General features: G+C 71.9%; 50 protein-coding genes (2 of these 50 running past the window's edge). 30 read left to right on the forward strand and 20 right to left on the reverse strand.

The features are described 5' to 3' along the window. Window positions 1–130: the final stretch of a carbonic anhydrase gene (locus ACGFNV_RS38080; RefSeq protein WP_393629081.1), read on the forward strand. 593 nt of this gene lie to the left of the window's left edge; the window shows 130 of its 723 coding nt (coding positions 594–723); its start codon lies off the left edge, out of view; the stop codon is at window positions 128–130. 86 nt (window positions 131–216) lie between these two features. Continuing rightward, window positions 217–750, forward strand: coding sequence for a hypothetical protein (locus tag ACGFNV_RS38085; RefSeq protein ID WP_393629083.1), 534 nt, complete (start codon window positions 217–219; stop codon window positions 748–750). Window positions 751–788: 38 nt separating this feature from the next. Here ACGFNV_RS38085 and ACGFNV_RS38090 read toward each other — a convergent pair whose 3' ends face one another. Then, window positions 789–3,995: a BTAD domain-containing putative transcriptional regulator gene (locus tag ACGFNV_RS38090; RefSeq protein ID WP_393629084.1), complete on the reverse strand. Its 3,207-nt coding sequence runs from the start codon at window positions 3,993–3,995 to the stop codon at window positions 789–791. Between the two features lie 265 nt (window positions 3,996–4,260). Between ACGFNV_RS38090 and ACGFNV_RS38095 the strand changes: the two genes are divergently transcribed. The 5 genes from ACGFNV_RS38095 (at window position 4,261) to ACGFNV_RS38115 (ending at window position 7,976) form a co-directional block, all read left to right on the forward strand. Beyond that, entirely contained in the window at window positions 4,261–4,659 is a 399-nt protein-coding gene (locus tag ACGFNV_RS38095; protein ID WP_393629086.1) for a hypothetical protein, read from the forward strand. A gap of 106 nt (window positions 4,660–4,765) precedes the next feature. Continuing rightward, on the forward strand, window positions 4,766–5,425 hold the full coding sequence (locus ACGFNV_RS38100) for a M15 family metallopeptidase (protein ID WP_393629087.1): 660 nt from the start codon (window positions 4,766–4,768) through the stop codon (window positions 5,423–5,425). A 244-nt stretch (window positions 5,426–5,669) separates the two neighbouring features. Further along, window positions 5,670–6,200: an RNA polymerase sigma factor gene (locus ACGFNV_RS38105; RefSeq protein WP_393629316.1), complete on the forward strand. Its 531-nt coding sequence runs from the start codon at window positions 5,670–5,672 to the stop codon at window positions 6,198–6,200. Between the two features lie 62 nt (window positions 6,201–6,262). Next, complete coding sequence (locus ACGFNV_RS38110) at window positions 6,263–7,138, forward strand: C40 family peptidase (protein ID WP_393629089.1); 876 nt, start codon at window positions 6,263–6,265, stop codon at window positions 7,136–7,138. Between the two features lie 61 nt (window positions 7,139–7,199). Next, a complete protein-coding gene (locus ACGFNV_RS38115; protein WP_393629091.1) occupies window positions 7,200–7,976 on the forward strand; it encodes a M23 family metallopeptidase in 777 nt (258 codons plus the stop codon). Between the two features lie 65 nt (window positions 7,977–8,041). Here the strand turns inward: ACGFNV_RS38115 and ACGFNV_RS38120 are convergent, their stop codons facing one another. Then, window positions 8,042–8,425, reverse strand: coding sequence for a hypothetical protein (locus ACGFNV_RS38120; RefSeq protein WP_393629093.1), 384 nt, complete (start codon window positions 8,423–8,425; stop codon window positions 8,042–8,044). Between the two features lie 208 nt (window positions 8,426–8,633). Here ACGFNV_RS38120 and ACGFNV_RS38125 point away from each other — a divergent pair, with 208 nt between their 5' ends. Continuing rightward, window positions 8,634–9,842, forward strand: a complete 1,209-nt coding sequence (locus tag ACGFNV_RS38125) for a hypothetical protein (protein ID WP_393629095.1) — start codon at window positions 8,634–8,636, stop codon at window positions 9,840–9,842. Window positions 9,843–9,920: 78 nt separating this feature from the next. On the opposite strand, the gene ACGFNV_RS38130 is transcribed toward ACGFNV_RS38125, so the two are convergent. Then, window positions 9,921–10,457: a hypothetical protein gene (locus ACGFNV_RS38130; RefSeq protein ID WP_393629097.1), complete on the reverse strand. Its 537-nt coding sequence runs from the start codon at window positions 10,455–10,457 to the stop codon at window positions 9,921–9,923. Window positions 10,458–10,512: 55 nt separating this feature from the next. Here ACGFNV_RS38130 and ACGFNV_RS38135 point away from each other — a divergent pair, with 55 nt between their 5' ends. Together ACGFNV_RS38135 and ACGFNV_RS38140 are read left to right on the forward strand one after the other, a co-directional pair. Beyond that, the gene (locus ACGFNV_RS38135) at window positions 10,513–10,983 is read left to right on the forward strand and encodes a hypothetical protein (protein WP_393629099.1); all 471 of its coding nucleotides are present in this window, start codon (window positions 10,513–10,515) and stop codon (window positions 10,981–10,983) included. Window positions 10,984–11,029: 46 nt separating this feature from the next. Further along, window positions 11,030–12,337 carry a polysaccharide lyase family 1 protein gene (locus tag ACGFNV_RS38140; protein WP_393629101.1) on the forward strand — a complete coding sequence of 436 codons (1,308 nt, stop codon included), beginning with the start codon at window positions 11,030–11,032 and terminating at the stop codon, window positions 12,335–12,337. A gap of 39 nt (window positions 12,338–12,376) precedes the next feature. On the opposite strand, the gene ACGFNV_RS38145 is transcribed toward ACGFNV_RS38140, so the two are convergent. Next, window positions 12,377–13,867, reverse strand: coding sequence for an RICIN domain-containing protein (locus tag ACGFNV_RS38145; RefSeq protein ID WP_393629103.1), 1,491 nt, complete (start codon window positions 13,865–13,867; stop codon window positions 12,377–12,379). Between the two features lie 225 nt (window positions 13,868–14,092). On the opposite strand from ACGFNV_RS38145, the gene ACGFNV_RS38150 reads away from it, so the two are divergent. The 3 genes from ACGFNV_RS38150 (at window position 14,093) to ACGFNV_RS38160 (ending at window position 17,457) form a co-directional block, all read left to right on the forward strand. Beyond that, window positions 14,093–16,009 (forward strand): glycoside hydrolase family 97 catalytic domain-containing protein, encoded by a 1,917-nt coding sequence (locus ACGFNV_RS38150; protein WP_393629105.1) that lies wholly within the window; start codon window positions 14,093–14,095, stop codon window positions 16,007–16,009. 100 nt (window positions 16,010–16,109) lie between these two features. Then, on the forward strand, window positions 16,110–16,856 hold the full coding sequence (locus ACGFNV_RS38155) for a thioesterase II family protein (RefSeq protein ID WP_393629107.1): 747 nt from the start codon (window positions 16,110–16,112) through the stop codon (window positions 16,854–16,856). A 160-nt stretch (window positions 16,857–17,016) separates the two neighbouring features. Next, window positions 17,017–17,457 carry an ATP-binding protein gene (locus ACGFNV_RS38160; RefSeq protein WP_393629109.1) on the forward strand — a complete coding sequence of 147 codons (441 nt, stop codon included), beginning with the start codon at window positions 17,017–17,019 and terminating at the stop codon, window positions 17,455–17,457. Window positions 17,458–17,489: 32 nt separating this feature from the next. Here ACGFNV_RS38160 and ACGFNV_RS38165 read toward each other — a convergent pair whose 3' ends face one another. Further along, window positions 17,490–17,786, reverse strand: a complete 297-nt coding sequence (locus ACGFNV_RS38165; protein WP_393629111.1) for an ANTAR domain-containing protein — start codon at window positions 17,784–17,786, stop codon at window positions 17,490–17,492. Window positions 17,787–18,021: 235 nt separating this feature from the next. Here ACGFNV_RS38165 and ACGFNV_RS38170 point away from each other — a divergent pair, with 235 nt between their 5' ends. Further along, the gene (locus ACGFNV_RS38170) at window positions 18,022–19,026 is read left to right on the forward strand and encodes a helix-turn-helix transcriptional regulator (RefSeq protein WP_393629113.1); all 1,005 of its coding nucleotides are present in this window, start codon (window positions 18,022–18,024) and stop codon (window positions 19,024–19,026) included. 53 nt (window positions 19,027–19,079) lie between these two features. On the opposite strand, the gene ACGFNV_RS38175 is transcribed toward ACGFNV_RS38170, so the two are convergent. From ACGFNV_RS38175 to ACGFNV_RS38185, 3 genes are read right to left on the reverse strand one after another with little or no spacing between them, the layout of a single operon-like run. After that, the gene (locus tag ACGFNV_RS38175) at window positions 19,080–20,141 is read right to left on the reverse strand and encodes a M14 family metallopeptidase (protein ID WP_393629115.1); all 1,062 of its coding nucleotides are present in this window, start codon (window positions 20,139–20,141) and stop codon (window positions 19,080–19,082) included. Window positions 20,142–20,143: 2 nt separating this feature from the next. Further along, window positions 20,144–20,467 (reverse strand): hypothetical protein, encoded by a 324-nt coding sequence (locus tag ACGFNV_RS38180; protein ID WP_393629117.1) that lies wholly within the window; start codon window positions 20,465–20,467, stop codon window positions 20,144–20,146. Continuing rightward, window positions 20,467–22,017, reverse strand: a complete 1,551-nt coding sequence (locus tag ACGFNV_RS38185) for a S8 family serine peptidase (protein ID WP_393629119.1) — start codon at window positions 22,015–22,017, stop codon at window positions 20,467–20,469. Before ACGFNV_RS38185 ends, ACGFNV_RS38180 begins: the two co-directional genes overlap by 1 nt. Before the next feature lie 341 nt (window positions 22,018–22,358). On the opposite strand from ACGFNV_RS38185, the gene ACGFNV_RS38190 reads away from it, so the two are divergent. The 4 genes from ACGFNV_RS38190 (at window position 22,359) to ACGFNV_RS38205 (ending at window position 28,018) form a co-directional block, all read left to right on the forward strand. Further along, complete coding sequence (locus tag ACGFNV_RS38190) at window positions 22,359–24,065, forward strand: NAD-dependent malic enzyme (RefSeq protein ID WP_393629121.1); 1,707 nt, start codon at window positions 22,359–22,361, stop codon at window positions 24,063–24,065. 131 nt (window positions 24,066–24,196) lie between these two features. Further along, on the forward strand, window positions 24,197–25,240 hold the full coding sequence (locus ACGFNV_RS38195) for an AEC family transporter (RefSeq protein ID WP_393629123.1): 1,044 nt from the start codon (window positions 24,197–24,199) through the stop codon (window positions 25,238–25,240). 144 nt (window positions 25,241–25,384) lie between these two features. Then, on the forward strand, window positions 25,385–27,061 hold the full coding sequence (locus ACGFNV_RS38200; protein WP_393629125.1) for an FUSC family protein: 1,677 nt from the start codon (window positions 25,385–25,387) through the stop codon (window positions 27,059–27,061). A gap of 60 nt (window positions 27,062–27,121) precedes the next feature. Further along, window positions 27,122–28,018 (forward strand): LysR family transcriptional regulator, encoded by an 897-nt coding sequence (locus tag ACGFNV_RS38205; protein WP_393629127.1) that lies wholly within the window; start codon window positions 27,122–27,124, stop codon window positions 28,016–28,018. A gap of 57 nt (window positions 28,019–28,075) precedes the next feature. On the opposite strand, the gene ACGFNV_RS38210 is transcribed toward ACGFNV_RS38205, so the two are convergent. Beyond that, a complete protein-coding gene (locus ACGFNV_RS38210; protein WP_393629129.1) occupies window positions 28,076–28,366 on the reverse strand; it encodes a DUF6355 family natural product biosynthesis protein in 291 nt (96 codons plus the stop codon). 196 nt (window positions 28,367–28,562) lie between these two features. Here ACGFNV_RS38210 and ACGFNV_RS38215 point away from each other — a divergent pair, with 196 nt between their 5' ends. The 3 genes from ACGFNV_RS38215 (at window position 28,563) to efeB (ending at window position 33,081) form a co-directional block, all read left to right on the forward strand. Continuing rightward, a complete protein-coding gene (locus tag ACGFNV_RS38215) occupies window positions 28,563–29,528 on the forward strand; it encodes an alpha/beta fold hydrolase (protein WP_393629131.1) in 966 nt (321 codons plus the stop codon). Between the two features lie 150 nt (window positions 29,529–29,678). Beyond that, window positions 29,679–31,718, forward strand: coding sequence for an iron uptake transporter permease EfeU (gene efeU, locus ACGFNV_RS38220; protein ID WP_393629133.1), 2,040 nt, complete (start codon window positions 29,679–29,681; stop codon window positions 31,716–31,718). A 70-nt stretch (window positions 31,719–31,788) separates the two neighbouring features. Then, window positions 31,789–33,081: an iron uptake transporter deferrochelatase/peroxidase subunit gene (efeB, locus tag ACGFNV_RS38225; protein ID WP_393629135.1), complete on the forward strand. Its 1,293-nt coding sequence runs from the start codon at window positions 31,789–31,791 to the stop codon at window positions 33,079–33,081. On the opposite strand, the gene ACGFNV_RS38230 is transcribed toward efeB, so the two are convergent. Then, on the reverse strand, window positions 33,012–34,277 hold the full coding sequence (locus tag ACGFNV_RS38230) for an MFS transporter (RefSeq protein WP_393629137.1): 1,266 nt from the start codon (window positions 34,275–34,277) through the stop codon (window positions 33,012–33,014). The genes efeB and ACGFNV_RS38230 overlap by 70 nt on opposite strands. A gap of 101 nt (window positions 34,278–34,378) precedes the next feature. Further along, window positions 34,379–36,709: a SpoIIE family protein phosphatase gene (locus tag ACGFNV_RS38235; RefSeq protein ID WP_393629139.1), complete on the reverse strand. Its 2,331-nt coding sequence runs from the start codon at window positions 36,707–36,709 to the stop codon at window positions 34,379–34,381. A 277-nt stretch (window positions 36,710–36,986) separates the two neighbouring features. Here ACGFNV_RS38235 and ACGFNV_RS38240 point away from each other — a divergent pair, with 277 nt between their 5' ends. The 3 genes from ACGFNV_RS38240 to ACGFNV_RS38250 all read left to right on the forward strand — a co-directional run bounded on the left by ACGFNV_RS38240 (window position 36,987) and on the right by ACGFNV_RS38250 (window position 41,871). Beyond that, window positions 36,987–37,850 (forward strand): 3-hydroxybutyryl-CoA dehydrogenase, encoded by an 864-nt coding sequence (locus ACGFNV_RS38240; protein ID WP_393629141.1) that lies wholly within the window; start codon window positions 36,987–36,989, stop codon window positions 37,848–37,850. A gap of 162 nt (window positions 37,851–38,012) precedes the next feature. Next, on the forward strand, window positions 38,013–41,207 hold the full coding sequence (locus ACGFNV_RS38245; protein ID WP_393629142.1) for a glycoside hydrolase: 3,195 nt from the start codon (window positions 38,013–38,015) through the stop codon (window positions 41,205–41,207). A gap of 154 nt (window positions 41,208–41,361) precedes the next feature. Continuing rightward, a complete protein-coding gene (locus ACGFNV_RS38250; protein WP_393629144.1) occupies window positions 41,362–41,871 on the forward strand; it encodes a MarR family winged helix-turn-helix transcriptional regulator in 510 nt (169 codons plus the stop codon). Here ACGFNV_RS38250 and ACGFNV_RS38255 read toward each other — a convergent pair. The 6 genes from ACGFNV_RS38255 to ACGFNV_RS38280 all read right to left on the reverse strand — a co-directional run bounded on the left by ACGFNV_RS38255 (window position 41,823) and on the right by ACGFNV_RS38280 (window position 47,757). Then, complete coding sequence (locus ACGFNV_RS38255) at window positions 41,823–43,601, reverse strand: PP2C family protein-serine/threonine phosphatase (protein ID WP_393629146.1); 1,779 nt, start codon at window positions 43,599–43,601, stop codon at window positions 41,823–41,825. The two genes, ACGFNV_RS38250 and ACGFNV_RS38255, sit on opposite strands and share 49 nt — an antisense overlap. Then, window positions 43,585–44,667, reverse strand: a complete 1,083-nt coding sequence (locus ACGFNV_RS38260) for a SpoIIE family protein phosphatase (RefSeq protein WP_393629148.1) — start codon at window positions 44,665–44,667, stop codon at window positions 43,585–43,587. Before ACGFNV_RS38260 ends, ACGFNV_RS38255 begins: the two co-directional genes overlap by 17 nt. Then, window positions 44,664–45,110, reverse strand: a complete 447-nt coding sequence (locus tag ACGFNV_RS38265) for an anti-sigma regulatory factor (RefSeq protein WP_393629150.1) — start codon at window positions 45,108–45,110, stop codon at window positions 44,664–44,666. The genes ACGFNV_RS38260 and ACGFNV_RS38265 overlap by 4 nt, the downstream gene beginning before the upstream one ends. Further along, a complete protein-coding gene (locus ACGFNV_RS38270; RefSeq protein WP_393629152.1) occupies window positions 45,110–45,517 on the reverse strand; it encodes an STAS domain-containing protein in 408 nt (135 codons plus the stop codon). The genes ACGFNV_RS38265 and ACGFNV_RS38270 overlap by 1 nt, the downstream gene beginning before the upstream one ends. Beyond that, a complete protein-coding gene (locus ACGFNV_RS38275; RefSeq protein WP_393629154.1) occupies window positions 45,514–46,464 on the reverse strand; it encodes an STAS domain-containing protein in 951 nt (316 codons plus the stop codon). The genes ACGFNV_RS38270 and ACGFNV_RS38275 overlap by 4 nt, the downstream gene beginning before the upstream one ends. A gap of 132 nt (window positions 46,465–46,596) precedes the next feature. Continuing rightward, on the reverse strand, window positions 46,597–47,757 hold the full coding sequence (locus tag ACGFNV_RS38280; protein ID WP_393629156.1) for a PP2C family protein-serine/threonine phosphatase: 1,161 nt from the start codon (window positions 47,755–47,757) through the stop codon (window positions 46,597–46,599). 174 nt (window positions 47,758–47,931) lie between these two features. Here ACGFNV_RS38280 and ACGFNV_RS38285 point away from each other — a divergent pair, with 174 nt between their 5' ends. The 6 genes from ACGFNV_RS38285 to ACGFNV_RS38310 all read left to right on the forward strand — a co-directional run bounded on the left by ACGFNV_RS38285 (window position 47,932) and on the right by ACGFNV_RS38310 (window position 52,644). Beyond that, a complete protein-coding gene (locus ACGFNV_RS38285; protein WP_393629158.1) occupies window positions 47,932–48,366 on the forward strand; it encodes a MarR family winged helix-turn-helix transcriptional regulator in 435 nt (144 codons plus the stop codon). A 364-nt stretch (window positions 48,367–48,730) separates the two neighbouring features. Beyond that, on the forward strand, window positions 48,731–48,910 hold the full coding sequence (locus ACGFNV_RS38290) for a hypothetical protein (RefSeq protein WP_393629159.1): 180 nt from the start codon (window positions 48,731–48,733) through the stop codon (window positions 48,908–48,910). A gap of 11 nt (window positions 48,911–48,921) precedes the next feature. Then, window positions 48,922–49,617: a hypothetical protein gene (locus tag ACGFNV_RS38295; RefSeq protein WP_393629161.1), complete on the forward strand. Its 696-nt coding sequence runs from the start codon at window positions 48,922–48,924 to the stop codon at window positions 49,615–49,617. Continuing rightward, window positions 49,614–50,630 carry a DUF6895 family protein gene (locus tag ACGFNV_RS38300; protein ID WP_393629163.1) on the forward strand — a complete coding sequence of 339 codons (1,017 nt, stop codon included), beginning with the start codon at window positions 49,614–49,616 and terminating at the stop codon, window positions 50,628–50,630. The genes ACGFNV_RS38295 and ACGFNV_RS38300 overlap by 4 nt, the downstream gene beginning before the upstream one ends. Continuing rightward, window positions 50,627–51,550: a DUF6895 family protein gene (locus ACGFNV_RS38305; RefSeq protein WP_393629164.1), complete on the forward strand. Its 924-nt coding sequence runs from the start codon at window positions 50,627–50,629 to the stop codon at window positions 51,548–51,550. Before ACGFNV_RS38300 ends, ACGFNV_RS38305 begins: the two co-directional genes overlap by 4 nt. Further along, window positions 51,547–52,644, forward strand: a complete 1,098-nt coding sequence (locus tag ACGFNV_RS38310; RefSeq protein ID WP_393629166.1) for a serine hydrolase domain-containing protein — start codon at window positions 51,547–51,549, stop codon at window positions 52,642–52,644. Before ACGFNV_RS38305 ends, ACGFNV_RS38310 begins: the two co-directional genes overlap by 4 nt. Before the next feature lie 28 nt (window positions 52,645–52,672). Here ACGFNV_RS38310 and ACGFNV_RS38315 read toward each other — a convergent pair whose 3' ends face one another. The 3 genes from ACGFNV_RS38315 to ACGFNV_RS38325 form a co-directional block, all read right to left on the reverse strand. Further along, complete coding sequence (locus ACGFNV_RS38315) at window positions 52,673–54,049, reverse strand: alpha-lytic protease prodomain-containing protein (protein ID WP_393629167.1); 1,377 nt, start codon at window positions 54,047–54,049, stop codon at window positions 52,673–52,675. A gap of 400 nt (window positions 54,050–54,449) precedes the next feature. Continuing rightward, window positions 54,450–56,132, reverse strand: a complete 1,683-nt coding sequence (locus tag ACGFNV_RS38320) for an alkaline phosphatase D family protein (protein ID WP_393629169.1) — start codon at window positions 56,130–56,132, stop codon at window positions 54,450–54,452. 126 nt (window positions 56,133–56,258) lie between these two features. After that, window positions 56,259–56,489, reverse strand: partial view of an SPW repeat protein gene (locus ACGFNV_RS38325; RefSeq protein WP_393629317.1) — the 3' portion only. Its footprint extends 234 nt past the window's final position; the window shows 231 of its 465 coding nt (coding positions 235–465); its start codon lies off the right edge, out of view — the gene reads right to left on this strand; its stop codon occupies window positions 56,259–56,261.

Consider the following 56,489-nt stretch of genomic DNA (forward strand, 5'->3'; position numbering starts at 1 on the left):
CAACGTACGGGCCGTCCGTTCCCGGCTCGCCGCGGAGCCCGATCTCGCGGCGAAGGTGGCGAGCGGTCAACTCCTCGTCGCAGGCGCCCGCTACGAGCTGACCAGCCAGCTCGTCCACTCCGTCGTCTGACCCTCCGATCCTGGCGCGCGGGCAGCACGGCCCGCGCGCCCCGCACTACGAACGCACTGTCGGTGCCTGCCGTTAGAGTGCCGCGCATGTCGCTGATCAGCTCCATCCGCAGCCACGACGATGTCGTCGCCTTCCTCTCCTGGCCGGGCGATTTCGACCTCGACCGAGGTGACCACCTTGAGGAGGTGCATCTCGCGTCCGGGGCCGTGCTGGAGGGGTTCGCGGGTGACGGGGCAGGGGGGACCTTCTTCTTCTGCGGGGAGGGCGGCGAGGAACGTCCCGTCCTGTACGCGGACTCCGAAGGGGGCGCGGCGCTCGTCGCCATCGGCCTGCCCGAGTTGCTGAGGCTTCTTCTGACAGCACCTTGGTGGCACAGCTTCCAGGACTTCACGGTGGAGGAGAGCCGGGAACTCGCCGCGGTATACCTGGAGGACATGCCCGACCTCGCGGCCCGGCAGGAGCGGGCCGCCGCTGCCCTCGGCCTGGAACTGCCGGGCGAGGCCGTGGTGTTGGCCCGTCTGCGTGAGGTCGTCACCGGAGCCGGCGAGGACTACGTCCTCATCTTCACGCCGGAGGGCGAGCCCTACGAGCCGCTCTTCACGGATGTCCGCCACGGATGACTCCACGTATGACTCCGGCCCTTTGGGGCCCACGGGACCTACGAAGCCTCCAGTGCCTCGCGGCTGCCGAGTTCGCGGAAGATGCGCAGTGCCTCCTGACGTAGGTCCCGTCCTGTTGACGTGTCTCCCCTGGCCAGTTGGACGGAGCCCAGGTCCCGGAGGGTGCGGGCACGCCACAGGGGCAGGTCCAGCTTTTCCCACAGGGCGAGGGCCTGTCGCAGGGTCTCGGTCGCGGGTTCCCAGTCGGAGGCGGCGAGGTGCCATTCGCCGAGGGTGCGCAGGACGAGGGCCTCTCCGAACATGTCCTGGCGCTCGCGGGTGATCTCCAGGCACTGGTCCAGGCGCCGCCGGGCCTCGGGCATACGGCCCTGGCGGAACTCGACCTTGGCCAGGGACTGGTTCGCGTACATGATGCCGAAGGCGTCGCCCGTCTCCTCGAAGATGCCGAGGGACTGCCGCAGCAGGGCCTCCGCGCTCGGCAGGTCGCCCCGCGCCCGGTGGCACAGGCCGAGGGAGCGCAGGGCGAGTGCCTGACCGTGCCGGTCGTGTGCGGTCACGAACAGCCGGTGTGAGCGGGTCAGCGCGTCCCACGCCTCCTCGTGGCGGCCCTGGTCCCGGTACACACAGCCGATGCCGTACAGGACGTGGGCCATGGCGGCGGTGTCCTCCGGCTCCCGGTAGTGCTCGAGCGCCGAGGTCAGCAGGGTCAGGGCTTCGGCGAAGCGGGCCTGTTCGCGGCGGGCGGCGCCCATGCCGGCCAGGGCGTCCGCGCGGCCGCGGCGTACGTCCTGCTCCTCGAACAGGCGCAGTGCCGCAGCGAAGAAGGCGTGTCCCTCGTCGAAGCGGTCCTGTTCCAGGCGGAGTTGGCCGAGCCCGTTGAGCAGCCAGGCCTCGCCCTCCACGTCCCCGCCGCGGCGCACGGCTTCCAGGGCCACGTCGTGCGAGCGGGACCAGGCGTCGAACTGGTTGTAGAGCGCGGCGGAGGCGGCCATGAGGGCGGCGGCCAGCTCGCGCGCGGCGTCGAGCATCCCGTGTTCCGCGCAGTGGGTGACCGCGGCGAGCAGGCACCGCTGTTCGGCCGCGAACCACGCGGTCGGATCGTCGGCGGGCCCCTTCCCGTCGTACGCCGGTCGTGTCGGTTCGCCCGCCTGTCGCTTCGGCTCGTTCGTCGTGGTGGGCGAGAGGAGTCTCGACGCGCCGCCCGGGCTGTGGGCCGCCGCACTGCGGGACATGGTCAGCCAGCGGTCCACCAGGCGCAGTATCGCCGCCTCCCTGTCCTGCCGGTCCTCGTCGGCCAGACAGCGTTCGCGGGCGTACTCGCGCGCGAGGTCGTGGATGCGGTAGCGCGTACTGCCCGTCTCGTCGGTGCGCACGACCTCCACGAAGTGACAGTCGACGAGTTGTTCGACCGCGTCCTCCGCGTCGTCGGCGCTCACGTCGAGGAGTGGTGCGGCGACCCACGCGGCGAAGTCGGGCAGGTCCATCAGGGCCAGGCGCCGCAACGCGCGCTGCTCCTGGGCGTCGAGGTCGGCGTAGCCGAGCCCGAGGCTGGCGCGCACCTCCAGGTCGCCGGCCTGGAGTTCGTCCAGGCGGCGGCGTTCGTCGCGCAGCCGTGCCGCGAGCCGCGACGGTGTCCAGTGGGGGCGGGCGGCGAGGCGGGCGCCGGCGACGCGGACGGCGAGGGGCAGGCGTCCGCACAGCGCGACGATCTCGGAGGCCTGGCCGGGTTCCGTGCCGGGCCGTGCCGGGCCGGCCACGCGGGCCAGCAGGTCCAGGGCCTCCGCCTCGGAGGGGACGCCCAGATCGAGGTGGGCGGCGCCTTCGAGTGCGACCAGTCGGCGGCGACCGGTGATCAGCACGGCCGAGCCGCCGCCCGGGGGCAGCAGGGGGCGCAGCAGCGCTTCGCTCACGGCGTTGTCGAGGATGAGCAGGACCCTGCGCCGTGCGATGTGCGTGCGGTAGAGCCCGAGGAGGTCCTCCTCGTCGTGGGTCGGGGTGTCGGAGTCCACGCCGAGGGCGCGCAGCAGCCGGGCGAGGGCGTCCGCGGTGCGTACGGGTTCGGAGTCCGAGGCCCGCAGGTCGACGAAGAGCTGTCCGTCGGGGAAGAGCGCGGCGGTGCGGTGGCCCACGTGGACGGCCAGGGCGGTCTTGCCGGTGCCCGACCGGCCGGAGATGACGCCGATGGGCGGCGCGGTGCGCCGCGGGTCCCGCACCTGCTCGAGGAGGGCGGTCGCCCAGGCGATCTGTTCCTCGCGTCCGACGAAGTCGGCGACGTCGGGCGGGAGTTGGGTCGGCGCCGGGCGGTCCGTGTCGTCGTAGGGCGGTTCGGGACGGTGCTGTCGCGGGTGAGGGAGCGTGGTGTTCTCGCTCCGCACGCTCGCGGGGCCCGGTCGTTCCGTGGGTGCGGGGCCCGCGGGCGTGGGTGTGGTCCCGCGGCGGGCCGGGGTTTCCCCCAGCACGGTCGTGTCCGCGCGGAGCAGGGCCTGGTGCAGGGTGCGCAGTTCCTGACCGGGGTCGATGCCCAGCTCGGAACGCAGGAGGCGGCGGCCCTCCTCGTAGCAGCGCAGCGCGTCGGCCACCCGGCCGGTGCGGAACAGCGCGGTCATCAGCTGGCCGCGTGGGCGCTCACGCAGGGGGTGGGCGGCGACGTGGGCGACGAGTTCGGCGACCAGGTCCGTCCGCCGGTCCAGGGCCAGTTCGGCGGTGAAGCGGTACTCCTGTGCCTCCAGGCGGAGTTCCGCCAGGCGCATGGCCTCGACACGGGCGAAGGACTGGCCGAGGCCTTCCAGGGCGTCCTGCCCGCGCCACAGCCGGGACGCCGCCTGCAGGATGTCGACGGCTTCCTCGGCCCGCCCGGCGAGCGCCGCTGCGCGGCCGGCGGCGAACGCGTCCTCGAAGCGCCGCGCGTCCACGGCGGAGGGGGGCAGTTCCGCGACGTACCCCGGGGAGCGGGTGCGGATGGCCTCGCCGCCCGCCGTGCCGGCCAGCGCGCGGCGCAGTCCCGAGACGTGCGTGGCGACGAGGGCCCGCGCGGTGGCGGGTGGCTCCTCCTCCCAGACCAGGTCGACCAGCCGCTCGGCGGAGAGCACCTCACCGAGATGGACGACCATGGCGGCGAGTATCGCCGTCGGTTTGGCACCGTTCAGCGGAATCCGAGTACCGCCGCTCGACACTTCGACCGGCCCCAGAAGACGAACGTCCACCGTGTCCCCCGATTTCACGTTCCCGCAAGTCAGGGACAACATACCGGCGCCCACTGACGGGCATGCCTCCAACCGGTCCGCCCTTTTTTCACGGCGGACCGGTGTGGATGGCGCGTGGCCGGAATTCGATGGGTGTCCGGTGAGATTTCCTCTCAATCCGACGAAAGGACTGTCCGAGTTCATCTCGTGGACGGAAGTGACCCGCTTGTCGTATGAGCGCCGGGAACGTTGTGCGGGTCGGACGCATACGACCGGCGTGCCGAGGCCGTCATTCGGGCGAATCGACGACACTCGACCGGAGGACTCCATGACCGGAACACCCAGCAAGCGAACCACCCGACTGCGCCGCACGGCGGTCGCCGCGGCGGCGGCCTGCGGCGCCGCGGTGTCCCTGGTAGCGGCCGCGCCGGCCCCGCAGGCGGCGGCCACGACCACCGTCTACGTCTGGGCCAGCGGCGTCAACATGCGGGCGTGCGCCTCGTTCGATTGCCCGCCGTACAGCGGCGTGAAGGTCAGCCGGATGAACGTCACGGCGTACTGCCAGAACAAGGGCGACACCGTCAGGGACGGGCAGTACGTCAACGATTACTGGGTCCAGGTTGACGCCGGTGGGCCGCGTGGCTGGATCAGTGCGGTATATGTCAGCGGTGGCGTCAACTGGGGTCCCATTCCCGGCGTTTCCCAGAACTTCGAGGACTGCTTCTGACGCGGTCCGCTCAAAGGCATACGTGTGCCCGCTCTGCAGGGGCGCTGCATCTCGTCCTACAGGCGATCTGCATCGCTTCTGCAGAGCTCACCGCCACGCTGTGAGCGTGACGGAAATCATCCTGCTTTCGGATCACCGAATCGCCGCGACGCGCGTCGCCGAGTGCGGCGAAACCCTGGTCGACGCCCGGGAGGGCGCCGTGCTGCGGGTCGACGCGCGCAAGGCCGACGACGACGGTTCGTACGCGCACGTCCGGGCCGACGTCCTGCGCCGGCTCGTGCTCGCCCAGGCCGCGCTGCCCCCGGGGGTGCGCCTGCTGATGGTGGAGGGGTACCGGCCGCCCACTCTGCAACGCCTGTACTTCGACGAGTACACGCACACGCTGCGCGCGGCCCACCCCGGTGCCCCGGCGGACCGGATACGCGAGTTGGCCAGCGCCTACATCTCGCCTCCGGAGGTCGCCCCGCACGTCAGCGGCGGCGCGGTGGACCTGACGCTGTGCACCGAGGACGGGGTGGAACTCCCCCTCGGCACTGAGGTCAACGCCACGCCCGAGGAGAGCGAGGGCGGCTGCCGCACGGCCGCGGTCAACATCGACGCCGAGGCGCGCGCCAACCGGGCGGTGATGGGCCGCGCGCTGACGGCCGCGGGCTTCGTCAACTACCCGACCGAGTGGTGGCACTGGTCGTACGGCGACCGGTACTGGGCGCTGCTGACCGAGGCGCGAGCGGCACGCTACGGCCCCACCGCACGGACGCTCCCGTAGCCCATGGCCCCGTAGCCCCGTAGCCCCGTAGCCCCGACGGCCGACTGCCCTGCCACCGGGCGGCGGTACCACCACCACGACACCACATGCCGGACCGCACGCTGAGAAACAGACCCGGGGGAACACCGTGGAGAACACCTGTATCTCGACGACGATGACCAAGTCGTCCAGCACGACCACGCACACCGAGTTCGCGCGCACCGAGCCGTTCGCTTCCCGGTTCGACGGGGGCGCCGCCGACCACATGACGGCGGCCGAGTTCGACGAGGCGTTCACCGCGGTGATGCCGAGGTTGCGGCGTCGGCTGCTGGCCCTGACCGGCAATCCGCACGATGCCGACGACCTGCTGCAGGAGACGTATCTGAGACTCTCCCGCCGGGCCCGTGCCCACACCCTGGCCCGTCAGCAGCAGCCGTACGCCTACACGTGCGCGGCGGCGCTGAACCTGCTGCGCGACCTGTGGCGGCACCCCGCGCGTCAGGAGCGCTGCACCGACCGGCTGCCCGAACAGAGCTGGGACGGCGGCTTCGCGAGCCGGGAGGCCGAGGCGGTGGCGACCGCACTGCTGCGCGGGCTGTCCCCGAAAGAGGCGGCCGCCGTGATCCTGGTCGACCTCGAGGGGCTGACCCATGACATGGCGGGGGAACGGCTCGGCGCCCATCGCGGCACCGTGCAGCGCAACCGTATGCGCGGACTCGCCAAGATGCGCGCCGCACTGGGCTCATACGAACCAGGCGTCGCTCCCGTCTCCTCCATGAAGACCGGCCGACCGTGACCGCCTCGGCCCGCTCACTCGCACATCCGCTCACCGCGCGCACCGAACCAGGGGGACCCCACATGCGCCGCACCCACCGCACTCTGGCGATGGCAGGAGGACTGCTGCTCGCCACCACGTTGAGCTGTACCGGTACGGCGATGGCCGTCGCATCGCCCCTCTCCTCGAAGACGGCGGCCGCCGCCGGCTGTCGTCCCCTGGCTGGCGCGCCCGCCCAGGCGCAGGCGATCGTCAACGCCGCGTGCTCGCAGATCGGGGTGCCGTACTCGTGGGGCGGCGGCTCCATCCACGGGCCGACGTACGGTCAGGACTACCCCGGCGGCGGCCCCGGCGCCCACGACAGCCAGGTGAAGGGCTTCGACTGCTCGCATCTGGTGCAGTACGCGGCCTGGCAGGGAGCGGGGATCGCGCTGCCCGAGGGCTCCTGGAACCAGGCCCAGTGGAGCGGCGCGACGGCCCGGTTCTCGCGCGACCAGGGGATCGCCCCTCTCCAGCCGGGCGATCTGATGCTGTGGGCGTCGAACCCCGACAACCTCCACAGCGTCCACCACATCGCCATCTACCTCGGCGACGGCAAGATGGTCGAGGCCCGGGAGTCCGGGACGCTCGTGATGGTCAGCGACGTCCGGCTGAACGCCCAGTACGCGGGCGCCCTGCGCATCGCCGGCACCGAGCAGCCGCCGGCGGGCACCAAGCGGTTCATGACCTGGGGCACCGGGGTTGGCCTGCGGCCGGAGCCCGGCACCGGCAAGCCTCCCGTGACCCGGCTGCCCGGCCCCACTGCGGTGGACGTGCAGTGCCAGGTGCACGCCGAGCTGGTCAACGCCGAGGGCTACAGCAACGACGCCTGGTCCTACCTGCCGAAGTACAAGGCCTGGATCTCGAACATCTACATCGACGACCCGGCGGCCTGGCTGCCCGGCGTTCCCACCTGCTGATCCGCGGCGCCCGCCCGCTCAACCGCCCCGTTCCCCCTCTTCGTACGGAGGAGTTCTCGCCATGCGCGTGTTCAACCGGACCAAGTCCATCGGCCTGCTCGTCGCCACGGTCGCCGCGACCGGGCTGATCCCCCTCGCGGCCGGCACGGCCGACGCCGCTCCGCCCGCCAAGCCGGCCGACTACGCCGGGTCCTGCCCGGCCGCCGGAACGGTGACCCAGTGGTGGCACTCGGGCCACGACGGCGTCGACATCGCCAACGACCGCGGTACGCCGATCTACTCCACCGGTCCGGGCACCGTCATCGTCTCCGGTACCGCCAGCGGTTACGGCCAGTGGATCCGCATCAAGCACGACGACGGCACGGTCACCGAGTACGGCCACATGTACGAGCGTCTCGTCTCGGTGAACCAGCGGGTGAGCAGCGGTCAGCTGATCGCGCGCATGGGCTCGGAGGGCGACTCCTCCGGCAACCACCTGCACTTCGAGGCGCACAGCTCGACGTCCAGCACCCGGGGCATGGACCCGGTTCCCTACCTGGCGGCACGCGGCGTGAGCCTGCCGTGCACCCCGGGCGGCGGCGGGACGCCGGGGACCAACTTCAGCACGTGGGGCACGTCGGTCCGGGTGCGCGCCGACGCGCGGCTGAACGCGGCGGTCGTACGCACGCTGAGCGGGCCGACGCCGGTCTTCGTGGAGTGCCAGAAGCACGGCGACCTGGTCAACGCCGAGGGCTACAGCAACGACGCGTGGGCGTACGTCCCGGGGCTCGGCGGCTACATCAGCAACATCTACATCGACCACCCGGCCGCCTGGCTGCCGGGAGTGCGCGAGTGCTGACCGTCGGCTGAACACCGGCACCGCAGTGGCCCCTGGGATTCCAGGGGCCACTCGTGTGTGCGGGTTCAGCACTCGTCGACGGAGTCGGAGGGGTCCTTGCCGATGTTGACGTTCCCGCCCCAGGCCCAGACGTTCCGGTACGTCTTGAAGACGTCGACGCCGTCGAAGACGGTGCCGTAGTACCAGACGTCCGTGGTGTAACCGCCGGCCGTGACGGGCTGGCCGTGCACGTAGCAGACGCCGTCCAGGTAGTAACGGTCCTTGATGGAACCGGTGTTGAGGATCGGCGCGTTCTGGGTGTTGGGCGCCGAGCGGATGTTGCTGTTGGTCTGCAGCGAGACGTAGAACCCCGAGATGCCGGCCTGGGCGGTGCCGGTCGAGGCGAACAGGGACAGCGCGGCGCCCGCGGCGAGGCCCGCGGCGGCGAGACGGGTGCGGCGAGGGGACATGGGTGCTCCTTGGAGGTGTCCGGAAACCGGTCGGGGCCGGATGTGGGTGGGGCGTGGGGCCCCGCTCTACGGACGGGTGCCGTGGACCGGTCGTATGAGAGTCCCGGCACTCGCGGTCCTCCCGGCCCGGTTCTCATACGGCGCGGGGTGTGGCGCCGTCCAAGCGGTGGTGCGAGCGACGCACCTCGACCCGGACACGAGGATGACGATGACGACCACACGCAGCGATTCCGAAGGGGCCCTGGCACGGCCGGCCCGTCGTCGCGCGGCGCGGGCGGGCCTGTTGGCCGCCGCCCTCGCGGCGCTCCTGTGCACCGCGGCCACCACCACCGCAACCGCCGCACCCGGCCCCTCCCCGTCACCGCCCGCGTCGGCGCGGGCCGACGTGCCGGCCGGGGTGACGGCGGGTGTCGCGGTCTTCGACCGGCAGACCGGCACGTTCACCGAGCAGCTGAACACGGCCGGGCAGTTCCGGTCGGCGTCCGTGGTCAAACTGCTGATCGCCCTGGACGTGCTGTGGAACCGCGGCCCCGACGCTCTCTCGGCCGACGACCGGTCCCGGATCGACACCATGCTGCGCGGCAGCGACGACGCGGCCGCGAGCACGTTCTGGGCGAACAACGGCCAGGGCGCGATCGTCGACCGGATGGTCGCGCGCCTCGGCCTGACGGACACCGCCCGGCCGCCGTCGACACACCCCGGCTACTGGGGCTACACGGCTCTGTCGGCCCGCGACACCGTGAAGATCTACCGCTATCTGCTGGACTCCGCTCCCGCACCGGTCCGCGACTACGTCCTCGGCAACCTGCGCCAGTCCACCCGCTGCGCCACCGACGGCTACGACCAGCACTTCGGCATCGCCGGCTCCTTCGACCGCCCCTGGGCCGTCAAGCAGGGCTGGTCGGGCTTCAGTTCGGGCGGTTGTACGGCGACCGCCGCGACGGCGGCCGCGGAGGCGCCCGGGCCGCGGGCGCGGGCAGGCGCGGCGGTCGACGCCGTGGACCTGTCGCGTCCGGCACTGCACACGACGGGGGTGGTGGGCGCGGGCGACCGTTCCATCGTCGCCGTGTTCACCCTGCACCCGAGCGGAACGTCCTACGGCAAGGCCTACTCGGACGTGGGGCGGCTGACCCGCTCGCTGAACGTCCCCGGCGCCTCGCGCCCGGCCGGCACCTGGATCGGCACCTGGGGCAGCGGGGTCCGCGTCCGCACCCAGGCGACGACGACGTCCACCGCGGTCACCACGCTGCCCGCCGGAGTCGAGGTCCTGGTCCGCTGCCAGAAGCGCGGCCAGCAGGTCAGCGTGCCGCCGTACGTCAACGACTGGTGGGCCTATCTGCCCCAGTACGGCGGCTACATGAGCAACATCTACCTCAGCGTGCCGGAGAACCAGGTTCCGGGCGTGCCGGTCTGCTGAGGTGCGGCGGACGGCGGCGGCCGGTCCCTGGGCTGCCCGCACCGTGCGGGCCCGCCGCCCCACGTCGTCCCTCGTCGGTCAGTCGAGCTCCGTCTCGGGGATCTGTACGTTGATCAGTTCGCCCGAGCGGGTGTCGACGGTCAGGCCCCGGCCGGGTCTGCGGTTGCGCAGGTGGGCATGGGTCAGACGGACGCCCAGGATGTCGCCCTCCATCAGGCTCTGGGGGTCGAGCAGTACGCCCCTGCGCTGCCTTTTCAGTGCACCCAACCAGCCCATCGCTCCCGCCATGGTGTCCCCCGTGGCGGCGGCGGCCACTCCGATGCCGCGGTCCTTGCCGGACTCGGCCAGGGCACGAAGGTCCTGGTCGATCTCCGGCAGGATCAGCAGGTCGGCGTCGTCGACGAGAACCACGCGGGGCTCACTGCCGGTCTCCAGCGCGGCGGTGAACTCCCGCGCCGTGGGCGTCCGTGACGTGAGCAGCCGTACTCCCGGGTGCCCGTCGAGGTGGCGCAGCGGCGAGTCGCCGGGGGCGAGGACGACGAGCCGGATGACCCTGACCCCGGAAGACCTCCCGTAGGGCTTCCGGCAGGTCCGGAGCCCCGTAGACCCCCACACCCCCTCCGTAGAACCGTCCCCCGGTAAGCCACTCCCCTCGCCAAGGACCCGCTTCATGTCGCAGCAGACCCCGGATCGATCCACCCGCTCGCACGGCGAGTTCGCGGAACTGTTCGCCCGCAGGTCGCGCACTGCCCTGCGCGGGTTCCTGCCCGGCCGCAGGGTCTGGAGCGCCGTCGGAGGTTCCGCGGCCGTGGTCCGGGACCAGAGCGTCGTCACCGTGGAGTCCACGACGTCGCTCACCAGCCTCAAGGTGGTCCTCAAGGTCATCCAGACCGGAGGTGTCGCGAACACCGGCACCTGGACCTCCCTCGGGGACAAGGTGTCGGTGGCCTCGGCCCTGAGCGGCGGCGAGTTGGACTACGTGGTGACGCTGAAGTCGGGGGTCACGCTGGATCCCGGCACCTACACCTTCAAGTTCGGGTACAACCACGACCAGGGTCAGCGTGACGCGGGCGGCGACCGCTACAACGTCACCGCCACGTCGACCGCGTCCGTCACCGAGTTCCTCAAGGGCGGCTTCTGAGGAGGCGCCCTTGATCCGGTGAGCCGTGCCTTCTAGCGTTTCCCCGGTGACGGTGCCCTTACGCAACGCCCTCCTCGTCGTCGCCCTGGTGCTCTGCGCCCTGCTGCCGGCGGGCTCCGCGACCGCGTCCGACTCCCACGGTCCACGGCCGGTCGGCTGGGCCGCCGTGAACGGGGGGACCACCGGAGGCGCGGGCGCCGCCCCGGAGTCGGTGTGGACGGTGTCGACCCGTGCGGAGCTGAAGGAGGCGCTGGCCAACCACGGCGCTCCCGAGGCGCCGAAGGTCATCCGGGTCAGCGGAGACGTCAACGGCCACGAGGCGGACGACGGCACGCTGCTCGGCGAGCAGGACTACGCCCCCGGCTACGACCTGACGAAGTACATGGCGTGTTTCGGCCCGGACGGCGCCGCTTGGTCCGACACCCGTTTCGAGTACTGCAAGCAGCAGCGGACCCTGCGGCAGACCGGTTCGAACAAGGAGAAGCTGCAGATCCAGCTGACCGTGCCGAGCAACACCACACTGGTCGGCACGGGCGGCGACGCGCGGCTGCTCGGCGTCTTCCTCACCGTCAACACGGGCACCAACATCATCGTCCGCGGCCTCCATCTGGAGGCTCCCGTCGACCACTTCACCACCTGGTCGCCCGGTGACGGGCAACAGGGCGCCTGGAACGCCCGTTTCGACGCCATGACGGTGATCACCGGCAGGAACATCTGGATCGACCACTGCACGTTCACCGACGGCCGCTTCCCGGACCGCGCCGCGCCGACCGGGTTCCACGGCAAGCCGGTGCAGCGGCACGACGGGCTGCTGGACATCGAGGACGGTTCGGACTTCATCACGGTCTCCGACAGCCGGTTCACCGACCACGACAAGGCGGTCCTCATCGGCTCCGGCGACGGCCGGGGCGACCGCGACCGCGGACACCTGAAGGTGACCTTCGCGCGCAACCTCTTCACCGACATCGTGCAGCGCGCTCCCCGCGTCCGCTTCGGACAGGTGCACGTGGTCAACAACGTCTACCGGGGCCGGGCACGCGAGACCGAGTACGCGCTCGGCATCGGGACGGAATCCGCGATCGTCTCCGAACGGAACCTCTTCCTGTACGAGGGCCGGAGTGCCGACCCCGCACTGGTGGTCGCGCTGTACGGGGGCACCCGCTTCCGGGACACGGGGTCCTGGCTGAACGGCCGGCGGGCCGACCTGGACGCGGCGGCCGCCGCCGAGGCGCCGGACGGGTTCAGCACGGACACCGGCTGGGACACGGCCGAGGTCTACGACTACCGCGCCCTGAGATCGGCGGCCGCGGTGTGGTGGTACGTCACGCACCACTCCGGGGCCGGGCGCCGATGAGGTGACGGCGCACGGCCCCGGGGACCGGCATCGGTCGGGTCAGGACAGACTCCACTGCTGGCTCGTGGCGCCGGTGCCCGTCTCCTGGACCACCGTCGCGCCCTGGGTGGTCGAGGCTCCGCTGACGCCGAGGTTCAGGTCGCTGCCCACCCCGGCGAGCAGGTACGTACTGCCGGTGTAGCTGCCGACCAGGTCGAGGAACCACTGTTGGTTGGTCCCGCCGTTGCAGGTCCACTGCTGCACCTGTACACCGGTGGCCGTCGACTGGTTCGGGACGTCCAGACACAGGCCGCTCTTCACGCTCTTCAGCGTGTAGATGTTGTCCGCCACCCGGGTGAGGGTCCACTGCTGGTTGGCGCCGCCGTTGGACGACCACTGGATGATCTTGGCGCCGTTGGCCGTGGACCCGCTCGACACGTCCATCAGCATCGAGCTGTTGACGTTCTTCGCGGTGTGGACGCCCTCGGTCGGGATGCCGCTGCCGGCCGTCCAGGTGCCCGCGGCGGCGTCCAGGGACCAGGTGGGGTACTGGCCGAGGTTGACCGTGGTGCCCCGGATGGTCAGCGGCAGCCAGATCAGCTTGGACGCGCCCAGGTCGGAGGTGTCCCAGCGGTCACCGGCGTAGAGGTACGTGGTGCCGGAGGTGCCCTGGACTGTGATGACGTTCGCCGTCTGGCTGCCGTAGGTGTGGGTTCCCGGGGCGGCGAAGTTGCGGAAGGCCGACCAGGGGCCGCTCAGCGAGGTGGCGGTGGCGTAGATGTTGTCGTTCAGGCTCCAGCCCGTCAGGTGGGAGCCGAACACGTAGTACATGCCGTTGATCTTCACCATGGCGGGCGCCTCGACGCTGTTGCTGCCGCTGCTGCCCAGCACCGCCACCGCGCTGTCGACGGACAGGTAGTCGGCGGACAGCTTGTCGATGCGCAGGCCGTTGTTGCGGTCCTCGCTCAGCAGGTAGGCGGTCCCGTCGGTGTCCTGGAACAGACCGAGGTCACGGCTGAGGTTGCCCAACGGGCGGAAGCTGCCACGGTAGGTGTACGGGCCGCAGGGGGTACTGCTGGTGGCCACACCGACCTTGGCCTCGGAGTAGTTGGTGCTGTCGATGTGCATGTACATCACGTACGTGCTCGTCGACGCGTTGTAGATGACCTTGGGCCGCTCCACGACACGGCCGGGGCCCAGGTCGCCGCTCGCCTGCCTGCTCAACGCCTGGCCCTGGTAGGTCCAGTTGGCGAGATCGGTCGAGGTGTAGCAGGTGATGTCCTGGAAGGACGTGTCCGCCGAGGTCTCGCCGGTCTTGTCCTCGCCGAAGCCGTACCAGGTGTCACCCACCTTCACGATACCGAGGCCGTGCAGTTGGAGGGTGTTGCCGTTCTGGTCGGTGCGTGCGGCGCCCGTCGTGAACGACACCGAGGCCGCGTGCGCCTCGCTCACCGGGAGCAGCAGCGCGGCCAGGCCCCCGAGCAGGGTCAGGAGGACGGTGGCGGCTCTGCGCCGACGGGCGGCCGGTCTGTTGGGGACTTCGTCTGACATGCGCTTCCCTCTCCTGTGCCTCTCCGGGGCGACTCGGGGGTCCATGAGAGGTGCAGCCCGGACGGGGAGTCAAGATTCGCGATCGATTTTGTTGATCCTTGACCGTTCAGGTGGACTTCAACCGCGCCGCCCTGTTGACCCCTTGAGTCCGCGCGCACTAGAAACGTCATCGACGTCAGGCTTTGTTACTTCCTGGTTGCATTTGTTGAAACGGTGGTGTGCCTCGTGAACCTGTCCCGTCGCGGCATCCTGAAGGGCGCAGCCGTCACCGCTTCGGCGGCCGCGCTGGGCGTCGCCGCCACACGTCCGGCCGAGGCCGCCGACGCCTCGGTCACCGCGACCTCGCTCGACGGCACGACCACCCTCACCCTGGCGCTGACCGGCGGCGCGCTGCGCTGGTCGGCGGCGCGCAACGGCAGGACGGTGATCGGCACTTCGGCCATGGGCCTGCGCCTGAGCGACGGAACGGCCCTCGGCACCGACGTCGTACTGACGAACTATCAGCACTGGCATGTCGACACCACCTGGAGCCCGGTGTACGGGCGGGACGCGACCGTCTCCGACGCCTATCAGGAGATGCGCTGGAACCTGCGGGACAACCGCACCTCCATCAACTTCGGTGTGCAGATCCGGGCCTACGCCTCCGGTGTCGCGTTCCGCTACGTCCTGCTCGACCAGGGCAGCGTGACCGTCGCCGACGAGCTCACCACGTTCGTCTTCCCCGACGGCACACTCGTCTACAGCGCGCGGGACGAGGACGCGTACAACCCGGTCGCGCCGGGCGCCATCCCGTCCACCGGAACCTCGTCCACCGACACCGGCCCGCTGACCGACCTCCCCCTGACCGCCACATACGCCGACGGCGGGCTCATCGCGTGCGTCTGCGAGTCGGCCCGCCTCAACTATCCGCGGCTGATGCTCAGTTCCGTGTCCGGAGAGCCCAACACCCTTGCCGCATATCTGATGCGGCACACCGCCCGCGGCTCCGGGCCGGTCCAGGCCGGCTCCACCGTCACCACCCCGTTCACCACGCCGTGGCGGGCCGTGGTCATCGGCTCCACCCATGCCGAGCTGGTCGACAACGCCGACCTCGTGCTCAACCTGGCCCCGCCCGGCGCCCTCGCCGACACCTCGTGGATCAGACCGGGCAAGGCCTTCCGCTGCAACCTGACCACCGCGGACGGACTGGCCGGCGTGGACTTCGCCGTCGCCCGCGGGCTGCAGTACATCGAGTACGACGCCGGGTGGTACGGCCCGGAGAACAGCACGACCGACGCGACACGGCCGATCTCCGCGATCGACCTGCCGACGGTCCTCTCCTACGCGGCCGGCAAGGGCGTCGGTGTCCTCCTCTACGTCAACCGCATCGCGCTGAGCGACCCGAACTCCCTCTTCGCCCTGTACCAGAGCTGGGGCGTGGCCGGCGTCAAGCTCGGCTTCATCAACGACGGCACCCAGACGATGACGAACAGCATCACCGACTGGGCCAGAACCGCCGCCGCGCACAAACTGCTGATCGACATGCACGACGACGTACGGCCGTTCGGCTACGAGCGCACCTACCCCAACTGGATCAGCCTGGAGGGCGTGCGGGGCAACGAACGCTTCCCCACCGCCACCCACAACGTCACCCTGCCCTTCGCCCGCAACATCGGCGGGCCGATGGACTACACGATCTGCTACGGCCAGTCCCGCGACCGGACGACCAACGCCCACCAGATGGCGATGGCCGCCGTGTACTACCAGCCGCTGTCCTTCCTGTACTGGTACGACGCACCGTCGAAGTACTCCACGCCGTCCAAGTGGCCCGGGCTGCCCTGGTTCGACGCGATCCCCACCGTCTGGGACGAGAGCAGGACCCTCACGGGGTCGATCGGGGAGTACGTCGCCGTGGCCCGGCGCAGCGGCACCACCTGGTATCTGGGGGCGATGACCGACGAGAGCGCCCGCACCCTTTCGCTTCCGCTGTCCTTCCTGGGCTCCGGCACGTACACCGCGACGGTCTACGCCGACGGGACGCCCGGCACCAGCCCGTACCAGACGCCCGTCGTCGTCAGCACGCGCACGGTCACCTCGGCGACCACGCTGAGTGTGGCGATGGCGGCCGCGGGCGGTCAGGCCGTCGTACTGCGGCCGAGCTGAGGTCCGTGGCCGTGGCCCGCCGCCGATGCCCGCGGGCCACGGGCTCGCCGCGGATAGCATGAGGCAGGCGCGTCGGCTGATGCAGGGGGAGTACAGAGTGATGGCAGTGCCGCCCGACATGTTGGTCCTGCACCATGCCGGCGGGTCCGCGGTCCCCTACAGAGGTCTGGTGAAGTCGCTCGGCAGCCGGTTCAGGACCCGTGTCGTCGAGCTCCCCGGACGCGGGGCGACCATGGGTGCGAAGCCCTGCTGGAGCGCCCGGGAAGCCGTCGCGTTCTGCCTCGACGTCATCGGCTCCGAGGGCATGGAGCCGGCGGGCGTGTTCGGTCACAGCATGGGGGCGGTCATCGCCTTCGAGCTCGCCGCCGAGCTGGAGCGGCGCGGCACGCCCGCCGAGTGGCTGGGTCTGTCCGCGAGCCGCCCGCCCGGCCGTCCTCATCCCTCGCGGGTCCGGCGCGACCTCTGGGACGACGCACGCCTGGTCGCCTTCCTGCGGGAGCTGGGCGGCACGCCGACGGAGCTTCTCGAGGACCCGGGGACGGTGGCGTACATGCTCGGCGTGCTGCGCCCCGACCTGGCCATCGTCGACACGTACACGCCCAGCGTCGACGCCCCGCTCGGTACGTACACCGAGGTGTTCCACGGCGCGGACGACCCCGTTCTGGAAGGCGTCGAGGACCACCACTGGCAAGCGTGCTTCCGGAACGAGGTCCGCCGGCACACCTGGCCCGACGGGCACTTTTATCTCTTCGGCCGGGAGGACGAACTCGCCGCGGCGATATGCGCGTCGTTCGACCGGGCGGTGGAGTGGAACATCCGCGAGCGCGGCCGCCAGGACGTTTCGTGAAGCCATTCACGAAGGCGTCACGCACCGTAGCGTTTCAGCCACGGTCGGGCGGAAGCATGGAAGGGTGTTCTTCGTGCCGATGAGAGAAATTGGGCATGCCTTTGCTCGGATCGGGAAGCCGGTACTGGCCCTCCAGTTCGTCGGAAGGAAGAAGAGCCACATGCCCGCCGAACGCGATCCCACAGAGCGGGAAGCCGGCCTATTGAACACCCTCAGCGTTGAGCAGACCTGGCATTTCGGCGGCGCGCTCAGTGACGTGGCGCAGGCCAGGGACGACGCCGCCGCCTTCCTCCAGGGTTTGGAACGCATGCAGACGCCGCACGCGCCGGACGCGCCGGACGACGTACTGCTGGTGGTCGCCGAGCTGGCCTCCAACGCGTTCACCTTCGCGCCCGGTCCGTTCACGCTGCGTCTACGAGCCGTGGCCGACACCGTGCAGATCGCCGTGGAGGACACCAACCCGACGGCGCCCGAGCCGCGCCGGTTCGACCTCGACGGACGCGGCGGCATCGGGTGGCATCTGATCAACGCCCTGGCCGAGGAGACCATCACCACGCCCGGTCCCCGGGGCAAGACGGTGAACGTGTTCGTGCGCTGGTAGGTCCCCGGCCCCCTGGTGCCCGTCCGGGGGGCTCAGTCCGCCTTCGCGCGCCGCAGGGCGGCGGTCAGGGCGCCGCGGATCTCGTCGGGCAGCCAGCCGCAGTGGGTGCCCTGCACCACGTACTCGGCGACCTCCCGCAGCTTGGTGTTGGTGTGCTGGGAGATCTCCTTGAGGACGTCCCAGCCCTGTTCCGGCCTGAGCCGCCCGATGGCGATCACGACACCGATCGCCTGATCCACGACGGCGTGCGAGGCGAGGGCCTGGCGCAGCTGGCCGACCTCCTCCTGCAGGGCACTGATTCTCTCGACGAGGTCCTCCTGCCCAGCCATGGCCAACTGTCTTACCCCTCTGTCCCAAGATCCACAAACGGCAGCACGGCGGAACCCCCGCGGTGCTGCCTTCTCCCAGCCTCCGGGGCACGGAGCGCCGTCGCCACACCTCGAACGAACAACTCGGCCCGCGCCTGTCCACAAAACGAATGCCCGCCCCGGCCCGGGGTAGACGAGCCGGGCGGAACCCTCCGCAGTCGCCTCTCGGGGCATCGCGGCAGCGAGGTGCGACGCCATGACCGGACACCCAGTGATGCCGCGTGCCGCACCGAACGGGGCCGTCATGGACACACTGCGCTTCGACAGCGACGACCTGGAAGAGACCGAGGAGTTCCTCAGCCGGGCCTACGCCAGGATGAGCATCGGCAGCGACAGACCGGACGACAGCAGAGCGAGAATCGTCCGTACCGCCATGCCGTCGGTCACCGTGGACGAACTCGACCTGAGTTTCGAGATGAGCTACTCGGTCACTCCCCTGCGCAGGATCTGCCTGTGTCTGGTCCACGACGGCACCATCCGGGAGCACACCTTCGACGGGGTCGAGGACGCCTTCGGTCCCGGCGACGTCGTGTCCTTCGCCCCACCGGACCGACCGTACTCGGGGCGGATCTGCAACGCCCGGTACAACATCACCATGCTGGACACCGAGCTGCTCTCCCAGGTCGCCGCCACCGCGCCCGGGCGCTCCGCCGGGCCGGTCCGCCTGACCGGGCACCGGCCCCACTCCCCGGCCGCGGCGCGACAGCTCGGGCACTCCATCGCCTATGTGCGCGACCATGTCCTGGCGGATCCCGACATCGCGGGCCTGCCCCTGATCGCCTCGACCGCGGCCCAGCACCTGGCGGCGAGCGTCCTGGCCGCCTTCCCCCACACGGCGCTCGACGAGCCCACCGCGACCGACCGCAACGACGCGCATCCCGTGACGCTGCGCCGCGCGCTCGCCTACATCGAGGACCACGCCGCCGAGCCCGTCACGGTCGCCGACATCGCCGAGGCCGCACACGTGACCGTGCGCGGCCTCCAGTACGCCTTCCGCCGGCATCTGGACACCACGCCCCTCGCTCATCTGCGCACGGTGCGCCTGTCCCACGCCCACCAGGACCTGCTCGCGGCCGACCCCCTCGGCACCACCGTCACCGACGTCGCCGCCCGGTGGGGGTTCTTCCACCCGGGCCGCTTCGCCGCCGCCTACCGGAACGCCTACGGCAGGCCGCCGCACGAGGCCCTCGGCGCCGGGTGACCCGGGGGCACCTCCCTGGCCGAGGTCGAGCGGCGGTGAACCGTCGGGGTGCGCTAGACGTCGAGCGCGAGCGCCAGCAGTCCCGCCGAGACCTCGCGGATGACCTCCTCGGCCTCACCGAACGGCGGCTGGAAGCTCGTACCGCACTCGATCGTGAACCCGAACACCTTCGTGCCGGCCGGATCGGTGAAGTGCCGGCTGTACGCGTAGTCGTCACTCGCGCCCGAGGTGGGGTACAGGCCGTAGGCCGGCTCGACCTGGTAGTCGACTCCGCGCACCGCGCGGACCGCGTCGCTCATCCGCTCGGCCAGCCCGACCGCGGTCTTCAGGTCCTGCTCGGGGATGAACTCGCCGATGCCGTCGTCCTTGCGCCCCCGCACACCGTCGAGCGCGGGGTTGCGGAAGTTGTCGGACGGGGTGGTGGTCTGGTTCTGGTCCGAACCCCAGCTGTGCAGGATCTCCGGAGCCGCGCTGTGCACGTCGACCAGCCACCGGATGCGCGGGTGGGTGTCGAGGGCCCACACCACGTTCCGTGTCTCGGGCTCCGACACGGCGGCCGGGCCGCAGTACGTCTGCTCGTCGCACGGGTCGACCGAGGTGTGAACGCGGGCGTCCGGTGCGAACTTGGTCGTGAATTCCCAGAGGAAGTCGAAGTTGCGGTTCAGGTCCACGCCCACGCAGGAGGGTCCGGTGTGCCCGGCGGGCGCCGGGCGGCGGTTCTTGCGCCACATCGGGGAGGTCGTCTGGCTGAAGGCCCGGCCGTCCGGGTTGACGCAGGGATAGAGGAACAGGTTGACGTTCTCCACCACGTGAGCGACCTGGGCCGCCGTGAACGACGCCGAGCCGTAGCCGAGGCCGGTGCCCAGGGCGTGTGCCTCCAGCAGGTCCGCCGCCAGCGAGACCAGCGCGTCGGGCGGCACCCACTCCCGGGCGTGCATCCCGCCCAGCAGCAGGATGCCGTCCGCGTCGTCGGCCGCGCGGGTGCCGACCCGCAGCAGCCGCGCCGTGCGGCCCTCGTGGGTGGGGTGGGGCGGAGTGAGGATCTCCGTCGCCTCGGGGTGGGCGCCCTGCAGGCTGGTGATCGCCGATTCGAGCTCGGCCACGTTGAGATACATGCTCACTCCTTACGGCCGAGACCGTGCGGGACGGCGTCCCGGGCGGCGAACCGGTCACCGTCGCCGACCTCTTCCCGGCGGGCGCGCCAGTTCTCCGTGATGTCCTCGACGTCGGTGATGTTCACGTCTGACGCCGCTCTGGACCCTCGGGCCCGGTCGAGCCGGTCCTGGGGGAAGTACAGGTCCAGCTCGACCCCGCCCTCCCGGCTGCCGCGCGCGACGGCCCGGCAGCCGAGGTCGGGCCCGGTCTCGGCGATGAACGCGCGCAGGGCGTCGGCGTCCGCGGCGACGACACGGCAGCGGTAGACCGCCGGTTCCTCGCTCATCACAGCGACCCGTCGGCGAGCGCCACGGCCTTGGCCGCGTTCACCCGGCCGAAGCCGTAGTCGTCGTTGTGGCCGTTGGCGTCGTAGACGACTCCCGGTCCGCCGATGTGGTCGGCCGACTTGTGCATGATCTCGCGCAGTTCGTCACGCGTGAGGTCGGGGTTGGCCGACAGTGCCAGCGCCGCGCATCCGGCCGCGCAGGGCGCCGCGAAGCTGGTGCCGGTGCTCTTGCCGTAGCCGCCGCCGGAGGTGGTGCTGAGGACGTCGACGCCGGGGGCGATCAGCTCGACCTCGGGGCCCCGCGCCGCGTTGTTCTCCAGGTCCCGGTTGTCCGACCGGACCACGGCGATGACATCGGGATGGGAGACCACCTCGTCCAGCAGGATGTCGACGTTCCTGCCGTTGCTCGCCGCCCAGAAGATGGGCAGCCCCTTGCCCTGGCGGCCTCGCGTTGCGGCGAACTCGAGGGCGAGCTCCAGGGAACGGGTCAGGTCCCACTCGGCGCCGTTCGGGCCCAGGCTGCTGACGAGCACGTCCGCCCCGTCCCCGGGGTCACTGTCACGGGACTCCGTCGACGGGTCGGCCGCGTAGGCCACCGCGCGGGCCAGCGTCGTCTGGGTACCGACCTGGTCCCCCAGGCACGCCACCAGCATCAGCTCGCTCTCGGGGGCTGCTCCGACGCCGCCCTTTCCGTTGCCCTGCCGGGCCCCGGCCATGCCCGCGCAGAACGTGCCGTGGTCGCTGTCGGGCATCCCCACGGTCTGCTGGGTGAAGGTCGTGCCCACCACGCCGTCGCTGTAGAAGCCGGAGAGCGGACCCACTCCGTCGACGAGGTCCTCGTGCCGTGTGTCGAAGCCGTTGTCGATGACGGCGACCCGGGCCCCCCTGCCGAGGGTCCGGTCCCACGCCGGTTCGATGTGCACGTCGGCGCCCGGAGTGCCACCGTTGGCACCGGTGTTGTGCCACTGCCACTGCTCGTCGAAGCGGGGGTCGGCGGGGGTGAAGCGCGGGGGGACGTGCTCCACGAACGACGGTTCGGCGAAGACGAACCTGGCGTTGTCGTGCAGTTCGACGGAGGCGGCGAGGGCGTCCTGCGCCGTCCGGGTCCGTACCTCGTACAGGTTGTCAGCGAAGGTGAGCCTGTTGAGGATCTCCAGACCGGCCGCGTCGAGTTCCCGCTCGGCCTCCTCCTCCGAGAGATTCGGCTGCAGTTGAACGCTCAACACGTCGGTGGCGATGCCGATCCGGCCGCTGGGACGCCTGATGACCTTGCCGGTGGCCTCGGCACCGGAGACCTCCCCGCCGGTGGCGAACGCCTCGCGGATCTGCGGGTTCGGTTTGACGAAGACCCACCGGGCGCGTGCGAACGCCTCGGTGGTCTCGTCGTCGACGCCGGCTTCGCGAATCTCGCTCCGCGCGCTCGTGCCCAGTTCGGCCTCCGCCTCGCGCAGGCCCGCCGCATGAGTGTCCTCGTCCATCCGGACCGCGACGACATCATCGAGTTCTTCGGCCTCAACGAGGTTGCCACGCTGGTAGTACTGACGTGCCATCGCACTCGCCTCTTCTCATGGGCGCGGGCACTCCGGGGCCGGTGTCGTCACGGCCCGGAGCCCGCGGCTCAAGGAACAAAACCCCCTTTTTTCCAGTCTGCTCGCGCCCCCGTACCCCGGCAACTCCGGGCCGAACGGGCCGACGGACCCCTGCGGCGTTCCTCACAGCGGGCCGATCGGCAGGCCCTCCCCTTGCCGGTGAACCCGCACGTCAGACACTCGAATGCGTGCACGTCATGAATCACGTGAATATCAGGCATTGGACGCATGCGTCCCGGATCCCGGAGGCTGGTCGATGTCCCCCAGTCCCCGTCCCCCCAACGTTCAGGAGGAGCAGTCATATGGGCACCGAGTGGAACGCCGTCGACGGTCGCATCCGGACCACCGCGCGCGGGCACACCGTGCTGAACAACCCGCGCCTGAACCGGGGCACCGCCTTCACCCCGCAGGAACGACAGGACCTGGATCTGGTCGGCCTGGTGCCGCCGCAGGTGCTGACGCAGAACCAGCAGGCCGCCCGCGCCTACAAGCAGTTCCGTTCCCAGCCGAACGACCTCGCCAAGAACGTCTATCTGACGGCTCTGCGCGACCGCAACGAGGTGCTCTTCCACCGGCTGCTCGGCGACCACCTCGGGGAGATGCTGCCGATCGTCTACACCCCCACCGTCGGCACGGCGATCGAGCGCTACAGCTACGAGTACCGTCGCCCGCGCGGCGTGTACCTCTCGGTCGACGCCCCTGAGGACATCGGGCCCGCCCTGCGCGCGTCCGGACTGGGCGCCGACGACGTGGACCTGATCGTCGCCACGGACGGCGAGGCGATCCTCGGCATCGGCGACTGGGGTGTGGGCGGTATCGACATCGCGGTGGGCAAGCTCGCCGTCTACACCGCCGCCGCGGGCGTCGACCCGGCCCGCACCCTGGCGGTGATGCTGGACGTCGGCACCAACCGGCAGGAGCTGCTGGACGATCCGCTCTACCTGGGCAACCGGCATCCGCGGGTGGACCGGGAGACCTACGACGCCTTCGTCGACGCGTACGTCACCGCCGCCACGCGGCAGTTCCCGGGTGCCCTGCTGCACTGGGAGGACTTCGGCCCGTCCAACGCCCGCCGCATCCTGGACCGGTACCGCGAGAAGGTGTTCACCTTCAACGACGACATCCAGGGCACGGGCGCGGTCAACCTGGCCGCCGTGCTCTCGGGCGTGCGCGCCGGCGGGATCCCGCTGCGCGAGCACCGTGTCGTCATGTTCGGCGCGGGCACCGCGGGCATCGGCATCGCCGAACAGCTCCGGGACGCGATGGTCGCCGACGGGCTGACGCGGCAGGAGGCCACCGAACGCGTCTGGGCCGTCGACCGGCACGGCCTGCTCACCGAGGACCAGGACGACCTCCGCGACTTCCAGACGTACTTCGCCCGTCGCACCGCCGAGGTCGCCGACTGGCGGCGCGACGACTCCCTCGGGGGCATCCCGCTGGCCGAGGTCGTCGACCGGGTGCGCCCGACCGTGCTGATCGGCGCCTCCGGGCAGGGCGGGGCCTTCACCGAGGACGTCGTCCGCGCCATGGCCGCGCACACCGAGCGCCCGATCATCCTGCCGCTGTCCAACCCCACGCGGCTGGCCGAGGCCGTCCCCGCCGACCTGCTCGCCTGGACCGACGGCCGGGCCCTGATCGCCACCGGCAGCCCCTTCGACCCGGTGGAGGTCGACGGGGTCACCCACCACATCGGGCAGGCCAACAACGCCCTCGTCTTCCCCGGCCTGGGGCTGGGCGCCGTCGTCGCCCGGGCCACGCGCATCACCGACGGCATGCTCGTCGCCGCGGCCCGTGCCGTCGCCGACCAGACCGACCCCGCCTCGCCGGGCGCTCCCGTGCTGCCCCTGATCGACCGGCTGCGCGACACCTCCGTCGCGGTCGCCGTCGCAGTGGCCCGTGCCGCCGCCGAGGAAGGCGTCGCCCGGGAGCCCGTCGACGACGACACGGTCGAGGAGCGGGTCCGCGGGGCGATGTGGCAGCCGGAGTACCGACCGATCGAGGCCGTCTGAACGAACTCCCTCACCCCTTTTCCTCTTCATCCACACGACTCAACGACCGTAGCGCTGCGGCGCTCTGACGGACCGTCCCCTGGCCCCCACGGTCGGTCGAGCCACCCCCACTTCGAAGGATTGACGCAGCCATGTCTTTCGCCGACATCTTCACCGTCGTGGTGCCGGTCTTCCTCATCATCGCGGTCGGCTACGGCACCGGCCGCCGCGCGCTCTTCGACGCCGGCGGAGCGCACGCCCTGCGCGAGCTGACGATGCAACTCGCGCTTCCGGCCGCCCTGTTGCTGAGCATCTGGCAGACCCCGCGGGACGTGCTGGTCGAGCAGCTGCCCCTGGTGGGCCTGCTGGCGTTCGGGTTGCTCGGGGTGTACGCCGTCCTGTTCGGCGTGCTGCGTCTGGCCGCGCGCCGTTCGCTGCGGCGGGCGGCCCTGTTCGCGCTGGCGTGCGTGCAGCCGCAGTACGCCTTCATGGGCACGTCCATCCTGGGCGGGCTGTTCGGTGCCGCGGAGGCCGCCGTGCCGATCGCGGTCGCCGGCATCCTCGTGAACGTCGTCCTCGACCCGGTCGTCCTGATCCTGCTCGGCCTGCCGGAACGCCAGGAGTCCCGTCCGGCCGCCGCCGCGGTACGACAGCCCGCCCTGGCGACCGTCGGCGGGGGCGCGGACGCCCCCGCGGTGGTCACCGAGGCGGCGGGCGCGCCCGCGGAGCAGCGGCCGTCCGTGCTGAGCACCGTGGGACACGCGCTGCGCGAGCCGTTCTGCTGGGGGCCGGTCCTGGGTCTGATCCTGTCCGTCGCCGGGGTGGGCCTGCCCAAGGTCGCAGAAGCCTCACTGACCCTGCTGTCCGGTGCCTCGTCCGCCGCGGCCCTGCTGTACGTCGGCGTCTCGGTGGCCCGCATCGGCCGCCCGAAGCTGACGCCCGCGGTGTGGGCGGTCTCCCTCACCAGCGTCGTCGTCCTGCCGCTGCTCGTCTACGGCGTCGGCCTGGCCGTGGCCTCCGCGGCGGACGCCGCCCAGGCCGCGCTGATCGTCGCCTTCCCCGTCTCCCCCGTCCCGCTGATGTTCGCCGCCCGCCAGGGCGACCCGGAGGACGTCGGAACCATCGGCTCCGCCGTCGTCGTGAGCCTGCTCCTCTCCTTCGTCACCCTCCCGCTCATCATCGGCCTGGTCGGCTGAGCCCGGCCCTGGCCGAAAAGGCCCCACCCGTTGGAGGATCCGCCACAGGCAAAAGGCGCCCCGGAGGCGAACCGAGCCCCAAGAAAGAAAGGCCGCGGCCGCATGACACCAGCAGCAGACACGCGACCGGACCGTCCCTCCCGCATGCCCCGTCTGCCCTGGCGGCGACTCCCGCTCGCCGCGGCGGCGCGGGGCGCCGTCGCACTCGCGCTGCCGTTGCTCGTGGGGCAGCTCACGGGCTGGGTGGTGCCGTCCGTGATCGCGGCGATCGGCGCCCTGTGGGGCGTGAGCCAGGACGGCTCCGATCCCTACCGGGTGCGGGTACGGCGGCTGGGCGTGACCGGCGTCTCCAGTGCGCTGGGTCTGCTCGCCGGTGAACTGGCCCTGCGCAGCGGGCAGTCGGCGGCGGTGGCGGCCTGCCTGGTCGGGGCCGCTCTGGTCGCGGGCGCGGTGGGTCTGCGCGGTCGGATCGCGTCGGTCGGGGGCATGCACCTGCTGCTGGGTGTCACGATCGGCAGCGGCATCCCGGCCCCGGGGCCGTGGTGGCTGCCGCCGCTCGAACTGCTCGCCGGGGTCGCCCTCGTGCTCCTGCTGTCCGCGGCCCCGTGGCTGTGGCGCCGGCACCATGTGGAGCGGGCCGCCGTGCTCGCCGTGTACCGCAGTGCGGCCGAGGCGCTGGCCGCGGCCGGATCCGAGGGGGCCGAGGAGGCCCGGCGGCGGATGACGCTGGCCCTCAACCACGCCCACGAGGTGATGGCCGGCCACCTCGGCGCGCCGGCCCGGCAGCTGCGGCAGCCGGAGGTCGGGGAGCTGGTGCGGGCGTTCCACTGCGCCGTACGGCTGGGCGAGGCCGTGACGGCGCTGGTGTGGGAGGCCCGTCCCCTGCCGCCCGCGGTGACCGGTGTACCGCTGCACCTGGCGGAGCGTCTGCTGCCGGAGCGGGACGCGGCACCCGCCCCGCCCCTGCCCGCGGTGCCCGCCGTCGGCACCGGCTCGCCGGGTGGGCGGGCCCTGGCCGAGCTGTGCGTGGCTGTCGACGAGGAGCCGGGGGCCGACGGCCTCACCCTGCGCCTGCCCTCGCGCACCTGGCCCGGCCGGGCGGCGCGGCTGCGCTACACCGTCCTGCTGACGGGCTGTGTGCTGGTCGCTCACCTGCTGGCCGAGGGGCTGCACGGGCCCCGCGGCTACTGGCTCCCGATGACGGTCGCCTTCGTCTACAAGCCCGACTTCGGGCCGGTGTTCACCCGGGCCCTGCACCGTTGCGTCGGCACGGTCGTCGGGGTGGCCGCCATCGGGGCGGTGTCGCTGCTGACCACCGGCCCGTACACGGTCATCGCGGTAGTGGCCGTCTTCGGCGCCCTGATGGCCGTCGGTGTGCGCCACCACTACGCGCTCGCCACGCTGGGCCTGACCGCGGTCGTGTTCGTGCTCCTCGACCTGCTCGGCGACGACCGGCCGCTGTACGGCACGCGCATCCTCGACACCGCCCTGGCCTCGGCGCTGGTGCTGGTCGCGCACTTCGCGGTGTGGCCCGACTCCGCGGCGAGCCGCGCCGAGGCCCAGACGGAGTCCGCCGTGGACGCGGCCCGCCGCTACCGTGACCTCGCCCCGGAGGCCGGGCCGATCCGGCGGCAGGCGCTGCGCCGGGACGCGTACCACCAACTCGCCGAGGCTCGCCGCACCGTCGCCCACGCCCGCGGCGAACCCGCCCGCCCCGGCAGGTCACTGCCCGACTGGGAGGGCGCGATCACGGCGGCGGAGCGGCTGTGCGACCAGGTGACGGCGCAGGCCGTGGCGGGAGCGACGGCCGGTCGGCCGTAGGGCGACCCACGTCGCCGCCTCCTGGATCCTCACCGATCCATTCGGGGGGAGAATGGCCGCATGGATCTCCAGGTACTGCGCTCCTTCCAGGCCGTTGCCGAGGGAACCACGGTGACCGACGCGGCGGCGGACGCCCGGATCACGCAGCCCGCCCTGTCGCGGGCCCTGAACCGGCTCGAGGACGAGATCGGCGCGGAGCTCTTCCAGCGCGTCGGCCGCGTCCTGCGTCTGACCCCGGCCGGGCGGGTGTTCAAGGAGTACGTGGACACCGTCCTCGACAGTTACGACCGGGGCAGGCGGGCCGTGGCCGAGGTGGTCGATCCCGACGCGGGCGTGGTGTCGCTGGCGTTTCTGCACACCCTGGGCACCTGGTTGGTGCCCAGGCTCGTGACGAACTTCCGGCGGAAGTACCCGCAGGCCCGGTTCGAGTTGCTCCAGGACGGTGAGATCGGGCTGGCCCGGCATCTCCTCGACGCCACCGCCGACCTGATCATCACCAGCAGCGCGCCGGAGGACCCGCTGATCACCTGGCGGCGACTGCTGGTGGAGCCGCTGTGGCTCGCCGTCCCGGCCCGGCACCGGCTGGGCAGACGCCGGCGGGTGCGCCTCGCGGAGGTGGCCGAGGAGCGGTTCATCCTGCTCAAGCCCGGATACGGGCTGCGCAGCATCACCGAACGGCTGTGCCGCGAGGCCGGGTTCACCCCGCTCGTCGGCTTCGAGGGCGAGGAGGTGGAGACCCTGCGAGGGCTGGTGGCCGCCGGTCTGGGTGTGTCCCTGGTCCCGTCGTCCGCGGACACCGCGGCGACCTCCGACTTCCCGATCCGCTATCTGGAGATCACCGATGTGCGCGGTGCCCGGGACATCGGCGTCGCCTGGCTGAGCTCCCGCGCCCTGCCGCCGGTCGCCCAGCGCTTCCTGGACCAGGCCCTGGAGTCGGCCGCCGAGCCCGCGCCCTGACACGCGGCAGGCCCCGGACGCCATGACACGTCCGGGACCTGCCGTCGGGGGGACCGGTCAGCAGGTGCGGTTGACGTAGTGGGCGCCCTGGATTTTGTCGGCCGAGCCCAGCCAGGTCTTGCCGGGGGCCACACAGCGCTCGTAGTCGGAGCCCCAGGCGACCTCGACCTTGATGACGACCCGTGAGCCGTCGGAGGTGCAGTGGTTGTAGTAGGCGTCGGAACTGGTCTCGTAGAAGCCGCAGGGGTCGGCCGCCGCGGGGCTCGCGGTGGCCGTCGTCGCGACCAGTGAGCCGAGCACGAGAGCGGCGGAACCGAGGGCGCTGATCACCGTACGACGTACACGCAAGGGAAAACTCCTAGACAGGTGGTGGGTTGCAGGTCCGCCTCCAGAATCACGGTTCCGGCGCCCTGACCTGATCGTCCGTCGGGCCGGTCACCCGGGGAATCGATTTGTCGCTACGCCGATCGAATGATTTCGTGCCGATCACCCACCGCGTCACTCACTGAGAGTCAGAAACCGGGGCGTGTATACGCTGATGCACATGGTTGAACACCGAATAATTGATGTGAACGGAGTCCGGCTGCACATCGCGGAGGAGGGCGAGGGGCCCCTCGTCGTCCTGCTGCACGGCTTTCCCGAGTCCTGGCATTCCTGGCGCCACCAGTTCGGCCCGCTGGCCGCAGCGGGCTTCCGGGTGGTCGCCCCCGACCAGCGCGGCTACGGGCGCAGCGAGCACCCCGACGACGTGGCGGCGTACAGCATCCTGCACCTCGTCGGTGACGTCGTCGGGCTGATCCAGGCGCTGGGCGAGGAGAAGGCGTACGTCGTCGGGCACGACTGGGGCGCGCCGGTCGCCTGGCACACCGCGCTGCTGCGGCCGGACGTGGTGCTCGGGGTGGCCGGCCTGAGCGTGCCACCGCCCTTCCGGGGGACGGAACCCCCGCTGGCCGCCATGGACAAGATGTTCGACGGCCGCTTCTACTGGAACTACTTCAACCGGCCGGGCGTGGCGGACGCCGAGTTCGCCGAGGACACACGTCTCACCCTGCGGAAGTTCCTCTACTCGGCCTCCGGCGACGCGCCCGGCGCAGGCCAGGGCCGGCAGCCGCTGATCGAACCGGGGCAGGGCTGGCTCGTGAACATGCCCGACCCGGAGGTTCTGCCGGAGTGGCTCACCGAGGACGACCTCGACGCACTCACCGAGAGCTTCGCCGAGGGGTTCACGGGGGCGCTCAACTGGTACCGCAACATCGATCGCAACTGGGAACTCACCGCCCCCTGGCACGGCGCCGTCGTCAGCACGCCCGCCCTGTACGTCTACGGCGACCGCGACCTGGTCCCGGCCTTCCCCGGCACGCCCGAACTCATCGCCGCCCTTCCCGACCTGATGCCCGACCTGCGCCGCAAGCCGCTCAGGCTGGAGGGTTGCGGGCACTGGACGCAGCAGGAACGCCCGGACGAGGTCAACGCGGCGCTCCTCGACTTCCTCACCGAGCTCAGGGGCTGAGGGGCCGAAGGGCGCCCGCTTTCCGGCTTCTCACCCGACTCTTAACACCGCAGCGACTCGCGCCTTGATCGCGGATGGTTAGGTTTGCCTGCACTAACCCGCCTTGGCCGGGTCTGGGCCGTGCCGCGGTGTGTCGAGAGGAGTTCCCCGGTGTGGGACAACGCGCTCCCGAGCTTCCTGATCGGACTGCGTGAGGGGCTGGAGGCCGGACTGGTCGTCTCGGTCCTGGTGGCCACGCTGGTCAGGTCCGGGCACCGTTCGCGGCTGCCGCACGTGTGGACCGGGGTGCTCGCCGCGGTGGGCGTGTCGATGGGGTTCGGCGCGGTGCTGACGTTCACCGCGGCCGGGCTGTCCGGGCCGGCGCAGGAGGCGTTCGGCGGTGCGCTCAGTGTGGTCGCGGTCGCCTTCGTCACCGCGATGGTGTTCTGGATGCGCCGGTCCGCGCGGAGTTTCTCCGGTGAGCTGAAGGAGAAGGTCACGGCCGCCCTGGACATGGGGGCGGGCGTCCTGATCGTGACCTCGTTCCTCGCCGTCGGCCGCGAGGGGCTGGAGACCGCGCTGTTCCTGTGGACGACGGGACAGGCGGCCGGCGAGTCCACCGGTCCGCTCGTCGGCGCCGGGGCGGGACTGCTGCTGGCCGTCGCCGTGTGCTGGGGGCTGTACCGGCGGGTGCTGCACCTCGACCTGACCCGGTTCTTCACCGTCACCGGTGTCGCGCTCGTCGTGATCGCGGCCGGTGTGCTGGGGTACGGGGTGCGCGACCTCCAGGAGGGCGGCGTCCTGCCGGGTGCCACGGCGTACGCCTTCGACCTGTCGTCGCGCGTCGACCCCGGCTCCTGGTACGCCACGCTGCTCAGCGGAACGCTCAACGTGACGCCGCAGATGACGTGGTTTCAGGTGGGAGCGCACGGGGGCTATCTCGTGGTGGTGATGGCGCTGTTCGTGCGGGGGGTGCGCGGGGCGGGAGCGTCCGCCGCGCCGGTGGGCGCGGCTACGGTCGCCCCTCCCCCGGCCACGACCACCTGGCGACGCGTGCCCCGTTGGGTCGTGCCGGTGGCCGCGCTGGCGGTGCCCGCTCTGCTCGCGGGGGTGCTGGTGGCGGTCGGTGACGCGAAGCCCGCCGCCGCGGCCACCATCGACGTGTCCACGGCGGACTGCGGCAAGGGGTTCACCGCTCCGCGAGCGGGACGCCGGTCGTTCGAGGTGCGCAACGCGGGCCGGAGCACGGTCGAGGCCTACCTGATCGATCCGACCTCCACGGCCGTCTACGGGGAGGTCGAGGGCATCGCGCCGGGCACCACACGCACCCTGATCGCCACGATCGGCAGCGGGAGTTACGCCTGGCGCTGCGTGCCGACCGGCGGCCAGGCCGTCACCTCCGCTGCGGTTCGGGTCACGGGCGGCGGTGCGCGCACGGCCGTACTGCCGGTGTCGGAGAAGGACCTCGCCGCGCCCCTCGCCTCCTACCGCGCCTACGTCGAGAAGGGGCTGTCCGGTCTGCTGACCAGGACACGGACCCTCCAGCGGGACATCGAGGCCGGCCATCTCGACCGGGCCCGCGCGGACTGGCTGCCGGCACACGAGGCGTACGCCGAACTGGGCGCCGCCTACGGCACGTTCGGGGACTTCGACGCGAAGATCAACGGGGCGACGGCGGGGCTTCCGTTCGGGGTGAAGGACGTCGGCTTCACGGGTTTCCACCGCGTGGAGTACGGGCTGTGGCACGGCGAGTCGGCCGCTTCCCTCACCGGGCCCGCCCGGCAGCTCACCTCCGACGTCGCCGCCCTGCGCGAGGACTTCCCCCACGAGGACTTCGACCCGGGCGACCTGCCCCTGCGCACCCACGAGATCCTGGAGGGCACCCTCCAGCAGGAGTTGACCGACGCGAGCGACTACGGCAGCGGCACCACCCTGGCGACCGCCGAGGCCGACATCCAGGGCACCCGGGTCCTGCTCGGTGTGCTGCGCCCGCTGATCGAACGACGTGACCCCGGGCTCCTCACGGACGTGGACCGGTGGATGTCGCGTACGGAGCACCTGGTGCTCTCCGCCCGCCACGGCGACGGGAGGTGGACGCCGGTCGGCCGTCTCCCCGCCACGTCCCGCCAGCAGCTCGACGGTGCCATGGGACAACTGCTGGAGGAACTCGCCCCGGTCCCCGACCTGTTGGAGATCCGCCGGGCGGCTTGAGGGCCACCGACGGGCGGAGTCCGCGCCCCGTATCCACCGCTTCACCCCCCATGAGGAGAGGACCACCCCGATGCCGACCCAGCAGCCGGGCCCCGCAGCCGGTCACCACGGCGTCCGTCCCGCCGACCGTCGTACGTTCGTCAGGGCCGCCCTCGGTGTCGGCGCGGCCGGGGCGGCGATCGCCGGAGCGGGGCTCGCGGGGGCGGAACTCACCGGCGGCCGCGAGGCGGTGGCCGCGGAGGGCGGCGCCACGGGTGACCGTGCCGTCGCCTTCCACGGCGTCCACCAGGCCGGGGTCACCACGCCGGCGCCGCAGGCCGCCGCCTTCGTCTCCTTCGACGTGATCGCCGACGGCCGCGAGGAACTGGCCGACCTGCTGCGCACCCTCACCGCGCGGGCCAGGTTCCTGACCGCGGGCGGCACCCCCGAGGACCTGGGCGTGGGCGCCCCGCCGTCCGACAGCGGCATCCTCGGCCCGGTCGTTCCCGCCGACGGTCTGACCGTCACCGTGGGGCTGGGCGCCTCGGTGTTCGACGAGCGTTACGGCCTCGCCTCCGCCAGGCCGCGGCACCTCAAGCCGATGCGCACCTTCCCCAACGACGACCTGGACGCGGCCGAGTGCCACGGTGACCTGTCCCTGCAGATCTGTGCGGGCCACTCCGACACCGTGCTGCACGCGCTGCGTGACATCGCGCGGCACACCCGGGGCGCCCTGCAGATCAGATGGCGCGTCGACGGTTTCCAGAACCCGTCCCGTCCCACGGGGGCGCAGCGCAACCTCCTCGGCTTCAAGGACGGCATAGCCAACCCCGACACGTCGTCGGCCCGTGAGATGGACCGGCTGGTGTGGGTGACCGGGTCGGAAGGTGAGCCGTCGTGGGCGACGGGGGGCGCGTACCAGGTGATCCGTCTGATCCGGATGCGGGTGGAGTTCTGGGACCGGGTCTCGCTGACCGAGCAGGAGAAGATGATCGGCCGACGCCGCGACACCGGGGCCCCGCTCGACGGCGCCCTCGAGACCGACACGCCCCACTACGCCAAGGACCCGCACGGCGACGCCATCCCGCTCGACGCCCACATCCGCCTCGCCAACCCGCGCACCGCCAGGACGGACGCCACGCGCATCCTGCGGCGCGGCTACAACTACGACCGGGGCGTCGACAAGGTCGGCGACCTGGACATGGGGCTGGTGTTCTGCTCCTACCAGCAGGACGTGGTCCGCCAGTTCGAGGCCACCCAGGAACGCCTGATCGACGAGCCTCTCGTGGACTACATCACCCCCACGGGAGGCGGCTACTTCTTCACCCTGCCCGGCGTCCGCGACCGCTCCGACTGGCTCGGCCGCTCCCTGTTGCGGGGCTGATCCGCGTCCGCCGCCCGGGGTGACCTGGCCCGGTGGGCGGCAACGGCCATGACGACGACCGAGGTCAGGACGATACCGGCGCCGACGTACAGCGGTGAGGTGTAACCGAGGCCCGCGGTGATGGCCAGGCCGCCGAGCCAGGCGCCCAGGGCGTTGCCGACGTTGGACGCGGAGACATTGGCACTGGCGGCCAGTGCCGCACCGTGGGCGAAGTCGGTGACGCGAGTGATCAGGCCGGGGACGCCGGCGAACCCGAACAGCCCCATCAGGAACACGAGTATCACCGAGGCGGTGGGGCTACGGGCGAGCAGACCGAACAGGGCCAGGGTGACGGCGAGTCCGAGCAGGACGAGGACCAGGGCGCGGTCGCGGTCGTGGTCGGCGGCGCGCCCGCCGACCAGGTTGCCGACGACCAGGCCGACGCCGTACACCATCAGCAGCCAGGCGACATCGGTCGAGGCGAAGCCGCCGACCTCGGTGAACGTGTAGGCGATGTAGCTGAACGCGCCGAACATCCCGCCGTAGCTGAGCGCGGTGGCGACCAGGGTCAGCCAGACCTGCCAGGACCGGAACGCGCGGAGCTGGGCCCGCAGGCCGCTGGGCGGTATCGGCTCCGAGCGGCCCGTCGGTGTCGCCGGCCGCGGCCGGCCCGCCCAGCCGGGGACGAGGGCGACGATGCCGGCCAGTGCGAGCACGCCGATCACGGTGACCGCCCAGAAGGCCGCTCTCCAGCCCCAGCGTTCGCCGACCAGCGCGCCGAACGGCACGCCCAGGACGTTCGCGACGGTCAGCCCCGCGAACATGATCGCCACCGCTCGGGACTTCCTCTCCGGCGGGACCAGGCTGCCTGCGACCAGCGAGCCGATTCCGAAGAACGAACCGTGGCACAGCGCCGCGACGATCCGCCCGAGCAGCATGACCGGGTAGTTCGGCGCGACGGCGGACAGCAGGTTGCCGATGACGAACAGTCCCACCAGGCCGACCAGGACCTTCTTGCGGGGCAGTCGCGCCGTCGCCGCGGTCAGCGCGATCGCCCCGATCGCGACACTCACCGCGTACCCGGAGATCAGCCGGCCCGCGGCCGCCTCGGACACCCCGAAACCGGACGCCACCTGCGGCAGCAACCCGGCGATCAGGAACTCGGTCAGCCCGATCCCGAACCCGCCGAGTGCCAGCGCGATCAGTCCACTCGGCATCCGTCGCTCTCCGATCCCCGGGGGCACCACTATGCCACCTGTGGCCCGGGGCCCCCGGGGGTGGTTGAGCGGGCCAATCTCCCGCGTTTCCGCGGCAGTTGTCACCCTTCTGACGGGTTGTGCGGACGAAAGCCCCCGTCCACGGGGAAGTGGGCGGTCTCCGGGGTGAGTTCCTGTTCGGCCCAGATGCATTTGCCGTCGGCGCCGTAACGGGCGCCCCAGCGGTGGGAGAAGGCGGAGACGAGGTAGAGGCCGCGGCCGCTCTCGTCGGTCTGGGTGGCGCGGCGGATGCGGGGGGTGGTGAGGCTGCCGTCGTAGACCTCGCAGATGAGGGAGCGGCTGCGCAGGAGGCGGAGGCGCAGGGGGCCCTTGGCGTGGCGGACCGCGTTGCCGACGAGTTCGCTGACGACCATCTCGGCGGACGGCTCGAGGTCGTCGAGTCCCCACAGCGCGAGCTGTCGCCTGACGTGTCCGCGGGCCTGGGCCGCGGCTCGGGGGTCCTCGGGAAGTGGCCAGGAGGCGACGTCGGCGGGGTCGGTGTGCCGGGTGTGGGTGAGGAACAGCGCGGCGTCGTCGACGGCGCGGGGGCGGTCGCGGGTGAGGGTGGCGGTGATGGTGCCACACAGGTCGTCGAGGCGTCGGGCGTCGGCGTCGCGGTGTTCCGGGGCGAAGTAGCCGGTCTCCGCGACCGTCGCGGCCACCGTCCGCACCAGGCGGTCGACGCCCTCGTCCACGTCCTTGCTCAGGGTCCGGATGAGACCGTCCGTGTAGTAGACGAGCAGGCACTCCTCCGGCAGGCGCAGTTCCTCCGTGTCGAACGGCGGCTCGGCCACTCCGAGGGGCGGGTTGGCGGTCGGTTCGGGGCGGTGGAGGGTGCCGTCGGGGTGGACGAGGACGGGCGGCGGGTGGCCGGCCCGGCAGAAGGTGCAGATCCGGCTGACGGGGTCGAACACGGTGTACAGGCAGGTGGCGTAGGAGTCGTCGCCGAGGTCCTTCACCAGCTCGTTGAGGTGGCCGAGCACCTCGTCCGGGGGCAGTTCGAGATCGGCGAGGGTGCGGACCGCCGTACGGAGTCGTCCCATGGTGGCGGCCTCGGCGATGCCGTGGCCCATCACGTCGCCGACCACCATGGCGACGCGGTCGGCCGACAGCGGGATCAGGTCGTACCAGTCGCCGCCCACGGCCGCACCCTCGCTGGCCGGCAGGTAGCGTGCGGCGGCGGTCGCGGCCGGCAGGGAGGGCAGGGATCTGGGGAGCAGTCCGCGTTGCAGGGACTGCGCGCGGCTGTGTTCGGCGTCGTACAGGCGGGCGCGTTCCAGGGCCTGGCCCACCAGGCCGCTGAGCGCGGTCAGCAGGGTGCGTTCCTCGTCGCTGAAGGTGTGCGGCCGGGCGAAGGAGATGACACAGCAGCCGATGTCGCGGCCCGACGCGACGAGGGGCAGGAACGCCCAGGCGTTCTTGTCGGAGTGGACCAGTCGGCGCAGCTCGGGATAGCGGCGCACGAAGTCGGGGGTGCTCTCGACGAGGACCGGTCGGCGGCGCCTGAGCACGTCGGCGACCAGGATGTTCGCCTCGAGCGGCACTCCTTCGAGGTAGTGGTCGAGGAACTCCTGGGCGTAGCCGACGGATCCGACCACGTGCAGGCGTCCGTTCTCGACCGCCTCGATGACGATGCCGTCTGCGCCGAACGGTCCCAGGACGCGTCGGGCGACCGCGTCGACGACGTCCTGCGCGGTGACGGCTTCGGCGAGCGCCGAGGTCAGTTCGGCCATGCGGACGGTCCGTTGGGCGGCGACCGGGTCGGCGTGGGCCGCGACCGCGTCCCGGCCCCGGCCGGGCTCCGCCCCCGTACGGCCGTACGCCGTCTCGTCCGGCCGGTGTTCCCACCGCCGCGCCGCCCAGCGCGCCACGTCCGTGAGGAAGGCCCGCCGGTCCGGGCCGGGCCGCTGGTCCTGCCACAGCAGCAGCGTGAGAACACCGACGGGATCCGCGCCGCCGGGCGACGGCAGCGGCACGGCCACCGTCGCCCGGCTTCCGCTCCGGGCGCCGCGCTCCGCGGCCCAGGTGACGGCGCCGTCCCGCAGGGCCCGTACGGAGACCGTGTCCCGGTCCGGTGGGAGGTGGGCCCACGCGTCCGTGACGGTGCCGGGGAGCCCGGCGGCCGCGATGAGGCGCAGACCGCCGTCCCCCGCGTCGCGCAGATGGACGAATCCGCCGAGCGCCCCCGTACCGGCCGTCGCCTGCTGAACGGCGAGGACCAGGGCCTCCCGCACCGAGAGGTCGTCGCCCTGCGCCTCCAGCAGCGCCATCCTGGCCGCCGCGGAACCGTCGGTGGTGCTGGGAGTGGGGCCTGCGTCGTCCGTCATCATGTCGCCCATCCGCGGCCGGGACTCCGACGCCGGCGCGGACGGCAGCTCGGACATCGCGTTCATCGCCTCGCTCCAGCCTACGTCGCGGTGCCCGACCGGACTCGCCGACGGCCGGTCCGGGCCCCCGCCGGACCCGGGAGGCGGCATCCTCATCCAGCGCCATCGTTAGCACGAAGGTCCGGGACGAAGCCCGGGCGGCATGTCCGGGGCGCGCGTCAACCACGTACCCACGCATCTTTGTGCGCGAAAGACGCACCTTCGCCCAGGTCAGAGGGAATGCGGCGGAACTACGCTCACCGTCGTGGCGGCCGCTCGGGACCGCCGTGGAAGGGAGCCACCCATGACCGCCGTCAAGCACGTGGGGATCGTCGGCGCCGGGCAGATGGGCCGGGGCATCGCCGAGGTCTGCGCCCGTGCGGGACTGTCCGTGACGTTGTGCGACACGACCGAGGACAGGGCCCGCGCCGGTCTGGCCGGGGTCGCGGACTCGCTGCTCAGGGCGGAGAAGAAGGGCACGCTCACCTCCGAGGAGCGCGCGCACGCCCTCGCCGGCATCTCGGTCGCCGCCGATCTGTCCCGACTGGCCGGAGCGGACCTGGTCGTCGAGGCCGCCGTGGAGGACGAGCAGGCCAAGACGGAGCTGTTCAGGCGGTTGGACGAGGTGGTGGACCAACCGGACGCCGTGCTGGCCAGCAACACCTCCTCGATCCCCATCGCCCGCCTCGCCGCCGCGACCCGGCGCCCCCAGTCGGTGCTCGGCCTGCACTTCTTCAACCCCGTGCCCGTCATGCCGCTGGTCGAGGTGATCCCCTCGCTGCACACCTCCGAGGCGACGGAACAGCGGGTGCGGGCCTTCGCGAGTGAGGCCCTGGGGAAGCGTACGATCGTCGCCGAGGACCGCGCGGGCTTCGTGGTGAACTCCCTGCTGGTGCCCTACCTCCTGGCGGCCGTGCGGATGGTCGCCTCCGGCACGGCGACGGCCGAGGACATCGACACGGGGATGACGGCCGGCTGCGCCCACCCGATGGGCCCGCTGCGGCTGGCCGACCTCATCGGTCTCGACACCGTGGCGGCGATCGGGGACGCGTTGTACGAGGAGTACAAGGAGCCGCTGTACGCCCCGCCGCCCCTGCTGCGCCGCATGGTCGAGTCGGGGGTGCTGGGCCGCAAGTCCGGCCGGGGGTTCTTCAACTACGCGGCTTGAAAACGGACTTCGCGCCGCCTGAGGAAGGACTTCGCGGAAGCCGCCGGAGCCGGTTCGAAGCCTGCGCACTGTCTTGACGTGTCCATTTTCGTCGTCAAGCATGCTCTGAGCTCGATTGCTTCTGGTCGATTCTGTTCGCCTCAGGTCGTGGAAGGAAGTGCCTTGTCCCACCGACATCGCTTCGTCCGTGCGTTGGTACCGACCGTTCCCCTGATGCTGGGCGCGGGTCTCGTCGTCCCACCCGCCGCGGCCGCCACGGCTGCGGACCCGCCGCCGAACGCGGTCACCGTGCGCATCGATCCGTCGTACCAGCAGCAGGAGTTCGAGGGATGGGGCACGAGCCTCGTCTGGTTCGCCAACGCCACGGGCCGCTATCCGGAACCCATCCGAAGACGGCTCATGGACATGCTGTTCGGCGAGGACGGGCTCGCCCTCAACATCGCGCGCTACAACATCGGCGGTGGCAACGCGCCCGACGTCCGCAAGGACTACATGAAGGCTGGCGCCACCATGGAGGGCTTCTGGAAGGCCCCGGCCGGGACCACCCGGCAGGACATGGACTGGTGGGACCCGAACAACCCCGACCACTGGGACTGGAACGCCGACGCGGGCCAGCGCTGGTGGGTGGACCAGATCAAGAAGAAGGTCACCCGCTGGGAGGCGTTCAGCAACTCGCCGCCCTGGTTCCAGACCGTCAGCGGCTACGTCTCCGGCGGCTTCGACGCTTCCACGGACCAGATCCGCGCGGACCGCGTCGACGACTTCGCCACCTACCTGGTGCGTGTCACCGACCAGCTGGAGAAGGCGCACGGCATCAAGTTCGACACGATCGACCCGCTCAACGAGCCCAACACCCCTTACTGGGGCACTCAGATCGGCGCGGACGGCCGGCCCACGGGTGGTCGCCAGGAAGGCGCGCACGCCGGTCCCGAACTCCAGCAGAAGGTGGTCCTCGCCCTCGACAAAGCCCTCGCCGGAGCGAGGACCGACGCCGGGATCTCCGCGATGGACGAGACCAACCCCGGCATCTTCACCCAGAACTGGAACGCCTACGGCGATCCCACCCGAGCCGCCGTCGAGCAGCTCAACGTGCACACCTACGGCACGGGCATGCGCACCAGCGCACGCGACATCGCCAAGGGCGCGGACAAGAAGCTGTGGATGAGCGAGGTCGAGGGCACCTGGGGCACGGGCACCGACTTCACCGGCATGGAACCGGGGCTCGGGATCGCCACCCGCATGGTCGACGACATGCGTGAACTGGAGCCCTCCGCCTGGGTGTTCTGGCAGCCCGTGGAGGACTCGATCCCCCAGGCGGCGGCCGGCAAGAACTGGGGCAGCATCCACATCCCGTTCAACTGCACGGCCCAGGACACCCTGGAGACCTGCCCGATCCGCGCCAACACCAAGTTCCACACCATCAGGAACTTCACCCACTACATCCGCCCCGGCGACCACTTCACCAAGGTCGACGACCCCTCCAGCGTCGCCGCGGTGCGCAAGTCCGGCCGCGCGGCGACCGTGGTGCACGTCAACAGCGGTACGTCCGCGCGTTCCGTGACCCTCGACCTGTCCCGCTTCGGCAGGGTCACGCGGAACGCCTCCGTCACGCCCGTGGTGACGAGCGCCGACGGCGCCCTGGTACGGGGCACTCCCGTCCGGGTGACGGACCGGAGGGCCACCCTCACGGTTCCCGCGAAGTCGGTCACGACCTTCCTCGTCGACGGCGTCAGCGGGGTGGCCGCGGACGCCGCCCTCGTCCAGCCCGGGCACGTCTACCGGCTCCAGGGCGCGCAGAGCGGGAAGTCCCTCTCCCCGTCGGAGGACGGCAGCGGTGTCGTCATCCGTACGACCGACGCGGGCAGCGCGCGCCAGCTGTGGTCCGTCAGGAAGCTGACCCGGGGCACCGACAACCGCGAGCGCTACGCCCTCACCAGCGCCGCCACCGGCAAACGGCTGGCCGTGCGCGACAACCAGGCCGTCCTGGAAGACCCGGGCAGCGGCACGGCCGACGAAGCGGCGCAGTGGGTCATGTCGACGACCGGCGACGGCACCTGGACGTTCGTCAACGCCGCCACCGGCCGCCTCGTCGACGTCACCGGTCAGTCGTCGGCGGACGGTGCCAAGGTGTCGACGTACACCCCGACCTCGGCGGGGAACCAGCAATGGTCCGTGCGCGACGAAACGGTGCTGCGCACCGAGAAGGCCGAGGCGTTCACGGTTCCCGGCCTGGCGCCGAAGCTGCCGGAGACGGTGACGCCGGTGTTCCGGGACGGCGCTCGTGGTTCCCTGCCCGTCGCATGGACCCTGCCGTCGGACCGCGAGTGGCGCCGTCCCGGGACCGTTCGCGTCCAGGGGCGGGCGACGGACTCCCTGGGGCGGAGGATCCCGGCGGAAGCGGTCGTCACCGTCGACACGATCGCCTCGACCGTTCCCGGCCGGGCCAAGACGTACGTGGGCGGGACGCCGGAGCTTCCGGCCACGGTCGTCGGGATCGGCACGCACGGCGGCAGGGCCGACCTGCCGGTCACCTGGGCGTCGGCGCCTGACGGGGCGTTCGACGCCACGGGGGTCGTAACGCTGCGCGGCGTCGCACACGTCGTGGACGGCACCACCGTCGACGCGGCCGTGCGGGTCCAGGTCACCGAGCCCGCGGAGACCAACATCGCACCCGGCGAAGGCGTCTCGGTCGACGCCACGTTCACCGAGACCGGGTACTCCGCGGACCGCCTGCGCAACGGCGACCTGTCCGAGAAGGCGTGGTCCAACTGGAAGCCGGGGAACACCAAGAACCCCTCCGACACCATCACCTTCACCCTGCCGGCGGCACGGGACCTGAACCGGGTCGTGGCGCACTTCTATCGCGACGGGAGCGCGGCCTCGTTCCCCGCGAGCCTGAAGGTGCAGGTGCGGGCGGCCGACGACGGCACCTGGGCGGACGCGAGCGACACCGTCGAGGTCGGGACGGAGGGGGCACCCGTCGTGGACGTGCCGGTGACGGCGGACGGGCCCGCGAAGGGGGTGCGGGTGGTCATGACCGCGCGGCCGGGCGGCTACATCACCCTGGGCGAGATCGAGGTGTACGCCAGGACACCGGGCACCTCCTCGGACGCGGCCGCCGCGTCGATCGAGGTCGCCGGGACCCCTGTCGCCTCCTTCGACCCCGAGACGACCACGTACCGGGTCGCCGTCGACGACCCGCGCCGCAGACCGGTCACGGCCACGGCCCGCGACCCGTACGCGGCGGTCACGGTCGACAGGACGACGGAGGGCCGCAAGAACCTGGCCGTTGTGTCCGTGACCAGCGAGGACGGGTCGCAGACGCGTAAGTACCGGGTCGAACTCGTGCGCCGCTGACACCCTGTGGGGAGGGCGGCACCGTCGCACACCTCCCCGCGGATCCTCGAATTACGCACACATCACGAGTCGCTTGCTGGTCGGCTCATCGGGTACAGCGATTGAATGAAGGTGACATCCTTAACCCCTGGAGCTTGCTGAAAGTGATGCGTTCGTGACTCATCTCGGCGGTCCCCGCGATGACCAGGTGCGGGATTCGGGCGACGGCCCGGAGGCCCTCGCCCTGGAGATCGCGGATGCCGTGGAGAGACTGACGAACCTGTGGACCCTCGCCGCCCAGCAGGGCCCCCTGCGGTTGTCCCAGCACCAGTTGCGTGCCCTGCGGGCTCTGGAGTCGTCGCCGGGGCTGAATCTGACGGGCCTGGCGGAGCGGCTGGAAACCGGGCTGCCCACCGCCAGCCGGCTGTGCGACCGGCTGGAGGCGGCGGGCCTGCTGGAGCGGGCGCTGCATCCGGAGCGGCGTCGCGAGGTGCGGCTGGCACTCACCCCGCACGGCCGCAACGTGCTCGACGACATCGCCGAGCGACGGTCGCAGGCGCTGGCCATGGCGTTGGCCCGGATGGGGTCCGCCGAGCGGGCGGCGCTGCGGCGCGGTATGCGGGCGTACCTCGCGGCTCAGGACGGTGGCACGCTACCCGCCGCGGGTTCTGTCGACGAGGAGTGAAGGACGTCGGCCGGTGTGAGCACCGGGGTGGTGTGGCACAGCAGCAGGCAGACGTCGTCGTCCCGTTCGGAGCCGTGAAGCATGGGCTTGAGCAGGGACTCGGCGGACGCGTCCAGGTCCTGCTGCAACTCCTCGGTGCCGAGCGAGGCGAGGGTCTGGGCGAGTCGGTCGATCCCGGGGTCGATGCCGTCGGCCCGCCGCTCGACGAGGCCGTCGGTGTAGAGGGCCACGGTCGAGCCGGACGGGAGGAAGAGGGCGTGGTCGTCGTACTCGTAGGGGACGGGGACGCCCAGCATGATGCCCGGTTTGGCGTCCACGACCCGGACCGTGCCGTCGGGGGCTCTCACCACCAGGGGCGGATGCCCGGCGGCGGCCCAGACGACCTCCGGGTCACCGGGCCGGAAGCGGACGATGACGGCGGTCGCGTACAGCTCGGGCTGCTGGTGGCAGAGCATGTGGTGCAGGCGGGTGAGGATCCGGCCGGGGCTGTCGCCCTCGACGGCGTACGCCCGTAGCGCGGTGCGCAGTTGTCCCATCATGACGGCCGCGCGCAGTCCGTGCCCCGTGACGTCCCCTATGACGGCGAGCAGGCTTCCGTCGGGCTGTGCGAAGGCGTCGTACCAGTCGCCGCCGATGTTGAGGCCGCGGGTGGCGGGCAGGTAGCGGGCGGCCAGGAGCAGGCCGGGGGCGGTGGGCAGGTCGGTGAGCTGGGCGCGCTGGAGGGCTTCGGCGGTGTCCCGGTGCTGTTCGTAGCGGCGGGCGTTGTCGAGGGCGATGGCGGTGCGGCGGGCCAGCTCGATCAGCATGACGGAGGCGTCGGGGTCGAAGCGGGGGCCGGGCGCGGTCAGGGTGAGGACGCCCAGCATCCGGTGCGCGGTGAGCGGGATGCACAGCAGCGGCCGCTCCGGGGAGAGGACGGAGGCCGGCAGGTCTTCGACGCCGGGCAGGTCGCCGGGGTGGGCGGCGGCGTGCTGCGGGCGCCCGGTGCGGGCGGCGGTCACCGTGGCGGCGGGGCGGCCGCCGCCCCCGGGGGTGGGCTCGTCGTCGAAGAGCCAGACGTCGACGTGGTCGGCGTACTCGGGGACGAGGAGTTCGGGCAGCCGCCGCAGGATGGTCTCGCCGTCGAGCGAGGCGGTCACGGCGGCGCTGGCGTCGGCGAGGAAGGTCAGCAGGCTGCGTGCGTTCTCCGCCTGGGCGCGGGCGGCCCGTTCGGCGTCGAGCAGTTCACGCTCGGCCAGCGCCGCGGCGTCGAGTTCGGCGTGCAGGGCGAGTACGCCCTGGTTGGTCTGGTGGAGTTCGTCGCGGTGGACACGGAGCAGTTCCTCCGTCTCGTCCAGTCGGTCCAGTACGGCCGCGGTGTCCTCGTCGGCGGCCAGGACGCCGTCGGCCAGCTCCGTGTGGTCCGGTCCGGCCGTGGGCGGTGGCAGGGGCCGGGGGCAGGTGAGCGTGAACTCATCGGCCGGTGGGCGCCGCTGGGAGTGGCCGAGGGGCCGCAGGGTGACGTTCAGCTGTCCGTCGGTGTCCGCGGCGGGCTGTTCGAGGGCGAGGGTCAGCTCCCAGGCGCCGCCCTGGCCGAGGCAGCGCCGCATGCCCGCGGTGAGAGCGGTCAGGAAGCGCGCGCGTTCGAGCACCGGTACGTCGGCGTCGGCCGTGAGCAGGGCGACGGTCGTCCGGGCGAGGGCCGCGTCGGCGGCCGAACTGATCTTCCAAGTGTCAGGGGCGACGGTCATGGGCACGGATCCGGCGGTCGGGGGCGAGTACGGCCACGCTGCTGTCGTCACGCAGGGGGCGGGCGGCGCTGCTGGCGTCCCTCAGGATGGCCGCGGCCACCACGGCGGGAGTGTGGGTGAGGAGGTCGGGTTCGTGGGGGGGTGTCCAGCGGCTGGGCAGCCCGTCGCTGTGCAGCACGAGCAGGCTGTCCGTCTGCCACGGCAGTTGTGTCACGGGGACGGTGGCCGGGAAGTGCGCGCCGACGATCCCGGGGCGGGAGACGAGCGAGCGCCAGCTGCCCGCCGCGTGCAGGCGCGCGCCGATGTTGCCGACGCCGGCGAAACGGAGCTGCTGGGCCGGTACGTCCAACTGTGCCACGGCGACGGCCGCGCCCCGGGTGGGCCGCAGCGCGGTGTGCAGGCGGCGCAGGATGTCGGTGGGCGGCAGGTGCGCCGCGCGGCGCAGTTCCTCCACGGCGGTGTCGGAGGCCAGGGCGGCCTTGGCGCCGTGGCCGAGGCCGTCGGCGAGCATGAGGGTGACAAGGCCGTCGGTGCGTACCCAGCCCCAGGCGTCGCCGGAGTACTCGTCCCGGGCGAGGGGCAGGTTGACCCCGCCCGCCCGGGGGCCTTCGGGGGGTTGCCGCCGGGCCGAGGGGCGGGGGGCGGGCTCGTGGTCGATGCGGGCCACCGCGACGGTCCCCCGGCCTCGGACGCTGTGCAGGTCGAAGTCGTTCGATATGCGCCGGCAGGTGCCCAGGCCCGCGCCGAGGGAGGCGTCGACGGTGCTGTAGCCGTCGCTCAGGGCCGCGGTGACGTCGGCGATGCCCGGGCCGTGGTCGAGCGAGAGGACCTGCACCGATGACCTGCGGGGGTCGGCGGCGGGGGTCGGAGTCTCGACGAGCTCGACCACGACACGGCCGCCGTCGGCGTGTTTGACGAGGTTGGTCGCCAACTCGGTGCCCACCAGGGCGGCGACGTCCGCGCGGCGCGGGTCGAGGCGGGCCTGGGCACAGGCCTCCCCGACGGCCACGCGCACGTCGCGCACCCGCGTGGAGTCGTTGACCGGGATGTCCCATACTCGGCTCATCGCGGCTCCGATCGGGAGGCGGGCACCCCGCCGGCCCAGGAAACGACGGTCACGGTGGTGCCGCGTCCGGGCTCGGTTTCGACGGCGAACTCCTGGACGAGCCGCCTGGCTCCGCTGAGCCCCAGGCCGAGGCCGCCGCCGGAGGTGTAGCCCTCGGTCATCGCCAGGTCCAGGTCGCGGATGCCGGGGCCGTGGTCGGTGAAGGTCAGCCGCAGTCCGCGTCGTGGCCCGTTGGCCAGCGGGGTGATGTCCACCTGCCCGCCGCCGCCGTGGACGAGGGTGTTGCGGGCCAGTTCGCTGGCCGCGGTGACCAGTTTGGTCTGCTGCACGAGGCTGAAACCGAGGTCGGCCGCGGCCTGGCGTACCTCCTGCCGCACCCACGCCAGATCGGCGTCCGAGCCGATCGGCAGGCTGGTCGTGGCGGTGGGGCGGGAGGCCGTCATCAGGGACCCCCCTCAAAGGCGGGTGGGGTGGCCGGCGTCGTCTCCTTGAGGAGTTCCAGGGCGCGGTCGACGTCCAGGGCGGTGACGAGTCCGGGCAGGGTGAGCCCCAGCTCGACCAGGGTGATCGCCACGGCCGGCCGCATGCCGGCCAGCACCGTCCGCGCCGCGAGCAGGCGGGCGACGGAGGCGATCTCCGCGAGGACGCGGCCCAGGAAGGAGTCGACGATCTCCACACCGGAGATGTCGATCACCAGACCGGTGACGCCGCTCTGCGAGATGCGCTCGGTGATGTCCTGTTGCAGCTGCTCGGCCATCCCGTCGTGCAACTCGCCCTGCAGGGTGACCAGCAGGACGTCTCCCAGCTTGAGGACCGGGACGGGGGCGCTTCGACCGAAGGGAGTGCTCACCGCAGGTCCGCACCCGTCGTCGGGCGGGGCGACACCTCGATGCCCTGCCGACCGAGCGCGTACGCCAGGGCGTCGGACAGCGAGGCCCGGGTCAGCACGGTTCCCAGGTCGATGCCGAGTTGGACGATGGTCTGCGCGATCGCGGGACGGATGCCGGAGACGATGCACTCGGCGCCCATGAGCCGGGCCGCGGCCACCGTCTTCATCAGGTGCTGGGCCACGAGCGAGTCGACCGTGGGCACGCCGGTGATGTCGAGGATGGCGTACCGGGCCCGCTCGGCGACGATCGCGTCCAGCAGGCTCTCCATCACCACCTGGCTGCGCGCGCTGTCCAGCGTGCCGATCAGCGGTACGGCGACGGTGCCCTCCCACAACTTGATGACGGGGGTGGCGACTTCGAGGAGCTGCTGCTCCTGCCGCTCGATGAGCTCCTGGCCGGCGCTGAGAGTCGTCTCCATCACCACCAGGCGCAGGGTGCCCATCAGCAGGGTCAGGGCGAGCACGCACTCCTGGGCCCGCTCCTCGGACGGGTCGGCGAACTCGCCACGCAGCTGCTCCGTGACCGACACGCGCAGACCGGCGACCTCCTCGGCGATCTGGGAGGGGCTGGATCCGATACGGATGCGGGAGGCGGCCATCCGCCCCAACTGATCGCGCGCCCTGTCGAATCCGGGCGCCGTGATGTCCTCGAGGCGCCCCGTGGCGGCCACGTCGATCAGGGCGTCCACCACGGCCTTGCAGGCCTCCACCGCCTCGTCGCGGGAGACGGTGAAGACCGTGCGGAACAAGGCCGCGTCCGCCCAGCGCTGGGCGATCTGCTCCCGGCGCCGCTCGAGGAAGGCGGCCACCTGCTGTTCCGTCGGCTCGTGGGCCGTGTCCTGTTCCGGCACCTGTTCCGTCTCCCTCCGCACTTGCTTCGTACTACCGGCTCCCGAGGTCCGCCACATGGCAGACCTCAGGTAATTGTTGCCGTATGACAAACATTAATGCCCGGGCTCCTGGGCGAACAACACGTGCTCGTCGGCCCTGAGCAGAGTTTTGCGATCGCTCCCGGGCGGGCTCGCGCGATCACGGTCAGGTCATCGTCCGTGCCAGTCGAGACACACCACCAGGGCGTCGTCGTCCGGCGTGGATCTGCCCCGGTGACCGGTGAGTTCCCGCAGGATGGCCCGTGGAACCTCGGCGGCGGGCAGCAGCCGGGTGGACGTGATCGCCCGGGTCAGGGCGTTGTCGCCGTAGGCCTCGCCGCCGGGTGAGGCTGCCGAGTAGACCCCGTCGCTGACGAACACGAGTCGGTCGCCCGGCTCGGCCTGGAACTCCTGTGCCACATAGTCGGTCTCCTCGAACATGCCCAACGGGAGTTGGGCCTCGAAGGTGACGCGTTCCACCGTGCCGTGCCGCAGCCGCAGAAGTTGCGGGGACCCGGCGTCCACGACCCGGGCCCGTCCCGTCGCGAGCTCGAAGTCGAGCATGAGGACGGAGAGGTAGCACCGGCCGCGGTAGTGGGCGTAGATCGCCTGGTCGGCCAGGGCGGCCTGGTCGGCGAGGGGGATGCCGGCCCGGCGGGCGTTGCGCAGCGCGTTGATGGCCAGGTTCGTCAGCAGGGAGGCCTCTATGCCCTCGCCCATGCCGTTGGTGACGTAGAGCGTGAGCCGGTCGGCCGTGGCCGACCAGTCGAAGTTGTCGCCGAAGATCGCGTACGCGGGCTCCAGTTGCGCGCCGAGTTCGTACTCGGCGCGGGCGCTGGAGCGGCCCGGCAGCAGTTGCCACTGCATCTCGGCGGCCAGCGTGAGCCGCTCCTTGCGCCGCGCCTGCAGATACACGTCGGTGTCGCGCTCGGCCACGAGCACCTCGTGGCCGAGCACCTGCGCGATCTGTGCCAGTTCGTCCAGGTGCTCGCGCAGTTCGCGCTCGCCGGGCAGCGTCACCGACAGCACGCCCAGCCGGTCGCCGCGCACACTGACGGGCAGGTGTGCGCGCACCCTGCCGTCCCGCAGGGTCTCCACGAACGGCTCCTGCGCGCCGAAGGCCCGGCCGGCCGGGCTGCTGTGCACGGACACCGACTCCAGCGCGTGCGGTGGCACCGACACCGGTTGCAGCACCGTCAGACCGTAGTCGGCCAGGTACAACTCGACGGAGTCCGCCGTGTACTGCTCGACCAGTACACGACGGACGGCGCCGAGCAACTCATGGGGGGCCGCTGTACGCAGGGCACGCTCAGCGGCAACGAATCTCTTCACGATGGGAGAAACACCAATCCTTCGCCGGACACCTACGGGCTCGCTCACAAGACCGGCCTTCTCGCCGTCTCCGTCGGCTCGCGCGCCTAGTACGCTGGCGAGCGTCCCAGTGCCTGCGAGAATGTGACAGTGACTACCTTCCGCCCCCGCCCGGAGCCAGACGAGGTCGCGCGTGTGACCTCCACCGCCGCGGAGCTGCTGGAAGTCCTGTGGGGCCGGGCCTCGACCGCGCCCGCGTCCGCGTCCCAGCTGCGCGTACTGCTGATCCTGGAGCACCACGAGGGCATCAACCTGCGCACCCTCGCCGACTCCCTGGCCTCCACGCCTCCCTCGACCAGTCGGCTGTGCGACCGGTTGCAGGCGGCCGGGTTCGTGGAGCGGGTGGTGGGGCCGAGCGACCGACGCGAGGTGCGCCTGCACCTGAGCGGCCGGGGCCGTTCCTTCCTCGCCGACCTGCGGGTGCGCAGGGAGTCGGCGGTGCGGTCGGTACTGGAGCAGATGCCCGCCGCCAAGCGGACCGCGCTGCTGCAGGGGCTGGAGGCGTTTGTCGACGTGGCGGCGGCGCGGATACACGACGAGGACCACGATTCCGGCAGCAGGACGGCCTGAGCCGGTCGTCGCGGCGCGGGGTTCGCGGACGCCTGTCGGCGTCGGCGGCCCGAGCACGGAGTGGCGTCCGTCCACCGGAACATACCTGCTCCTTCCCCGTGCACGTCCGTCACGGTTACTTTGTTGCCTCGTGACCATAGTTGTCAAACGGCAACTGTCTGTCTTGTGAGCGACTGTTTCAGAACCCGGGTACCCCGAGCGGCCGCAACCCTGTATCGACTGTGGTGGACGTCTCGCCCAGTACAGGCGAGGCCTATTGAAGATGTAACTTATGTCCATTTTGGTGGAGTTGCGCATTTTCTTCAGATTCGATGAACTGCAGGAAGGAGGATTACTGACCTACACCCCAGAAGGAGTTGGTGGTATGTCTTCCACCGAGCACGTGGCCGAAGAGCTCACCCACGTCGACATCGAGGCGGCGCTCGACCCCGCCGAACCCGAGGGTGCCTTCCGCGACAGCAGGGAATGTGCCGCACTGGCGATCGTCGCAGGCGGCGGCGCCGCGCTGCTCTCCCCGCCGACCCCGCGCCCGAAGAAGGGCTGAGGCACACACAAATGGAGCAGTCAGGCACTTCGCCCCTCTTGCTGGGCACGGTGCAGGACCTCGCTTCCGGCGTGGTCTCCGCCCTTCGTGGCGGGGACCACGCCCGAGCGGCGGCCCTCACGGCGGTGGACGGCGGTGCGCAAAGCCTCCTCGTCGCGGCCGTACGGGTGCTGGGAGCCGACCTGCTCCTGCCGAACGTCCTGTCCACCACCCCGCCCGACGACACGGACCTCACCCTGTTCACCAGGGCCGTGGAGGCCTACCCGCCCCGGGCCGACGCCGCACCCGCCATCGTGTGGAGCCACTGGGCCATGCACCGGACGCTGCGGCGCCTCGACGCGCCCTTTCCCGGCCGACCCGCCGAGGAGCCTGACGCCTCCTGGCTGTTCGAGGCGGACTGGCGGTTCCTGACGCACCAGCTCGCGGTGCTGGCCGCGCTCGCCCTGCCCGAGGAGGACTCCCCCGTCGTCCGCGTGGCCAGGAGCCGGCCGCTCGACGTGGCCCGCGGCTTCGTCCGGGCGGTACGCCGCAGGGACTGGCAGCAGGCGGCCGGAGCCGGACGCTGGCTCACCCTGCTGCCCGGTGTGCCCGACACCCTGGGGCTGGAGACGGGCCTCGACTTCGTACAGCTGATGGGCGGCGACGACCCCCGCGTCGCACTCCAGGTGGAGGCGGCACGCCTGATGCGGGCAGGAGCGCTCGTGTGACGGCGGCGTACGTCCGAGAGGTCCGGCAGGTGGAGGAAACGGCCCTCTCCTGGGTCGCCGCCCACCGCGACGACTTCGCCCTCGGCGACGACGCGCTGGCTGCGGACGGCCATGTGAACGGCAGTTGGAAGCCCCTGGGAGAACTCACCCGGGTGTGTGCGAGCGTCGTGCGCCACACCGGTCGGACCGACCCGCTGCACGCGTGCGCCTCCGACCTGCTGACTTTCGCCTGGCGGCAGACCCGTCAGGGCGAGTGGTTCGTCCGTTTGCAGCGGTGCGAGCCCTTCGCCACGTATCCGCTGGAGGTGTACGCCGCCTTCGCCGCCGTGGGGCTGCGGCACACCGGCTACGAGGCGGCCACCGCCACCGTGGCCCGCACCCGTGGCTGGCGGCTCACCGAACAGCAGCCGACCCGGCGCCTCGGCGTGCTCCACGCCGAGCAGAGCAGCGGCATCCGCGCGCAGGACGGGAACTCCCCCGCGCTGAGACGTACCTGGCTGGGCGGGCTGCCGGAGCCGTGGACCTTCGAGCGGCCCTCCGGCTACGCGCTCACACACGTGGTGTTCCACCTCACCGACTGGGGCCGCGCCACGGACGGCGTACCGGCGGACATGGCGGCCTATCTCACGGACTGGTTGCCGCCCTGGCTCGACACCTGTCTCGACGCCGGGATGTGGGACCTGAGCTGTGAACTGCTGGCCGTGGCGGCGAGCCTGCCCGGCCCGCCCGAACCGGCCGCGCTGCGGGACGCCTGGGGACGTGTCGCGGCGGCCCAGCACGCCACGGGGGCGCTCCCGGAGGAGAGAGGGGCCGCGGGCGACGACGTCCGGGCGGACTTCACCCACTGCTATCACTCCACGTTGATGGCCGCGTTCGCGGCGGCGCTGACACTCGGCCGCGTCGACGGGAAGGGCGCACGGGGCGCGGGACGGCCGCGTACACGGGACTCACGGATGCGGTACGGCGCACCGGACACCCGGATGCCGTACGACGGACAAGGAGCGCTCGGATGACCGACACCCGACTCATCCACACCGTCGGTGTCCACGCCCTGGAGTGGCTGTGGTCCCATCGCGACGGATTCCGTCTGGAGCCGGACGTCGATCCCGAAGTGGGATTCCTCGAGCGCTTCAAACCGATCGGCGAGCTGGCCCTGATCTGCAAGGTGTTGTTCCGCGAGGGGGTGGCGGGGGCCCGGCAGGCCCAGCTGGCGCGGCAACTGGTCGACCACGTGTGGCGGGAGACGCTGGACGGCGGCCGCATGCTGGTGCGCGGGCAGCGCACCGAGCCGCTCTCCCCCATTCCGTTCGAGGTGTACCTGCCGTTCCGGGAGCTGGGGTACAGCCAACCGGATCTGGAGCGGGCCGTGCTCCTGAACCACCGGATCGACAGTTGGTCGGCCCTGGAGGTGACACCCAACCGGCGGCTCGGCCTCTCCGCGTTCCAGCGCCGCTTCGGCCTGACCCCGAACCCGTCCGAGCCCGACGCGCTCGCCGGGACCTGGCTGGCGCGCACCCCCGAGCCCTGGACGGTGGAGGGGCACATCGGCTACGCCATCACGCACACCGTCTTCCATCTCACCGACTGGGGAGAGAACCCGGAAGGCCTGCCGCCCCGCATCGCCGACTACCTCGCCCTGTGGCTGCCGGTCTGGATCGACGACTGGCTGGATCTCCAGCGCTGGGACCTGCTCGGCGAACTGCTCGTCGTGGACGCCTGTCTGCCCCGGCCCACGCTCGACGGGCGGGCCTGGTCGGAATTCGCGGGCGCACAGCAGGCCGACGGCGCGATGCCCGCGGTGCACACGATGCCCGAGGGCGATCCCGGCGAGGTGTTCGACGTCGTCTACCACCCGACGCTGGTCGCCGCGTTCGCCTCCGTACTGGCCTCGTCCCGCGCCCTGACCGAGCTGGCGCACGCCGCGCCGTCATGACGGGCCGCCTGATGCCCTGGCCGGGCACCCTCGTGGACGACGCGCGCGCGTCCGACGGGCCGGCGACGGATGCGGCCCCGGAGGACGCGGCCCTGGGACCGCGGCTGGAGCGGGCCGTCGACGCCTGCGACGCGCCCGACGTCGTCTTCGCCGTCTCCCGGCGCGGTGGCCGCACCATCCGCTCCGGCGGCACCGCGCCGCCGCCACCGGTGCCCCGACCCGAACTGCGCTACGAGCTCGGATCCGCCTCGAAGACGTTCACCGGGCTGCTGCTGACCCGGCTGATCCAGCACGGTCGGCTGTCGGGGGGCGAGCCGGCCGTCGCCTGCCTCGCACCGGGCCGGGCCGCCGGACCGGCCCCGGTGACGTTGGCGCATCTCGTCACCCACACCGCCGGGCTGCCCTCGCTGCCGCGCGACTTCTTCGTCCGGGCACTGCCCGCCTGGCGTACCAATCCCTACGCCCGCTACCCCGCCCCGTACGTGATCGACGCCTTCCTGCGCCACCGTCCGCGGCACCGGCCCGGTACGCGCTGGCACTACTCCAACTTCGGCGTCGCGGTCCTCGGGCACGCCGTCGCAGCGGTCACCGCAACGGACTGGGACGAACTGGTGGCCGCGCAGGTCCTGCGCCCCCTCGCCCTGAGCGAGACCGGCCCCCGTCCCCTCGGCCACGGCGTGGACGCCGTGGGACACGGCAAGGACGGCCGCACGGCCGTTCCCGCCTTCGACGCCGGTGGCTTCCCGGCGGCGGGCGCCTTGCGCGCCACGCCTCGCGACCTGCTCACCTTCCTCGAAGCGCACCTCGACCCGCCACACGGGCCCCTCGCCGACGCGCTGCTGTCGGTGCGCACCCCCGTGCTGCGGCGGGGCCTGGGGCACCGGCATGTGCACACGGTCGCCTGGTTCCGCCACCCCACCGGTGGTGGGCCCATGTACTTCCACGGCGGGGCGACCATGGGTCAGCAGGCGTTCATCGGTTTCCGGCCGGACACCGGCACGGCTCTGGCGGCGCTGTGCACCCGCCGGTTCCGGGCCGGTGACCCGTTCGTGGCCACGGCCTACTCGCTCCTCGCGGAGGGCCTGGAGGAGTAGGCCGGGGAGCATGCCCTGAGCACGTCCGTCACACGCGCTGCCAGAGCGCCGGGGTGCCCTCGGGCGACCAGACGTCCTGCGCCTGGTGGGACTGCAGGCACTGGTAGCGGACGCCGGCGCGGACCACGGTGTCACCGACCCCGTAGACGCGGCCCGCGGTCCACGAGTCCTTCGGGTCGTTCGGTCCGGGTGTGGGAGTGCCCAGCCGGCCCGAAGCCGTCTTGAGGGTGAGGGCGAACTCGCCGAGCAGCGGGTTGATCGGCTGGTAGAACGTGGTGCCGCCGCTCGTGCAGTCGCCCGAACCGCCCGACGTGACGCCCTGCGCCTGCGCGCCCGCGAGGTAGGGGCCGCCGGAGTCCCCGGGTTCCGCGCACACCGTGGTGCGGGTCAGGCCGTCGACGGTGCCCTCGGCGTACCTGACGCTGGTGTCGTGCTGCTCGATCGTTCCGCAGTGCCATCCGGTGGTCGAGCCGGAGCGGCACACCGATGCCCCGACGAGCGCCTGCACCGAGCCGGCGACCTGCACCCTCTGCATGCCTTCGCCCCTGACGTCGGGTGTGGCCGTCCAGTCGCTGTTGACGGCCACCCAGGACATGTCCTTGCCGGGGAAGACGGACGCCTGGAAGGTGCCCTGGTCGGCCATGTCGTAGCCCGTGGTCCTGGCGCCGGCCCTGCCGCAGTGGCCCGCACTGGCGAAGCCCTGCTGCAGGTCCTTGGTGACGGAGAAGCCCACGGAACAGCGGGCGGTGCCGTTGATGTAGTAGGGGTCGCCGCCGACGATGTCCGCCATCAGGCGCGGGCGGTCCGCCGAGACCCGTACGGCCACACCCCGGCCCTCGACTCCGGCCGCCTTGATGAGGGCCGTCGCCGCCGACCGGTCCGTCGTCTGGACCACGACCCGGTTCCTGCGGACGTCGACGTACCACACCGGTGTGTCCTGGGCGTGGGTGCGGGTGGCCGCTGCGTCCAGCTTCTGCTTGAGGGACCGCAGGTCGCCCAGCGCCGTCTTGACGACCTTGGCCTTGGCGCCCTGGGCCCGGATGGTGGCGGCGTCGGCGGCGTCGGTGGTCGCGACGGTGAGGTCGACGGCGGTCGCGCCGGTCACCCAGGCCCCCGCGAAGCGCTTGCCCAGCGCGTTGTGGAGCCGGCCGGCGCGGGTTCCCGCCTCCGCCTCGTTGACCAGGCGTGCGGCCGCCTGCTCCGGCGTCAACCGCAGGTCCCGCTCCAGGGCGCGCAGCACCTGCTGGGACGGCCGGTCGGCCCCGAGGGTCTGGGCGGCGGAGGGCAGGGGACCGCGGGCGGGCGGCGGCTCGGCCGCGGCGGCGGGGTGGACTGCGGTGAGGGCGAGGGCGCTCAGGACGGTCAGGGCGGCACGGCGCCCACCGGCGGCAGGTCTGCCGAGCATACGGTGTCCTTCCTTCGAGGTGGACGAGACATGGCGAGGCCTTGCCCGAGCCGCCCTCCGAGATGCCGAAAGGCCGGGTTTTCGCGCTTTGGGGGACGCTCGGGGTGCCATGTGCAGTACACGAACGGATCCCGGGGACGTCGCTCGCGGCTCAGGGGTCCTTGCACTATGAGCGCCCGATGAGGTCGCGTGGTCTGGTGCCGTGCATCGCAAGGCGCCGGAGAGCCGCAGTAGCGGAGCTACTGGGGCTTTTCGGCAACGCGGCGGTGGGGGTCCCTCCCGCGCATGGGGGCCCCTCCCGCTCGAGCGAAGTCGAGAGTGGGGGAGAAGCCGAGCGTGGGGGAGCGGTGCCAGGCCGCGCGACCCGGGCGGGCATAGTGCAAGGACCCCTCAGGCGGCTTCAGGCCGGTTTCAGGCCCGGGGCGCCCGCCTCGGTGACGAAGGACCCGGCCGTGGCGAGGGCCGCGCCGGGCGTGGTGACGGCGGAGACGGTCTTGAAGTCGGCCCGGGCCGCCTGGCGTCCCAGTTCGACCCGCAGGTATCCGCGCCGGCCGTTGTAGAACTTCAGGTGGGGGTTGGCCGTCATGTACCGCTCCCAGTTGGCGGGCTTTTCGGCGCCGTCCTTGCCGCTGGAGACCGAGGTGGCGGTGAGTTCCGTCCCGAGGGTCCTGGACGCCGGGTCGTCGAAGTCGTCCTTGATGTCGAAGGCGTAGCCCACGTGGACGTCGCCGGTGAGGACGAGCCAGTTGGCGACGCCCGCCGCCTTCGCGCCGGCGACGACGCGGTCGCGTGAGGCGCGGTAGCCGTCCCAGGCGTCCATGGAGACCCTGGACGGCTCGGTCAGGTCGAACTTGCGCTGGGAGAAGCACACCTGCTGCGGCATCACGTTCCACAGGGCCGTCGAGGCCCGCCAGCCGTCGATCAGCCAGCGTTCCTGGTCGGCTCCGGTGAGGGTGCGTGCCGGGTCGTCGGACTCGGGGCCCGGCGCGTGGGGCTTGTCGGCGTAGGCCTGGTCGGAGCGGTACTGGCGGGTGTCGAGGACGTCGAACTGGGCGAGCGTGCCCCACGTCAGGCGGCGGTACAGGCGCATGTCGGGGCCCTGTGGCAGTTGCGCGGCGCGCAGCGGCTGGTTCTCCCAGTACGCGCGGTAGGCGGCAGCGCGCCGTGCCAGGAACTGCTCCGGCGGGGTGTCGCTCTCGGAGACGCTCCCGGCGTAGTTGTTCTCGGTCTCGTGGTCGTCCCAGGTGACGACGAAGGGGTGGGCGGCGTGGGCGGCGCGCAGGTCGGGGTCGCTCTTGTAGAGGGCGTAGCGCAGCCGGTAGTCGGCGAGGGTCATGGTCTCGCGGTCGAAGATGTCGGGGAGTTGGGCGGCTGCGGTGTAGCCGCGCTCTCCTCCGGCCGCGTTCACGGGGTACTCGTACAGGTAGTCGCCGAGGTGGAGGACGAGGTCGACGTCGTCCTGCGCGAGGTGGCGGTAGGCGGTGTAGTAGCCGTCGTGGTAGGCCTGGCAGGCGACGGCCGCGAGCCGGAGCGTCGAGGCGTCGAGGCCCGGTTGTGGTGCGGTGCGGGTGCGGCCCGTGGGGCTGATCCAGGCGCCGGCCCTGAAGCGGTAGTGGTAGACGGTGCCGGGCAGCAGGCCCTTGACGTCGACGTGCACGCTGTGGCCGTACTCGGCGTGGGCGAGGGCGGTGCCCTGCTGCACCACGATGCCGAAGTGTTCGTCCAGGGCCACCTCCCACTGGACGGCCACGCGCTGCTCGCCGAGTCCGCCGTCGGGTTCGAACGGGGCGGGGGCCAGTCGTGTCCACAGCACCACGGAGTCCGGGAGGGGGTCCCCGGAGGCGACTCCGAGGGTGAACGGGTCGTCGGAGATGCGGGCCGCGTCCAGTTCGGGGGCGGCGGGCGCGCCCCGGGCCGGCCGGTTGGTGGTGAAGGCGAGGGCCGTGGCCGCCGCGGCGACGGTGAGGAAGCGGCGGCGGTCGACGTACCGGGCGGCGGCACGCAGGACGGTGTCGTGCGGGGAGAAGGGGTGCTGGCCCGGCAGGCGGTGACGGCCCGTTCGCACTGGCTGACGTCCTCTCATACGGGGGCGGCGGACCCCGCATGGTAATCAGACAAAATGCCCGAAATGACGGAGGACGTGCGGTGCGGTCACACAAGAGGCGGCGCGCCGTTCGACGCGCCGCCTGATGTCATGTCAGGTGGGGGCTCACCTCCGGCCCATTCCGTACCGTCCCGCCCCGCCGTAGCCGGCCGCGGACGACCGCTCCGCCCGGGCGCCTACGCTCGCGGCCATGCCGAGCAGCAGGGCCACGGCACCGACGATGACATTGCTGACGACGCTCCTGGTGGTGCTGACGTCGCCCGCGATGCACCAAGGCGCGATGATGGTCCACACGCCGAGCGCACAGGCGGCCCACGCCATGCTGTGGGTCCGCTC

The sequence above is a fragment of the Streptomyces sp. NPDC048751 genome, from assembly GCF_043198595.1.
In the GTDB taxonomy this organism is placed as follows: Bacteria; Actinomycetota; Actinomycetes; order Streptomycetales; family Streptomycetaceae; genus Streptomyces.

Bases quoted from the DNA above. Each gene is read 5' to 3' on its own strand.
- ACGFNV_RS38085 (WP_393629083.1), top strand. From the start codon at position 217: ATGTCGCTGATCAGCTCCATCCGCAGCCACGACGATGTCGTCGCCTTC.
- ACGFNV_RS38090 (WP_393629084.1), bottom strand. From the start codon at position 3,995: ATGTTGTCCCTGACTTGCGGGAACGTGAAATCGGGGGACACGGTGGAC.
- ACGFNV_RS38095 (WP_393629086.1), top strand. From the start codon at position 4,261: ATGACCGGAACACCCAGCAAGCGAACCACCCGACTGCGCCGCACGGCG.
- ACGFNV_RS38105 (WP_393629316.1), top strand. From the start codon at position 5,670: ATGACGGCGGCCGAGTTCGACGAGGCGTTCACCGCGGTGATGCCGAGG.
- ACGFNV_RS38110 (WP_393629089.1), top strand. From the start codon at position 6,263: ATGCGCCGCACCCACCGCACTCTGGCGATGGCAGGAGGACTGCTGCTC.
- ACGFNV_RS38115 (WP_393629091.1), top strand. From the start codon at position 7,200: ATGCGCGTGTTCAACCGGACCAAGTCCATCGGCCTGCTCGTCGCCACG.
- ACGFNV_RS38120 (WP_393629093.1), bottom strand. From the start codon at position 8,425: ATGTCCCCTCGCCGCACCCGTCTCGCCGCCGCGGGCCTCGCCGCGGGC.
- ACGFNV_RS38125 (WP_393629095.1), top strand. From the start codon at position 8,634: ATGACGACCACACGCAGCGATTCCGAAGGGGCCCTGGCACGGCCGGCC.
- ACGFNV_RS38135 (WP_393629099.1), top strand. From the start codon at position 10,513: ATGTCGCAGCAGACCCCGGATCGATCCACCCGCTCGCACGGCGAGTTC.
- ACGFNV_RS38145 (WP_393629103.1), bottom strand. From the start codon at position 13,867: ATGTCAGACGAAGTCCCCAACAGACCGGCCGCCCGTCGGCGCAGAGCC.
- ACGFNV_RS38155 (WP_393629107.1), top strand. From the start codon at position 16,110: ATGGCAGTGCCGCCCGACATGTTGGTCCTGCACCATGCCGGCGGGTCC.
- ACGFNV_RS38160 (WP_393629109.1), top strand. From the start codon at position 17,017: ATGCCCGCCGAACGCGATCCCACAGAGCGGGAAGCCGGCCTATTGAAC.
- ACGFNV_RS38165 (WP_393629111.1), bottom strand. From the start codon at position 17,786: ATGGCTGGGCAGGAGGACCTCGTCGAGAGAATCAGTGCCCTGCAGGAG.
- ACGFNV_RS38170 (WP_393629113.1), top strand. From the start codon at position 18,022: ATGACCGGACACCCAGTGATGCCGCGTGCCGCACCGAACGGGGCCGTC.
- ACGFNV_RS38175 (WP_393629115.1), bottom strand. From the start codon at position 20,141: ATGTATCTCAACGTGGCCGAGCTCGAATCGGCGATCACCAGCCTGCAG.
- ACGFNV_RS38180 (WP_393629117.1), bottom strand. From the start codon at position 20,467: ATGAGCGAGGAACCGGCGGTCTACCGCTGCCGTGTCGTCGCCGCGGAC.
- ACGFNV_RS38185 (WP_393629119.1), bottom strand. From the start codon at position 22,017: ATGGCACGTCAGTACTACCAGCGTGGCAACCTCGTTGAGGCCGAAGAA.
- ACGFNV_RS38190 (WP_393629121.1), top strand. From the start codon at position 22,359: ATGGGCACCGAGTGGAACGCCGTCGACGGTCGCATCCGGACCACCGCG.
- ACGFNV_RS38195 (WP_393629123.1), top strand. From the start codon at position 24,197: ATGTCTTTCGCCGACATCTTCACCGTCGTGGTGCCGGTCTTCCTCATC.
- ACGFNV_RS38200 (WP_393629125.1), top strand. From the start codon at position 25,385: ATGCCCCGTCTGCCCTGGCGGCGACTCCCGCTCGCCGCGGCGGCGCGG.
- ACGFNV_RS38205 (WP_393629127.1), top strand. From the start codon at position 27,122: ATGGATCTCCAGGTACTGCGCTCCTTCCAGGCCGTTGCCGAGGGAACC.
- ACGFNV_RS38215 (WP_393629131.1), top strand. From the start codon at position 28,563: ATGGTTGAACACCGAATAATTGATGTGAACGGAGTCCGGCTGCACATC.
- efeB (WP_393629135.1), top strand. From the start codon at position 31,789: ATGCCGACCCAGCAGCCGGGCCCCGCAGCCGGTCACCACGGCGTCCGT.
- ACGFNV_RS38230 (WP_393629137.1), bottom strand. From the start codon at position 34,277: ATGCCGAGTGGACTGATCGCGCTGGCACTCGGCGGGTTCGGGATCGGG.
- ACGFNV_RS38235 (WP_393629139.1), bottom strand. From the start codon at position 36,709: ATGAACGCGATGTCCGAGCTGCCGTCCGCGCCGGCGTCGGAGTCCCGG.
- ACGFNV_RS38240 (WP_393629141.1), top strand. From the start codon at position 36,987: ATGACCGCCGTCAAGCACGTGGGGATCGTCGGCGCCGGGCAGATGGGC.
- ACGFNV_RS38255 (WP_393629146.1), bottom strand. From the start codon at position 43,601: ATGACCGTCGCCCCTGACACTTGGAAGATCAGTTCGGCCGCCGACGCG.
- ACGFNV_RS38260 (WP_393629148.1), bottom strand. From the start codon at position 44,667: ATGAGCCGAGTATGGGACATCCCGGTCAACGACTCCACGCGGGTGCGC.
- ACGFNV_RS38265 (WP_393629150.1), bottom strand. From the start codon at position 45,110: ATGACGGCCTCCCGCCCCACCGCCACGACCAGCCTGCCGATCGGCTCG.
- ACGFNV_RS38275 (WP_393629154.1), bottom strand. From the start codon at position 46,464: ATGTGGCGGACCTCGGGAGCCGGTAGTACGAAGCAAGTGCGGAGGGAG.
- ACGFNV_RS38290 (WP_393629159.1), top strand. From the start codon at position 48,731: ATGTCTTCCACCGAGCACGTGGCCGAAGAGCTCACCCACGTCGACATC.
- ACGFNV_RS38295 (WP_393629161.1), top strand. From the start codon at position 48,922: ATGGAGCAGTCAGGCACTTCGCCCCTCTTGCTGGGCACGGTGCAGGAC.
- ACGFNV_RS38305 (WP_393629164.1), top strand. From the start codon at position 50,627: ATGACCGACACCCGACTCATCCACACCGTCGGTGTCCACGCCCTGGAG.
- ACGFNV_RS38310 (WP_393629166.1), top strand. From the start codon at position 51,547: ATGACGGGCCGCCTGATGCCCTGGCCGGGCACCCTCGTGGACGACGCG.
- ACGFNV_RS38315 (WP_393629167.1), bottom strand. From the start codon at position 54,049: ATGCTCGGCAGACCTGCCGCCGGTGGGCGCCGTGCCGCCCTGACCGTC.
- ACGFNV_RS38320 (WP_393629169.1), bottom strand. From the start codon at position 56,132: ATGAGAGGACGTCAGCCAGTGCGAACGGGCCGTCACCGCCTGCCGGGC.